General features: G+C 60.4%; 56 protein-coding genes and 1 pseudogene (1 of these 57 only partly in view). 31 read left to right on the top strand and 26 right to left on the bottom strand.

The genetic code is table 11. The features are described from left to right. Nucleotides 1–1,919, top strand: the 3' portion of a protein-coding gene (gene rapA, locus AO268_RS03070) for an RNA polymerase-associated protein RapA (protein WP_099167872.1). The gene continues 928 nt to the left of window position 1, outside the view; the window shows 1,919 of its 2,847 coding nt (coding positions 929–2,847); the start codon falls outside the window, past its left edge; the stop codon is at nucleotides 1,917–1,919. Nucleotides 1,920–2,070: 151 nt separating this feature from the next. Here rapA and AO268_RS03065 read toward each other — a convergent pair whose 3' ends face one another. Continuing rightward, nucleotides 2,071–3,417 carry a spinster family MFS transporter gene (locus AO268_RS03065; protein WP_099167871.1) on the bottom strand — a complete coding sequence of 449 codons (1,347 nt, stop codon included), beginning with the start codon at nucleotides 3,415–3,417 and terminating at the stop codon, nucleotides 2,071–2,073. A gap of 245 nt (nucleotides 3,418–3,662) precedes the next feature. On the opposite strand from AO268_RS03065, the gene AO268_RS03060 reads away from it, so the two are divergent. The 3 genes from AO268_RS03060 (at nucleotide 3,663) to AO268_RS03050 (ending at nucleotide 8,789) form a co-directional block, all read left to right on the top strand. Further along, complete coding sequence (locus AO268_RS03060; RefSeq protein ID WP_076964809.1) at nucleotides 3,663–4,031, top strand: YkgJ family cysteine cluster protein; 369 nt, start codon at nucleotides 3,663–3,665, stop codon at nucleotides 4,029–4,031. 143 nt (nucleotides 4,032–4,174) lie between these two features. Beyond that, complete coding sequence (locus AO268_RS03055; protein WP_099167870.1) at nucleotides 4,175–6,400, top strand: putative bifunctional diguanylate cyclase/phosphodiesterase; 2,226 nt, start codon at nucleotides 4,175–4,177, stop codon at nucleotides 6,398–6,400. 208 nt (nucleotides 6,401–6,608) lie between these two features. Beyond that, nucleotides 6,609–8,789, top strand: a complete 2,181-nt coding sequence (locus tag AO268_RS03050) for a hypothetical protein (protein WP_076964807.1) — start codon at nucleotides 6,609–6,611, stop codon at nucleotides 8,787–8,789. Nucleotides 8,790–9,086: 297 nt separating this feature from the next. Here the strand turns inward: AO268_RS03050 and AO268_RS03045 are convergent, their stop codons facing one another. After that, nucleotides 9,087–9,392: a DUF2288 domain-containing protein gene (locus AO268_RS03045; protein ID WP_076964806.1), complete on the bottom strand. Its 306-nt coding sequence runs from the start codon at nucleotides 9,390–9,392 to the stop codon at nucleotides 9,087–9,089. Beyond that, complete coding sequence (locus AO268_RS32620) at nucleotides 9,389–9,550, bottom strand: hypothetical protein (protein ID WP_162843706.1); 162 nt, start codon at nucleotides 9,548–9,550, stop codon at nucleotides 9,389–9,391. Before AO268_RS32620 ends, AO268_RS03045 begins: the two co-directional genes overlap by 4 nt. Before the next feature lie 183 nt (nucleotides 9,551–9,733). Here AO268_RS32620 and AO268_RS03040 point away from each other — a divergent pair, with 183 nt between their 5' ends. The 9 genes from AO268_RS03040 to AO268_RS03000 all read left to right on the top strand — a co-directional run bounded on the left by AO268_RS03040 (nucleotide 9,734) and on the right by AO268_RS03000 (nucleotide 17,622). Continuing rightward, the gene (locus AO268_RS03040) at nucleotides 9,734–10,861 is read left to right on the top strand and encodes a branched-chain amino acid ABC transporter substrate-binding protein (protein ID WP_099167869.1); all 1,128 of its coding nucleotides are present in this window, start codon (nucleotides 9,734–9,736) and stop codon (nucleotides 10,859–10,861) included. A 228-nt stretch (nucleotides 10,862–11,089) separates the two neighbouring features. Then, the gene (gene livH, locus AO268_RS03035; RefSeq protein WP_057958729.1) at nucleotides 11,090–12,013 is read left to right on the top strand and encodes a high-affinity branched-chain amino acid ABC transporter permease LivH; all 924 of its coding nucleotides are present in this window, start codon (nucleotides 11,090–11,092) and stop codon (nucleotides 12,011–12,013) included. After that, a complete protein-coding gene (locus tag AO268_RS03030; RefSeq protein ID WP_029297111.1) occupies nucleotides 12,010–13,263 on the top strand; it encodes a high-affinity branched-chain amino acid ABC transporter permease LivM in 1,254 nt (417 codons plus the stop codon). The genes livH and AO268_RS03030 overlap by 4 nt, the downstream gene beginning before the upstream one ends. Next, nucleotides 13,260–14,027: a high-affinity branched-chain amino acid ABC transporter ATP-binding protein LivG gene (gene livG, locus AO268_RS03025; protein ID WP_032858084.1), complete on the top strand. Its 768-nt coding sequence runs from the start codon at nucleotides 13,260–13,262 to the stop codon at nucleotides 14,025–14,027. The genes AO268_RS03030 and livG overlap by 4 nt, the downstream gene beginning before the upstream one ends. Further along, entirely contained in the window at nucleotides 14,028–14,729 is a 702-nt protein-coding gene (locus AO268_RS03020; protein ID WP_029297115.1) for an ABC transporter ATP-binding protein, read from the top strand. It abuts the gene before it with no gap. A 443-nt stretch (nucleotides 14,730–15,172) separates the two neighbouring features. Further along, the gene (locus tag AO268_RS03015; RefSeq protein WP_076964804.1) at nucleotides 15,173–15,475 is read left to right on the top strand and encodes a BufA1 family periplasmic bufferin-type metallophore; all 303 of its coding nucleotides are present in this window, start codon (nucleotides 15,173–15,175) and stop codon (nucleotides 15,473–15,475) included. A 22-nt stretch (nucleotides 15,476–15,497) separates the two neighbouring features. Next, nucleotides 15,498–16,379, top strand: coding sequence for an MNIO family bufferin maturase (gene bufB, locus AO268_RS03010; RefSeq protein ID WP_099167868.1), 882 nt, complete (start codon nucleotides 15,498–15,500; stop codon nucleotides 16,377–16,379). Then, nucleotides 16,376–17,140: an HvfC/BufC N-terminal domain-containing protein gene (locus AO268_RS03005; protein ID WP_076964802.1), complete on the top strand. Its 765-nt coding sequence runs from the start codon at nucleotides 16,376–16,378 to the stop codon at nucleotides 17,138–17,140. Before bufB ends, AO268_RS03005 begins: the two co-directional genes overlap by 4 nt. Beyond that, nucleotides 17,137–17,622, top strand: coding sequence for a DoxX family protein (locus AO268_RS03000; protein WP_099167867.1), 486 nt, complete (start codon nucleotides 17,137–17,139; stop codon nucleotides 17,620–17,622). Before AO268_RS03005 ends, AO268_RS03000 begins: the two co-directional genes overlap by 4 nt. On the opposite strand, the gene AO268_RS02995 is transcribed toward AO268_RS03000, so the two are convergent. After that, nucleotides 17,619–18,527 carry a LysR family transcriptional regulator gene (locus AO268_RS02995; protein ID WP_076964800.1) on the bottom strand — a complete coding sequence of 303 codons (909 nt, stop codon included), beginning with the start codon at nucleotides 18,525–18,527 and terminating at the stop codon, nucleotides 17,619–17,621. The two genes, AO268_RS03000 and AO268_RS02995, sit on opposite strands and share 4 nt — an antisense overlap. A gap of 104 nt (nucleotides 18,528–18,631) precedes the next feature. On the opposite strand from AO268_RS02995, the gene AO268_RS02990 reads away from it, so the two are divergent. After that, a complete protein-coding gene (locus tag AO268_RS02990) occupies nucleotides 18,632–19,231 on the top strand; it encodes a short chain dehydrogenase (RefSeq protein ID WP_076964799.1) in 600 nt (199 codons plus the stop codon). On the opposite strand, the gene AO268_RS02985 is transcribed toward AO268_RS02990, so the two are convergent. Beyond that, nucleotides 19,232–19,588 carry a hypothetical protein gene (locus tag AO268_RS02985; RefSeq protein ID WP_076964798.1) on the bottom strand — a complete coding sequence of 119 codons (357 nt, stop codon included), beginning with the start codon at nucleotides 19,586–19,588 and terminating at the stop codon, nucleotides 19,232–19,234. Between the two features lie 172 nt (nucleotides 19,589–19,760). Between AO268_RS02985 and AO268_RS02980 the strand changes: the two genes are divergently transcribed. Both AO268_RS02980 and AO268_RS02975 read left to right on the top strand, forming a co-directional pair. Next, complete coding sequence (locus AO268_RS02980; protein WP_076964797.1) at nucleotides 19,761–20,432, top strand: COG3650 family protein; 672 nt, start codon at nucleotides 19,761–19,763, stop codon at nucleotides 20,430–20,432. Nucleotides 20,433–20,538: 106 nt separating this feature from the next. Further along, nucleotides 20,539–22,152 carry an NAD(P)/FAD-dependent oxidoreductase gene (locus AO268_RS02975; protein ID WP_099167866.1) on the top strand — a complete coding sequence of 538 codons (1,614 nt, stop codon included), beginning with the start codon at nucleotides 20,539–20,541 and terminating at the stop codon, nucleotides 22,150–22,152. A gap of 124 nt (nucleotides 22,153–22,276) precedes the next feature. On the opposite strand, the gene AO268_RS02970 is transcribed toward AO268_RS02975, so the two are convergent. Then, nucleotides 22,277–23,371: a PLP-dependent cysteine synthase family protein gene (locus AO268_RS02970; protein ID WP_099167865.1), complete on the bottom strand. Its 1,095-nt coding sequence runs from the start codon at nucleotides 23,369–23,371 to the stop codon at nucleotides 22,277–22,279. Nucleotides 23,372–23,587: 216 nt separating this feature from the next. Here AO268_RS02970 and nhaA point away from each other — a divergent pair, with 216 nt between their 5' ends. From nhaA to AO268_RS33005, 5 genes are all read left to right on the top strand, one after another. After that, entirely contained in the window at nucleotides 23,588–24,775 is a 1,188-nt protein-coding gene (gene nhaA, locus AO268_RS02965) for a Na+/H+ antiporter NhaA (RefSeq protein ID WP_076964794.1), read from the top strand. A gap of 152 nt (nucleotides 24,776–24,927) precedes the next feature. Next, nucleotides 24,928–26,145: an S-type pyocin domain-containing protein gene (locus tag AO268_RS02960; protein WP_076964793.1), complete on the top strand. Its 1,218-nt coding sequence runs from the start codon at nucleotides 24,928–24,930 to the stop codon at nucleotides 26,143–26,145. Beyond that, a complete protein-coding gene (locus AO268_RS02955; RefSeq protein ID WP_076964792.1) occupies nucleotides 26,142–26,477 on the top strand; it encodes a hypothetical protein in 336 nt (111 codons plus the stop codon). The genes AO268_RS02960 and AO268_RS02955 overlap by 4 nt, the downstream gene beginning before the upstream one ends. A 187-nt stretch (nucleotides 26,478–26,664) precedes the next feature. Next, complete coding sequence (locus tag AO268_RS33010) at nucleotides 26,665–27,027, top strand: DUF7683 domain-containing protein (RefSeq protein ID WP_236361895.1); 363 nt, start codon at nucleotides 26,665–26,667, stop codon at nucleotides 27,025–27,027. Further along, entirely contained in the window at nucleotides 26,936–27,187 is a 252-nt protein-coding gene (locus tag AO268_RS33005) for a pyocin S6 family toxin immunity protein (protein ID WP_076964791.1), read from the top strand. Before AO268_RS33010 ends, AO268_RS33005 begins: the two co-directional genes overlap by 92 nt. Nucleotides 27,188–27,248: 61 nt before the next feature. On the opposite strand, the gene AO268_RS02940 is transcribed toward AO268_RS33005, so the two are convergent. Further along, entirely contained in the window at nucleotides 27,249–27,713 is a 465-nt protein-coding gene (locus AO268_RS02940; protein WP_029297142.1) for a glycine zipper 2TM domain-containing protein, read from the bottom strand. 157 nt (nucleotides 27,714–27,870) lie between these two features. Here AO268_RS02940 and AO268_RS02935 point away from each other — a divergent pair, with 157 nt between their 5' ends. Further along, complete coding sequence (locus AO268_RS02935; protein WP_076964790.1) at nucleotides 27,871–28,116, top strand: hypothetical protein; 246 nt, start codon at nucleotides 27,871–27,873, stop codon at nucleotides 28,114–28,116. Nucleotides 28,117–28,176: 60 nt separating this feature from the next. On the opposite strand, the gene pdxH is transcribed toward AO268_RS02935, so the two are convergent. From pdxH to dinG, 5 genes and pseudogenes are all read right to left on the bottom strand, one after another. After that, on the bottom strand, nucleotides 28,177–28,824 hold the full coding sequence (gene pdxH / locus AO268_RS02930; RefSeq protein WP_099167864.1) for a pyridoxamine 5'-phosphate oxidase: 648 nt from the start codon (nucleotides 28,822–28,824) through the stop codon (nucleotides 28,177–28,179). Between the two features lie 27 nt (nucleotides 28,825–28,851). Next, the gene (locus tag AO268_RS02925; RefSeq protein ID WP_099167863.1) at nucleotides 28,852–29,850 is read right to left on the bottom strand and encodes an OmpA family protein; all 999 of its coding nucleotides are present in this window, start codon (nucleotides 29,848–29,850) and stop codon (nucleotides 28,852–28,854) included. 139 nt (nucleotides 29,851–29,989) lie between these two features. Beyond that, nucleotides 29,990–31,135: a serine hydrolase domain-containing protein gene (locus AO268_RS02920; protein WP_099167927.1), complete on the bottom strand. Its 1,146-nt coding sequence runs from the start codon at nucleotides 31,133–31,135 to the stop codon at nucleotides 29,990–29,992. A gap of 65 nt (nucleotides 31,136–31,200) precedes the next feature. Then, nucleotides 31,201–33,414: pseudogene (locus AO268_RS02915) on the bottom strand (beta-galactosidase); the annotation flags it as partial. Between the two features lie 89 nt (nucleotides 33,415–33,503). After that, on the bottom strand, nucleotides 33,504–35,648 hold the full coding sequence (dinG, locus tag AO268_RS02910) for an ATP-dependent DNA helicase DinG (protein WP_032858113.1): 2,145 nt from the start codon (nucleotides 35,646–35,648) through the stop codon (nucleotides 33,504–33,506). 99 nt (nucleotides 35,649–35,747) lie between these two features. Between dinG and AO268_RS02905 the strand changes: the two genes are divergently transcribed. Further along, nucleotides 35,748–36,212 carry a CopD family protein gene (locus tag AO268_RS02905; RefSeq protein ID WP_076964785.1) on the top strand — a complete coding sequence of 155 codons (465 nt, stop codon included), beginning with the start codon at nucleotides 35,748–35,750 and terminating at the stop codon, nucleotides 36,210–36,212. Between the two features lie 109 nt (nucleotides 36,213–36,321). On the opposite strand, the gene AO268_RS02900 is transcribed toward AO268_RS02905, so the two are convergent. Further along, complete coding sequence (locus tag AO268_RS02900; protein WP_099167861.1) at nucleotides 36,322–37,107, bottom strand: hypothetical protein; 786 nt, start codon at nucleotides 37,105–37,107, stop codon at nucleotides 36,322–36,324. A gap of 190 nt (nucleotides 37,108–37,297) precedes the next feature. Further along, entirely contained in the window at nucleotides 37,298–37,993 is a 696-nt protein-coding gene (locus AO268_RS02895) for an OmpA family protein (RefSeq protein ID WP_099167860.1), read from the bottom strand. A 190-nt stretch (nucleotides 37,994–38,183) separates the two neighbouring features. Between AO268_RS02895 and AO268_RS02890 the strand changes: the two genes are divergently transcribed. Continuing rightward, nucleotides 38,184–38,681: a DUF6231 family protein gene (locus AO268_RS02890; RefSeq protein WP_076962194.1), complete on the top strand. Its 498-nt coding sequence runs from the start codon at nucleotides 38,184–38,186 to the stop codon at nucleotides 38,679–38,681. A gap of 76 nt (nucleotides 38,682–38,757) precedes the next feature. Here AO268_RS02890 and AO268_RS02885 read toward each other — a convergent pair whose 3' ends face one another. After that, nucleotides 38,758–39,159, bottom strand: coding sequence for a type II toxin-antitoxin system MqsA family antitoxin (locus AO268_RS02885; RefSeq protein WP_099167859.1), 402 nt, complete (start codon nucleotides 39,157–39,159; stop codon nucleotides 38,758–38,760). 2 nt (nucleotides 39,160–39,161) lie between these two features. Further along, nucleotides 39,162–39,458, bottom strand: a complete 297-nt coding sequence (locus tag AO268_RS02880; protein WP_099167926.1) for a type II toxin-antitoxin system MqsR family toxin — start codon at nucleotides 39,456–39,458, stop codon at nucleotides 39,162–39,164. A gap of 244 nt (nucleotides 39,459–39,702) precedes the next feature. Between AO268_RS02880 and AO268_RS02875 the strand changes: the two genes are divergently transcribed. The 5 genes from AO268_RS02875 to AO268_RS02855 all read left to right on the top strand — a co-directional run bounded on the left by AO268_RS02875 (nucleotide 39,703) and on the right by AO268_RS02855 (nucleotide 44,476). Continuing rightward, nucleotides 39,703–40,173 (top strand): YchJ family protein, encoded by a 471-nt coding sequence (locus tag AO268_RS02875; RefSeq protein WP_076962193.1) that lies wholly within the window; start codon nucleotides 39,703–39,705, stop codon nucleotides 40,171–40,173. A gap of 139 nt (nucleotides 40,174–40,312) precedes the next feature. Continuing rightward, a complete protein-coding gene (locus AO268_RS02870; protein ID WP_076962192.1) occupies nucleotides 40,313–40,804 on the top strand; it encodes an LEA type 2 family protein in 492 nt (163 codons plus the stop codon). Then, nucleotides 40,801–41,007 carry an SEC-C metal-binding domain-containing protein gene (locus AO268_RS02865; protein WP_099167858.1) on the top strand — a complete coding sequence of 69 codons (207 nt, stop codon included), beginning with the start codon at nucleotides 40,801–40,803 and terminating at the stop codon, nucleotides 41,005–41,007. The genes AO268_RS02870 and AO268_RS02865 overlap by 4 nt, the downstream gene beginning before the upstream one ends. A 155-nt stretch (nucleotides 41,008–41,162) precedes the next feature. Then, nucleotides 41,163–41,807 carry a glutathione S-transferase N-terminal domain-containing protein gene (locus AO268_RS02860; protein ID WP_099167857.1) on the top strand — a complete coding sequence of 215 codons (645 nt, stop codon included), beginning with the start codon at nucleotides 41,163–41,165 and terminating at the stop codon, nucleotides 41,805–41,807. A 227-nt stretch (nucleotides 41,808–42,034) separates the two neighbouring features. Continuing rightward, nucleotides 42,035–44,476, top strand: a complete 2,442-nt coding sequence (locus AO268_RS02855) for a penicillin acylase family protein (RefSeq protein ID WP_099167856.1) — start codon at nucleotides 42,035–42,037, stop codon at nucleotides 44,474–44,476. Between the two features lie 70 nt (nucleotides 44,477–44,546). Here the strand turns inward: AO268_RS02855 and AO268_RS02850 are convergent, their stop codons facing one another. Together AO268_RS02850 and dcd are read right to left on the bottom strand one after the other, a co-directional pair. Next, nucleotides 44,547–44,744: a hypothetical protein gene (locus tag AO268_RS02850; RefSeq protein ID WP_076962188.1), complete on the bottom strand. Its 198-nt coding sequence runs from the start codon at nucleotides 44,742–44,744 to the stop codon at nucleotides 44,547–44,549. A 107-nt stretch (nucleotides 44,745–44,851) separates the two neighbouring features. After that, nucleotides 44,852–45,418, bottom strand: coding sequence for a dCTP deaminase (gene dcd, locus AO268_RS02845; RefSeq protein WP_003219273.1), 567 nt, complete (start codon nucleotides 45,416–45,418; stop codon nucleotides 44,852–44,854). Between the two features lie 390 nt (nucleotides 45,419–45,808). Here dcd and AO268_RS02840 point away from each other — a divergent pair, with 390 nt between their 5' ends. Then, entirely contained in the window at nucleotides 45,809–46,018 is a 210-nt protein-coding gene (locus AO268_RS02840; protein WP_002554837.1) for a cold-shock protein, read from the top strand. 226 nt (nucleotides 46,019–46,244) lie between these two features. On the opposite strand, the gene rpoS is transcribed toward AO268_RS02840, so the two are convergent. The 8 genes from rpoS to AO268_RS02800 form a co-directional block, all read right to left on the bottom strand. Then, on the bottom strand, nucleotides 46,245–47,249 hold the full coding sequence (rpoS, locus tag AO268_RS02835; RefSeq protein ID WP_038446486.1) for an RNA polymerase sigma factor RpoS: 1,005 nt from the start codon (nucleotides 47,247–47,249) through the stop codon (nucleotides 46,245–46,247). A gap of 105 nt (nucleotides 47,250–47,354) precedes the next feature. Continuing rightward, nucleotides 47,355–48,188 (bottom strand): peptidoglycan DD-metalloendopeptidase family protein, encoded by an 834-nt coding sequence (locus tag AO268_RS02830; protein WP_076962200.1) that lies wholly within the window; start codon nucleotides 48,186–48,188, stop codon nucleotides 47,355–47,357. 211 nt (nucleotides 48,189–48,399) lie between these two features. Next, nucleotides 48,400–49,035: a protein-L-isoaspartate(D-aspartate) O-methyltransferase gene (locus AO268_RS02825; protein WP_169865481.1), complete on the bottom strand. Its 636-nt coding sequence runs from the start codon at nucleotides 49,033–49,035 to the stop codon at nucleotides 48,400–48,402. 41 nt (nucleotides 49,036–49,076) lie between these two features. Next, complete coding sequence (gene surE / locus AO268_RS02820; RefSeq protein ID WP_076962187.1) at nucleotides 49,077–49,826, bottom strand: 5'/3'-nucleotidase SurE; 750 nt, start codon at nucleotides 49,824–49,826, stop codon at nucleotides 49,077–49,079. After that, nucleotides 49,814–50,872 (bottom strand): tRNA pseudouridine(13) synthase TruD, encoded by a 1,059-nt coding sequence (gene truD / locus AO268_RS02815; protein WP_099167855.1) that lies wholly within the window; start codon nucleotides 50,870–50,872, stop codon nucleotides 49,814–49,816. The genes surE and truD overlap by 13 nt, the downstream gene beginning before the upstream one ends. Continuing rightward, nucleotides 50,869–51,342 carry a 2-C-methyl-D-erythritol 2,4-cyclodiphosphate synthase gene (ispF, locus tag AO268_RS02810; RefSeq protein WP_029297241.1) on the bottom strand — a complete coding sequence of 158 codons (474 nt, stop codon included), beginning with the start codon at nucleotides 51,340–51,342 and terminating at the stop codon, nucleotides 50,869–50,871. Before ispF ends, truD begins: the two co-directional genes overlap by 4 nt. A gap of 54 nt (nucleotides 51,343–51,396) precedes the next feature. Then, nucleotides 51,397–52,242, bottom strand: coding sequence for an S-formylglutathione hydrolase (fghA, locus tag AO268_RS02805; RefSeq protein WP_099167854.1), 846 nt, complete (start codon nucleotides 52,240–52,242; stop codon nucleotides 51,397–51,399). Between the two features lie 8 nt (nucleotides 52,243–52,250). Then, complete coding sequence (locus AO268_RS02800) at nucleotides 52,251–53,363, bottom strand: S-(hydroxymethyl)glutathione dehydrogenase/class III alcohol dehydrogenase (RefSeq protein ID WP_076962184.1); 1,113 nt, start codon at nucleotides 53,361–53,363, stop codon at nucleotides 52,251–52,253. Between the two features lie 109 nt (nucleotides 53,364–53,472). On the opposite strand from AO268_RS02800, the gene AO268_RS02795 reads away from it, so the two are divergent. Next, nucleotides 53,473–54,369: a LysR family transcriptional regulator gene (locus tag AO268_RS02795; RefSeq protein WP_099167853.1), complete on the top strand. Its 897-nt coding sequence runs from the start codon at nucleotides 53,473–53,475 to the stop codon at nucleotides 54,367–54,369. Nucleotides 54,370–54,981 lie beyond the last annotated feature (612 nt).

The raw sequence follows: 54,981 nt of genomic DNA, 5'->3' as shown, positions 1-54,981 counted from the left end.
TGACCGCAACCCCGGAACAACTGGGCCAGGACAGCCACTTCGCCCGTCTGCGCCTGCTGGACCCGAACCGTTTCCACGACGTCAAGGCCTTCCGCGCCGAGAGCGAGAACTATCGCCCAGTGGCCGAAGCCGTCCAGGAACTGATGGACAAGGGCCGCCTTTCACCGGCTGCGCACAAGACTATCCAGGGCTTCCTCGGCAACGAAGGCGAAGCCCTGCTGGCCGCCGTCAACGATGGCGACACCCAAGCCAGTGCGCGTCTGGTGCGCGAGCTGCTGGACCGCCATGGCACCGGCCGCGTGCTGTTCCGTAACACCCGCGCCGCCGTGCAAGGCTTCCCCGAGCGCAAGCTGCACGCCTACCCGCTGCCGTGCCCGGACGAATACCTGGAGCTGCCGCTGGGCGAGCATGCCGAGCTGTACCCGGAAGTCAGCTTCCAGTCGCAGCCGGATATAGAAGAAGAAAACCGCTGGTGGCGCTTCGACCCGCGCGTGGAGTGGCTGATCGATCAGCTGAAAATGCTCAAGCGCACCAAGGTCCTGGTGATCTGCGCCCATGCCGAAACCGCCATGGACCTGGAAGACGCCCTGCGCGTACGTTCCGGTATCCCGGCCACGGTGTTCCACGAGGGTATGAACATTCTTGAGCGCGACCGCGCCGCCGCCTACTTCGCCGACGAAGAGTTCGGCGCCCAGGTGCTGATCTGTTCGGAAATCGGCAGTGAAGGTCGCAACTTCCAGTTTTCCCACCACCTGGTGCTGTTCGACCTGCCGTCGCACCCGGACTTGCTGGAGCAACGCATCGGCCGTCTGGACCGCATCGGCCAGAAACACGTGATCGAACTGCACGTGCCGTACCTGGAAACCAGCCCGCAAGAGCGCCTGTTCCAGTGGTACCACGAAGCCTTGAATGCCTTCCTGAATACCTGCCCGACCGGCAACGCCTTGCAGCACCAGTTCGGCCCACGCCTGCTGCCGCTGCTGGAAAACGCCGACGACGGCCAATGGCAAGCCCTGATCGACGAAGCCCGCACCGAGCGCGAGCGCCTGGAAGCCGAGCTGCACACCGGTCGCGACCGCCTGCTGGAGCTCAATTCCGGCGGCGCTGGCGAAGGTGATGCGCTGGTCGAGGATATTCTGGAGCAAGACGATCAGTTCACCCTGCCGATCTACATGGAAACCCTGTTCGATGCGTTTGGCATCGACAGCGAAGACCATTCGGAAAACGCGCTGATCCTCAAGCCCAGCGAAAAAATGCTCGACGCCAGTTTCCCCCTCGGCGACGACGAAGGCGTGACCATCACCTACGACCGCAACCAGGCACTGTCGCGCGAAGACATGCAGTTCATCACCTGGGAGCACCCGATGGTCCAGGGCGGCATGGACCTGGTGCTGTCCGGCTCCATGGGCAACACCGCCGTGGCGCTGATCAAGAACAAGGCGCTCAAGCCGGGCACCGTGTTGCTCGAACTGCTCTATGTCAGTGAAGTGGTGGCACCGCGTTCACTGCAACTGGGTCGCTACCTGCCGCCGGCGGCCCTGCGCTGCCTGCTGGATGCCAATGGCAATGACTTGTCGGGCCGGGTGTCTTTCACCACCTTGAACGACCAGCTAGAAAGCGTGCCACGGGCCAGTGCCAATAAGTTCGTGCAGGCCCAGCGCGATCAGCTGACGCCTCGGATCAACGCCGGCGAAGAAAAAATCGCCCCGCGCCATGCCGAACGTGTAGCCGAGGCGCAACGTCGCCTGGCGGCAGACACTGACGAAGAGCTGGCGCGCCTGACCGCCCTGCAAGCCGTCAACCCAAGCGTGCGCGACAGCGAGCTGGTTGCCCTGCGCCAACAGCGCGAGCAAGGCCTGGCCATGCTCGACAAGGCGGCGCTGCGGTTGGAGGCGATTCGGGTGCTGGTCGCCGGTTGATCCGCGCCCTGCCCTGTTGAACAAGAAGGCCCGCGCAATGCGGGCCTTTTTTATAGGGTCTTGCGGGCCTCATCGCGGGCAAGCCCGCTCCCACACTTGCAATGCATTCCCCTGTGGGAGCGGGCTTGCCCGCGATGCAGTCACCTCGGTCTCAAGCTGTCACCGCAGGCCCGGGCACCTCAACCCGCCCCAACCCATCCTTCATCCGCTGGGCATCGCGCACAAAACACCGCGAAGCCTGGAACAGAAACAGCATGGTCAGGAACAACGCCACCGGGATCAGGTACATGGCGTCATGCAGGCCCACGGCCTTGAACGCCTCGGTCATCTGCTCGGCACCCGCCGCGTACATCGCCGCATGGGCAAAGTAATCAGACAGCGCCCCCACCACCACCGGCCCCATGCCGCCACCCAGCAGATACAGGCCGGCGAAGAACAGCGCCATGGCCGTGGCCCGCAGACGCGGTTCCACCACGTCCTGGATCGCCGTGTACACACAGGTGTAGAAGTTATAGGCAAACAACCAGCCCACACTGAACACCGCCACAAACACCCCGATCTCGATCCGCCCGGCGTGCAGGGCCCAGGCCGTGGTCAGCGTGGAGATGATCAGGCTGAACGCGGCAAACAGCAGGCGGCCATTGGCTATGCGCTGGTGAATCTTGTCGGCCACCAGGCCACCCAGGGTCAGGCCGAACAAGCCGGTCACCCCCACAATGACCCCGGTAGCAACCGCCGCCTCCTGCAAGGGCATCAAGAAGTAGCGTTGCAGCATCGGCACCAGGAACGAGTTGCAGGCATAAGTAGCAAAGTTGAAGCACAACCCCGCCAGCACCAGCCACAGGAAGGTCGGCACCGCCAGCACCCGACGGATCGGCCGATCGACCTTCTCCTGGGAGACTTGCACGGTTTCGGCGGCGCCGCGCTTGGGCTCCTTGATGTAGAACATAAATACCGCGAGGATCAGCCCCGGGATGGCCGCAATAAAGAACGGTGCTCGCCAGCTGTCGAACGCCTTGACCATCGCACCGATGGTGAAGAAGGCCAGCAACAGGCCCAGGGGCAGGCCCAGCATGAAAATCCCCATGGCCCGGGCGCGACGGTGGGCCGGGAACAGGTCGCCGATCAGCGAGTTGGCCGCCGGTGCATAGCTGGCTTCGCCAATGCCGATGCCCATGCGCACCAGCAGGAACGTCCAGAAATTGCCAACCATGCCATTGACCGCCGTCAGCGCGCTCCAACTTGCCAGGCCCCAGCCCATCAGCTTGCTGCGCGAGCCGGTATCGGCCAGGCGTCCCAGGGGCAAGCCGGCAATGGCGTAGACGATGGTGAACGCGGTACCGATAAGGCCGAGCTGGAAGTCACTGAGGTGCCATTCCATGCGGATCGGCTCGATGATGATCGCCGGGATCGTGCGATCAAAAAAGTTGAACAGGTTGGCCAGGAACAGCAGGAACAGAATGCGCCAGGCATTCGCCGCTTGGGTCGAGTTCTGCATGGGTCCGTCTCTTTTATTGTTATAGAGGCTCGATGCCGACGCATCCTGCCCGGAACCTGCAATCTAGTCAGACGCGGCGCGGTTGTCTGTAATGATTCGTAAAGCTGATAGGGCGTAATTTCATCCAGGACAGCAGGATTTGCCCGGCAAAAAAATAAGCACGCGCCCCCCTTCCCAAGCGCCTTGGCAGGCATAGAATAGCGAGCCTTCCGCTGTTCCCCCTTACCTCTTATTGATGACGTGCCATGTCCGATGCCAGTCCGTGTCTGAATTGCGGTGCCTGCTGTTCACACTTTCGCGTGTCTTTCTTTTGGGGCGAATGCGCTTCATCAGGCGGCACCGTGCCCGATGAGCTGGTGACCCAGATCAACCCCACCCGGGTGGCGATGATCGGCACCGACCAAAAACCGGCACGCTGCTGCAGCCTTGAAGGTGAAGTAGGCAGCGCCACGCGCTGTTCGATCTACGAGCAGCGCTCCAGTGTATGCCGGGAGTTCGAGTCGTCGTGGAGCCAGGGCGAGGTGAACGTCGATTGTGACGCCGCACGCGCCGCGTTCGGCCTGGCGCCGCTGGAGCAACCGCCTTACGCGTTTGAGCTGCCCATCAGCGCTTAGCACCATTGGCTATAGCCGGCATGCCAAAATCAAAGCAATCAAAATGCCATTACCCCTTGCGATTCCATTGAGCCCTCTATACTCGACTGCATAGGTCATCGCCGCGCGCCGTGACACGAGATGACTCTGTAACGGGACATGCTATGGAATGGCTAGGCCTGCATTTTTTTACCGCCCTTCCCGAGAGCGGGTATTTGTTACTCGATTGCACCCACAACCCCTTCCTGGTGCTACTGGCGTACCTGGTTGCCTGCGCAGCGGGCTTCGGCACCCTGGACATGGCCGAGCGTGTCGGCCACGTTGACAACCTGACGGCACAGCGCCGCTGGCGCGGGGTCGGTGCCGGTTGCCTGGCAGGCGGGATCTGGTCGGCACACTTCATCAGCATGCTGGCGTTCCAGGCGCCCATTACCATCCATTACCAATGGTTCCTGACCTTTGCCTCGTTGCTGATCGCACTGATCGCGTCATTGTTCGCCATGCAAACCCTCAGTCATGCCCAACTGCGCATTCACCAGTACTTGGTAGCGGCCATCTGGATGGGCCTGGGCATCGCCCTGATGCATTACGTGGGCATGGCCGCCATGCGCTCCGAGGCCCAGATGTATTTTTCCAGCGGGCTGTTTGGCTTGTCGGTGGCGATCGCCATCGGGGCCAGCCTGGCGGCGCTACTGTTGTCCCAATACCTGCGCAATGGCAGCGGGATGTTCCACCAGTTACTCAAGTACGGTGCCAGCCTGGTGCTCGGCGCCGGTATTATCAGCATGCACTTCACCGGCATGGCCGCCATGCAATTGCTGGTGCCCAGCGGGGCGGTGTCGTCATTGCCAAGCAACAACAACCCGACACAACTGGGCCTGTCGGTGGCCGTCATCACCTTGCTGGTGATCGGCAGCAGCATCAGTGCAGCCCTCGCCGACAAGAAACTGCAGCATAAGGAGCGCGACCTGCGTCGGGTCAATGCCTTGCTTGGCGAGCTGGACCAGGCGCGTGCGTCCCTGCAGCAAGTGGCCCATTACGATGCGTTGACCAGCCTGCTCAATCGCCGGGGTTTCAACCAGGTCTTCGCCGAAAAGCTGGCGCAGAAAACCCAGGCCGGGGGCATGCTGGCCGTGATCTTCCTCGACATCGACCACTTCAAGCGGATCAACGACAGCCTCGGCCACGATGCCGGCGATGAGCTGCTGACGGTGCTGGCCGACCATATCAAGAGTTCGGTCCGCAGCCACAATGATGTGGTGGCGCGGTTTGGCGGCGATGAGTTCTGCATCCTGATCAATATCCATCATCGCGACGAAGCGCGGCACATGGCCCAGCGCATCATGCAGAAAATGAAAGAACCCATCGAGCTGGCCGGCCGGCGCCTGGTAATGACCACCAGCATCGGGATCAGCGTGTTTCCCGAAGATGGGACCAGCTGTGAGGAACTGCTGAAAACCGCCGACCTGGCGCTGTATCAGTCCAAGGATACCGGGCGCAACGGCCTGAACTTCTTCAGCGCCAACCTGAAGACCCGGGCCTTTCTCGAACTGCAGCTGGAAGAGGAACTGCGCCATGCATTGCGCAAGCAAAAAGAACTGACCCTGTACTACCAACCGATTCTTGACCTGCGCAAAGGCAAGGTCACACGGCTCGAAGCCCTGGTGCGCTGGCAACACCCACAACATGGGCTGCTGACGCCCGAGCGGTTTATCGGCATTGCCGAAAACAACGGCCTGGTCGCCGAGCTCGACAACTGGGTACTACGCCAGGCCTGTGCCGACCTGGGCTGGCTGACGGAGCAAGGCCACCCGGACCTGATCATGGCCGTGAACTGCTCGGCCCTGAACCTGGCCCGTGACGAGCTGGCCGATGAAATCGAATACGCCTTGCGCAGCAGTGGCATCGCCGCCAGCCGCCTGGAACTGGAAGTGACGGAAAATGCCTTGATGGGCAATATCAGCAGCACCCTGATCCTGCTGCGGCAAATCCGCGCGCTGGGGGTTGCACTGTCCATCGACGACTTTGGCACCGGTTATTCCTCCCTCTCCTACCTCAAGCGCCTGCCCCTCAATACGCTGAAGATCGACCGTTCATTTATCCAGGACATTCCCAAGTCCACCACCGATATGGAAATTGTCCAGGCGATCATCGGCATGGCCCACACCCTGCACCTGCAGGTCATCTGCGAAGGGGTGCAAACCCTGCAGCAACTGGAGCTATTGAGCAAGTATGGCTGCGATTACGCGCAGGGCTACCTGCTCAGTGCAGCGGTGCCGGCCAGTGAAATCAGCGCCGTGATCATGGCGCTTGACCAGCAGCCCCCACTCCCCCCGATGGACATGGCGGGAGGCAAGGCCCCATCAGCGGTTGTACATCCCATCCGCTGAAGTCCAAAGACCTTGGCATATCGCCATCATTTTGATTAAAGAACGCCGACAAACGGCCGATTCATGAGAGTCCGGCGTCGCTTTTCCCCAGAAATACTAGGGTTAAGCCTGAGCGCTGAGGCCTAAACGCGCTGTAAAAGTCGCGAACTCTCACTCGGTGATGGCTCTTTAATGCTTTCCAGCCATCCGTCCAGGCACATGGCGCACAATGACTTCTAAAAATAATCCTGTTACCGCGGTATCCGACGTGTTGCTGACAGCTCCTGCGGAAAAACCCTCAGGTTCAAAGTCATTGAACAGTCAACGTGCACTGGGCACCCAGCAATACCTGTACTTCACCGAAACCAACACCGACCGCATCCTCGATAACCTCGACGGCCTGCGCGACATGGTGTTCCCGCGCGCGCCGCACCTTGAAGGTGACAGCGAGCAGCGCAGTGAGCAGGAGTTTCCCTCGGTCTGCCTGATCGGCCTGGGGCGCTGTGGGTCCAACATTGCCCTGGATGTGGCGGAGCTGGTGTACAACGCCCGCAAGTTCTATCTGAACGAGTTCAGCACCGAAGACAAATCCTACGTTGAAAAGGGCTACAGCCCAGCCCAGTGGATCCGCAACAACCTGCGCCTGGGTGCCAACAAGGCCAGCAAGCCGGTGTTCCTGGTAGAACCCCTGGTGATGCTTGGCGACCTGGACAAAGACATTGCCGGGCGCATCCGTTTCTCGCGCAAGGGCGAGAAAAGCGGCTTTTTACGCGACTACAGCAAGATGAAGATCATGGACCTGTCGGAAGTGCACGCCGGCGGCGCCGGTAACGCACCGATCCTCGGCCAGTACCTGGCCAAGATCATCCTCAACAAAGACACCCAGCGTTTTTCCAGCCCCGACTGGAAGATGATCCATTCGTACCTGATCGACTCCTGCGGGATCAAGGCCAACCAGTCGCGCCTGTACTTCTCGATCTTCAGCGCCGGCGGCGGCACCGGCTCGGGCATGGCCTCGGAGTTTGGCCTGGCCCAGCAACACTCGTACATGAACAAGACCTTCGACACCAAGCCTGCCGACGAGCACGACAGCAAGAGCGGCCATGCCTTTGTGTTCGAGCCGATCTTCACCAGCGGCATCTGCGTGCTGCCGAATATCTCCGATCACCGCAGCGAAATGTCCGAGGCGCTGCACATCAACGCCGGTCGGCTGCTGTGCAAATACCTGTCGGAGGAATGGGACTTCTCGTACAACTTCGCCAATGAAGACAGCAGCGAGGCCAGCGTCAAGGGCCGCATTCGCCCGTGGAACGCGATGATGCTGATCTCCAACGACATCATGCGTTATGCCGAAGAAAGCGACGACGGCAACATCCAGAACATTGATGTCAATGCCATGGAAAAACACGCCAACCAGTACATCTCACAACAGATATTCAACATTCTGACGGCCCAGGCGGTAACGACCGACTACGACCAGAACTATTTCCGCCGCGCCGGCATCGATATCGGTGAAACCATTCGCCTGGACGCCAACGACCTGTTCATGAGCCTGGCCGGGCCGGTGGCGATTGCCTATGCCGAGTCTGTGGTGCCGGAAACCCCGGCGCCGAGCGGCGACAAGTTCAAAGTGTTTGAAAAAGAGCCCCAGCGCCTGAACATCGACGATTTGTTCTTCCGCTCCATCGACCTGCCCCACTTCAACAAGGTCACCCAGGCCATCGAAGGCATCAGCCTGTTGCCGATCGAATCCAAGCGCTACAAGGCGTCCCTGGAGCAGTACAAGAACTCCGGCTATGACGCGGCGGCCCTGCATGACCTGCACTTCTTCAAGAACTGTTCGTCGGTGGTGTCTATCGTCTCCCTGCCCAAGGACTACAAGCTGTCCTATATGGACCTGAACCGGCTCAAGACCCACCTCAACAGCCTGTTCCCCAACACCACCCTCAAGCGCTACGCCCTGGTGATCGGCGCCTCGGCCAACCTGTCGCTGACCACCCTGATCGCCAAGAGCCCGTGCCTGTCGGACGACTTCCTGACGTTGATCGTGGCCTTTATCAAGCGCTGCTTTGCCCGCAACCCGTACCGTTTCGACGACACCCTGGACAACTCGATCCTGGACTTCATCATCCACGAAGACTTCGACGAGGACCGTATCGACGAATTGCTCAACGAATTCGAGAACCCGGCGAAGATCCTCGACACCAACTGGTACGCGATCAAGCCGATGTATGAGAAGAAGTACCGCGAGCTGATCAACGACAAGGAGAAGTTTGTCTCGATCAACGACATTCGCCTGTCGCGGGACTGTGTGAAGAAGGCGATCAAGTACCTGCGTGAGATCTACCGTCACCGGATTGGCAAGACCAAGGTGATCTCGCTGAATAACCATACCGGGAAGACTGCCTAGGCCGCGGCGCGTCCATCGCAGGCAAGCCGGCTCCCACATTTTGAATGTATTCACACATCACAATGTGGGAGCTGGCTTGCCTGCGATAGCGGTCTAACCGGCGATAAATATCCCGAACCTTGCCACACCAAGAAACAATTCCCCAGGCGTTCCGCCCCTCGCAAAACTGTTCCCATGACGTTTACGTCACCCTCCCTTGTGACCTTTCTTCACGGCCAGTTGCCATCACGGGCAAAGCGGTTACTCCGCTACACACTTTCAACCGGGAAAAAACCGGCACCATTTAGGTGCAGACATTTAGTTTGATGCCCTTTCCTGGATCAGAATCCACGGCGAAACCACCACCGCCCACAGGCCCGGATCACGCGCCACCAAGTCCAATGCCCGCGTCGCAGACACTTCGCCAAGGCTCCCCGAGGCCAGCCAGGCGGCCACTTTGTCACGGCTGTCCTCGGCCATGGCCTCGGCCGCTTCGATCAAATCCAGGCCCGCATCGACCCACAATAGGGCACCCTTGGCAAAGAACGGTTCGAGCTCCTTCCAGGAAATTTCCGCGGTTTCGCCGAGCAGCTTGGCATAGAGGGTGCTAGGTTCTTGCGTCATGGGAACTCACCTGAGGAAAAAATCGGCGCAATCATACCGTCGGGACTTCCCCAGAAAAACCCAGTAGCAATTGAGGCACCGATTGAAAGTGTCAGAAATGCCAAGGATTGCCCGAAACTCTGGCATGCACCCGCCGCAATTCTGTCTTTTTCTTTCATTTAAGCGACACACCCGGCGTTTGCCCCCAGCAGCCAGCTTTTCAAGCGATCAACCGGCGCTCTACACTGTACCGGTACAGTTGCCAGGTCGCTGCCGGGGGGATATCCGAGATATCCGATCCGGTTCTGCAGCTCACACGGCCGCTAGAACTATAAAAAATACAACAGTAAGAGTGGAGCACTATGAATAAGGCTACTAAGCAGATTTCCAAACTGTTTGCCGCTATGGTCCTGGCTGGGGTTGCCGGCCATTCGTTCGCAGCTGACACCATCAAGATCGGTATTGCCGGCCCTAAAACCGGCCCTGTGACCCAGTACGGCGACATGCAATTCATGGGCGCCAAGCAAGCCATCAAAGACATCAACGCCAAAGGTGGTGTCGACGGCAAGATGCTCGAAGCCAAGGAATACGACGACGCTTGCGACCCTAAACAAGCCGTTGCCGTCGCCAACAAAGTGGTCAACGACGGCGTCAAGTTCGTGGTCGGCCACCTCTGCTCCAGCTCCACTCAACCGGCAACCGACATCTACGAAGACGAAGGCGTGATCATGATCACCCCGGCGGCCACCAGCCCGGATATCACCTCCCGTGGCTACAAGCTGATCTTCCGCACCATCGGCCTGGACAGCGCCCAAGGCCCTGCGGCCGGCAACTACATCGCCGACCACGTCAAGCCGAAGGTCGTCGCCGTGCTGCACGACAAGCAGCAATACGGTGAAGGCATCGCCACCGCCGTTAAACAGACCCTTGAGAAGAAAGGCACCAAGGTTGCCGTGTTTGAAGGCCTGAACGCCGGCGACAAGGACTTCTCCTCGATTATCCAGAAGCTCAAGCAAGCCAACGTCGACTTCGTCTACTACGGCGGCTACCACCCGGAACTGGGCCTGATCCTGCGCCAGGCCCAGGAAAAAGGCCTGAAAGCCAAGTTCATGGGCCCGGAAGGCGTGGGTAACGACTCCATCTCGCAAATCGCCCAGAAAGCCTCCGAAGGCCTGCTGGTCACCCTGCCGAAATCCTTCGACGCCGACCCTGCGAACAAGGCCATCGTCGATGCACTTAAGGCTGACGGCAAAGACCCAAGCGGCCCGTTCGTGTTCCCGGCCTACTCGGCGGTTGAAATCATCACCGGCGGCATCGCTGCTGCCAAAAGCGAAGACACCACCAAAGTGGCCGAGGCCATCCACGCGGGTACCTTCAAGACCCCGACCGGCGACCTGAGCTTCGATAAGAACGGCGACCTGAAAGACTTCAAGTTCGTGGTCTACGAATGGCACTTCGGCCAACCAAAAACCGAAGTATCCCCTCAGTAAGCCAGGCGTTACTGGACAACAAGCCCACTGTGCAAGCAGTGGGTTTTGTTTTACGAGGTTTATGGGCCACGCACCCGCGATCCGGGCGCTGGCTCACCTGAAAATCTTAAAACCGTCACCAGCGGTTCGCTGGCAAATGCTTGGTGCAAATGTGCTCACAGAACACAGCACCGGGCGGGAAGATGACTCCACCAGTGAAATGCGTATCGGGTTTTTAGGAGCGCTGTAATGCCTGAGATCTATCATTTTTTCCAACAGCTGGTTAATGGCCTGACCATTGGCAGCACCTACGCCTTGATAGCCATTGGCTACACAATGGTTTACGGCATTATTGGAATGATCAACTTCGCCCACGGCGAGGTGTACATGATTGGCTCCTACGTGGCGTTCATCGCCATTGCCGGGCTGGCCATGATGGGTATCCACTCCCTGCCGCTGTTGATGACTGCCGCATTCCTTGCGTCAATCGTCGTAACCAGTGCCTACGGCTACAGTATCGAACGTGTTGCGTACCGCCCCTTGCGTGGCAGCAACCGCCTGATCCCGTTGATTTCCGCCATCGGCATGTCGATTTTCCTGCAGAACACCGTATTGCTGTCCCAGGACTCCAAGGACAAGTCCATTCCCAACCTGATCCCGGGGAGCTTTTCCTTCGGTCCAGGCGGTGCAGAAGAAGTGCTGATTTCCTACATGCAGATCCTGGTCTTCGTCGTCACCCTGGTGGCCATGCTGGGCCTGACCCTGTTCATCTCCCGCTCCCGTCTGGGGCGCGCCTGCCGGGCCTGCGCCGAAGACATCAAGATGGCCAACCTGCTGGGCATCAACACCAACAACATCATTGCCCTGACCTTCGTGATCGGCGCTGCATTGGCGGCCGTCGCGGCGGTGCTGCTGAGCATGCAGTATGGCGTGATCAACCCCAACGCCGGTTTCCTGGTGGGGCTCAAAGCCTTCACTGCGGCGGTCCTGGGCGGCATCGGCAGTATTCCGGGCGCCATGCTCGGCGGGCTGGTGCTGGGTGTGGCCGAAGCCTTTGGTGCCGATATCTTCGGCGACCAGTACAAGGACGTGGTGGCCTTCGGCCTATTGGTTCTGGTGCTGTTATTCCGGCCGACCGGCATCCTGGGCCGTCCGGAGGTTGAGAAAGTATGAGCAGATATCTTAAATCGGCGTTTTTCAGCGCCTTGCTGGTATGGGCCGTGGCCTTTCCGGTACTCGGGCTCAAGTTGAGCATTGTCGGGATCAACCTTGAAGTACACGGCACCGGGCCGGTGACGCTGACCATCATTGCCCTGTGTTCGGTGCTGATGTTCCTGCGGGTGCTGTTCACCCAGCAGGTCGGGGCGCTGCTCAAGTCCAACCGTGGCCCGCTGGTCTCGCCCAAGGTCAGCCAGTTCCTGACCCTGCCGCGCACCCAGCGCTACATCATCATCGGCCTGATCGTGGCCGCGTTGATCTGGCCATTCTTCGGCTCCCGTGGCGCGGTGGATATTGCCACCCTGATCCTGATCTACGTGCTGCTGGGCCTGGGCCTGAACATCGTGGTCGGCCTCGCGGGCCTGCTCGACCTGGGTTATGTGGGCTTCTACGCAGTGGGCGCCTACACCTACGCGCTGCTCTCGCACTACCTGGGCTGGAGCTTCTGGATCTGCCTGCCTCTGGCCGGCATGGCGGCGGCCACTTTCGGCTTCCTGCTGGGCTTCCCGGTGTTGCGCCTGCGCGGTGACTACCTGGCCATCGTGACCCTGGGTTTTGGTGAGATCATCCGTCTGTTCCTGCGTAACCTCACCGATATCACCGGCGGCCCCAACGGCATCAGCAGCATTCCCAAGCCAACGTTCTTCGGCTTGTCGTTTGATCGCTCCGCTGCCGAAGGCATGCAGACCTTCCACGAGTACTTCGGGATTGCCTACAACCCGGTGAGCAAGGTGGTGTTCCTGTACCTGGTCGCCCTGTTGCTGGCTTTGGCCGCGCTGTTCGTGATCAACCGCCTGCTGCGCATGCCGATCGGGCGTGCCTGGGAAGCGCTGCGTGAAGACGAAATCGCCTGCCGTGCGCTGGGCCTGAACCCGACCATCATCAAGCTCTCCGCCTTCACCCTGGGCGCCGCGTTCGCCGGTTTTGCCGGCAGCTTCTTTGCGGCTCGCCAAGGCCTGGTGACACCGGAGTCGTTCACCTTCATCGAGTCGGCAATCATCCTTGCCATCGTGGTGCTGGGTGGCATGGGCTCGCAGTTGGGCGTGATCCTCGCGGCCATCGTGATGATCCTGCTGCCGGAACTGATGCGTGAGTTCAGCGAGTACCGCATGTTGATGTTCGGCGCCATGATGGTGCTGATGATGATCTGGCGCCCACAAGGCCTGCTGCCCATGCAACGTCCACATATGGAGCTGCGCAAATGAGCCGCGAGATCCTGAAAGTCGAAAACCTGAGCATGCGCTTCGGCGGCTTGCTGGCGGTCAATGGCGTCGCCCTGACCGTCAAAGAAAAACAAGTGGTCGCCTTGATCGGCCCCAACGGCGCCGGCAAGACCACGGTGTTCAACTGCCTGACTGGCTTCTACAAGCCGGCCGGTGGCAGCATCCTGCTGGATGGCCAGCCGATCCAGGGCCTGGCCGGTCACGAGATCGCCCGCAAGGGTGTGGTGCGGACCTTCCAGAACGTGCGGTTGTTCAAGGACATGACCGCCGTGGAAAACCTGCTGATCGCCCAACACCGGCACCTGAACACCAACTTCTTCGCGGGCCTGTTCAAGACCCCGGCGTTCCGCAAGAGCGAGCGCGAGGCCATGGAGTACGCCGCGTACTGGCTGGACAAGGTCAACCTGACCGAGTTTGCCAACCGCCCGGCCGGCACCCTGGCTTATGGTCAGCAACGTCGCCTGGAAATCGCCCGCTGCATGATGACCCGCCCGCGGATCCTGATGCTCGACGAACCGGCTGCGGGCCTCAACCCCAAGGAAACCGAAGACCTCAAGGCGTTGATCGGGGTGCTGCGTGAAGAAAACAACGCCACCGTGCTGCTGATCGAACACGACATGAAACTGGTCATGAGCATTTCCGACCATATCGTCGTGATCAACCAGGGCACGCCATTGGCCAACGGGACGCCGGAGCAGATCCGCGACAACCCGCAAGTGATCAAAGCCTATTTGGGGGAAGCGTAAATGCTGCAATTTGAAAACGTTTCCACTTTCTACGGCAAGATCCAGGCCCTGCACGACGTCAACGTCGAAGTGCGCCAGGGCGAGATCGTCACCCTGATCGGAGCCAACGGTGCCGGCAAATCCACCTTGCTGATGACCCTGTGCGGTTCGCCCCAGGCACACAGCGGCAGCATCCGCTACATGGGTGAGGAACTGGTGGGCCAGCACTCTGCGGCGATCATGCGCAAGAGCATTGCCGTGGTCCCGGAAGGCCGTCGGGTGTTTGCCCGCCTGACCGTGGAAGAGAACCTGGCCATGGGCGGGTTCTTTACCGACAAGGGCGACTACCAGGAGCAGATGGACAAGGTGCTGCACCTGTTCCCTCGGCTCAAGGAGCGCTTCAGCCAGCGCGGCGGCACCATGTCCGGTGGCGAACAGCAAATGCTCGCCATCGGTCGTGCGCTGATGAGCAAGCCCAAGCTGCTGTTGCTGGACGAGCCTTCCCTGGGCCTGGCGCCGATCATCATCCAGCAGATTTTCGATATCATCGAGCAACTGCGCAAGGACGGTGTGACGGTGTTTTTGGTGGAACAGAACGCCAACCAGGCGTTGAAAATTGCCGACCGCGCCTATGTACTGGAAAACGGCCGGGTAGTGATGCAGGGCAGCGGCGAACAACTGCTGACCGACCCGAAAGTGCGCGAGGCGTACCTGGGCGGCTAACAACGGTTGCTAACTAAATGTGTGTGCGGGCTTGTGTGGGAGTGGGCTTGCCCGCGATGGCTGTGGGTCAGTTAATGCAACTCTGACTGAAACACCGCCATCGCGGGCAAGCCCTAATGCCAGTCAGTTAAGCGGATTCTGCTTTCTGTAGGAGCGAGCTTGCTCGCGAAGGACGTCAACGATAACGCGTGTTTGCTAGGTAAACGCGGCGCTCTCAAGTTCTTCGCGAGCAAGCTCGCTCCTACAAAAAGGCTTAACTGACTGGCATTAGGGCAAGCCCGCTCCCACACAAGCCCGCTCCCACATTTGCTTTGTGTGATCCGCTGAGCGTGTGTTGCCTTAAATTATCTTCGACCCACATGTAACGATCCCCTCCCCCCGTTCTCTAGTAGGCTAAGTAAGCACAAACGCTTGCTTACTCACCTCACTGCTGGAGAAACACCATGACCACCCGTTCGCTGTCTGCCGCCACCCTCGTCCTGGCCCTGGGCTCTGCCTTGAGCCTGAGCACCCTGAGCACTGTTGCCGGGGCCGATGAAGCCAAAATGGAAAAATGCTTCGGCGTCGCCCTCAAAGGCAAGAACGACTGCGCCGCAGGCGCTGGCACCACCTGTGCGGGCACCTCAAAGACCGACTATCAGGCCAACGCCTGGAGCCTGGTCCCTGAAGGCACCTGCGTGAAGATGGAAAGCAAAACCTCGCCGACCGGCTTTGGCCAACTGGAAGCCTTCAAGGCCAAGTCCTGACACCCCCGCCTGAGTACTGACGATGACGCTTTCATCCTTGCCTGATGTCGCCCAGGCTCAGGCATCCGGCCTTCCCCGCCGGTCCGGGCTGGGGCTCAAGAGCGAGCATTTTCACGACGTGCTCGCCACCCTGCCCGATGTTGGTTTTTTTGAAGTCCACGCCGAAAACTACATGGTGGCCGGCGGGCCTTTTCATCACTACCTGGGGTTGATCCGCGAGCAGTACCCGCTGTCGCTGCACGGCGTCGGCCTGTCCATCGGCGGCGAAGGCCCGCTGAACCAGGCCCACTTGGCGCGCCTGGCGGCACTGGTCGAACGCTATCAACCCCACTCCTTTTCCGAACACCTGGCCTGGTCCAGCCACGGCCCGGTGTTTCTCAACGACCTGCTCCCCCTGGCCTATGACGACGCGGCCCTCAAGCGGGTGTGCGAACACATTGACCAGGTGCAAACCACCCTCAAGCGGCGCATGTTGCTGGAGAACCCGTCGACCTACCTGCAGTTCCAGCGCTCCACCCTGGACGAAACCGACTTCATCAGCGAAGTCATCCACCGCACTGGCTGCGGCTTGCTGCTGGACGTGAACAATGTGTATGTGTCCTGCATCAATCATCAGCAGGAGCCGCTGGCCTACCTCGACGCGCTGCCTTTATACGCCGTGGGCGAGATTCATCTGGCAGGCTTTGCCGAAGACGCCGACAACCTCGGTGATCGCCTGCTGATCGATGACCACGGCGCGCCCATCGACAACGCCGTGTGGCAGTTGTATCAGCAAGCCTTGCAACGCACCGGCCCGGTCGCGACGCTGATCGAACGCGACAACAATGTGCCAGCCTTCAGCGTATTGCACGCCGAAGCCCGGCAAGCCGAGCAGCACCTGCTGGCGGCGGCGGTACGCCCATGAACGTGCTTGGAGAGTTTGCCCAGGCCCTGCTGGCGCCAGACCAGCCATGCCCGGAGGGTTTGTTCAGCCGCAATGGCGCCGATCCCGCCAGTCGTTTTGCGGTGTATCGCAACAACGTCCACAGCACATTGATCAACGCTCTGGCCGACAGTTACCCGGTGACTCTGCAACTGGTGGGCGATGGCTTTTTCCGCGCCATGGCCGGGCTGTATGTCCAGGCGTATCCGCCCACCAGCCCTGTGCTCAACGAGTACGGCAATGACTTGGCCGACTTTATCCAGGGGTTCGCCCCAGCAGCCAGTGTGCCGTACCTGGCCGACATCGCTCGGCTGGAGCGCTTGCGAATCAACGCCTATCACGCCGCCGACACCCCCGTCGCCGACCCACAGGCCGTCATCAGCCACCTGCAGCAACTGCCTAGCCTGAGCAACGTGCGCCTGCAATTGCATCCATCCGTTGCCACCCTGCAATCGAACTATGCCGTGGTGGCGCTATGGGCCGCGCACCAAACCAGCGACGCCGTCGCCAGCCTCGACCCCTGGCATGGGCAAAGTGCGCTGATCTTGCGCAACGACCTGGAGGTCGAAGTGTTCTGCATCGACAGCGGCTGCGTGACGTTTATCAACAGCCTGCACAACGATTGGCCACTGGAAATAGCGGTGGCGTATGCCCTGGATGCGTCCAGCGAATTCGACCTGCACCAATGCCTGGGGCTGCTGATCAATCACCGCGCCATCACCCATCTCAAGGTACAACCATGAAGACTGCCACCCCGTGCCTGATTGCACGCTTCACTCAACTCTTTGAAAAAATCCCCTACAGCCTGATAGCCCTTGTCGCACGTTTTTCCATTGCCGCGGTGTTCTGGAAGTCCGGCCAGACCAAGGTCGAGGGATTGGCCATTGACCTGGTAGACGGCACCTTTGAACTGGGCATGCCGCACCTGGCAAGCTCCACCATACCGCTGTTTCAAAGCGAATATCAGGTTCCGTTTTTGCCGGCAGACGTGGCCGCGTACCTGTCCGCGTTCGCCGAGCACTTTTTTCCGGTCCTGATCCTGCTGGGGCTGGCCACGCGTTTTTCAGCCCTGGCGCTGCTGGGCATGACCCTGGTGATCCAGGTGTTTGTCTACCCGGATGCCTACCCGACCCACGGCACCTGGATCGCGCTGCTGCTGGTGTTGATGGCCAAGGGCCCGGGACGGGTATCGATTGATCAGTGGATTGCCCGGCGCTGGCACTAAAGCCGATCCAATGCCTCGCCGTTGCGCTTGAACCAGCCCACCAGGTAATCGGCCAACACTTGGGTACGGCGTGGCAGCCCGCCCTGATAGGGGTGGACCAGGTACATCGGCATGCTGCGGGTCTGATAATCGCGCAGGAGCCAACGCAGCCGGCCGTCAGCCAATTCCATCTGCAACAGATAAGACGGCAGCCGTGCAATACCGGCGCCGACCAGCGCAGCCTTTTTCAGCAGGTTGTAGTGGTTGGAGGCAAAGGTGCCACCCACCCGCACCCGCAGTAACTCATGCTGCTGGTGATACAGCCACTCCTCGCGCCCGCTGTAGTGGCTGTTGAGCAAGCAGCGGTGGCCAACCAGATCAGCGGGCGCCAGCGGTTCACCGTATTGCTCCAGGTAGGCCGGGCTGGCGCAGGTCATTTCATGCCAGGCCAATAGGGGCTTGGCGACCAGGCGCTCATCGTTGGCGACCTCTGAGCGCACCGCCAGGTCAAAACCGTCCCGGGCCAGGTCGCGATAGCGGTTGTTGAGGTCCAACTCGATCTGCACCTGCGGATACTGCCTGGAAAAGTCCAGCAACAGACCGTCGAAAAACGTTTCGCCCAAGGACACCGGAACCGTCATACGCACAGGCCCGGCCAAATCGTCCTTGAGCCGTGCCAATGCCTGTCGGGCGCGCTCGACCTGGATCACCAGCCCCTGGGCCTGGGGCAACAACGCCGCCCCGGCCGCCGTCAAGCTGAGCCGGCGGGTGGTGCGATGCAGCAACACCACCGAATACTGCGCCTCCAATTGGCTAATGCGCTTGGACAACTGGCCCTTGCTGCACCCCAGTTGCTGGGCCGCCAGGGTAAAGCTGCCGGCTTCGATCAACACCGCAAACGCCGCCAGATCCTCCATCTCGCTCATGGATTGTTTCCATTTGAAAACCAAAGGTTGCCTATTAGTGCGCTTATCCACAGAAAAAACCACTCTAGACTCAAGGCTCACTTGAACCTTTGGAGGAACGACACATGAAAATCCTGTTGATAGGCGCCAGCGGTACTGTGGGCTCGGCGGTCAAGGCCGAGCTGGCCCAGCGCCATGAGGTGATCAGCATTGGCCGCAAGAGCGGCGACTTGCAGGTCGATATCAGCGACAGCGCTTCGATCCGCCAGTTGTTTGCACAAACCGGCACCTTCGATGCCCTGGTGTGCGCCGCCGGTAGCGTCAACTTTGTGCCCCTGGGCGAAATGGACGCCAGCCACTTCGACCTCGGGTTGCAGGACAAACTGATGGGCCAGGTCAACCTGTTGCTGATCGGCCGCGAGTTTGCCAACGATGGTGCGTCGTTCACCTTCACCAGCGGCATTCTCAACCGCGACCCGATCCGCACCGGGGCCTCGGCCGCGCTGGTCAATGGCGCCCTGGATGCTTTCGTCAAAGCCGCTGCGATCGAACTGCCACGGGGCCTGCGGATCAACTCGGTCAGCCCCAACGTGCTGGTGGAGGCCATGGGCAGCTATGCCCCTTATTTCCGCGGCTTCAAGCCGGTGCCTGCGGCGGATGTGGCACTGGCCTACGCCAAGAGCGTGGAAGGCTTACAGACTGGGCAGACTTACATCGTAGGCTGATCACTTGAGCAACGACGGCATCATCTCCAGCAACTGATCGCGGGGAATGGAGAACCTCAGGCCCGGGCCGCTGAGCACACCATGGACCGTCGCCGTATTGAGCTGCCGGCCATTGAGGTACAGCGTCATCTGTTTATGCATGGCCGCCTGGGTCAGCGCTTTCGTGCGCTCCCTGGCCTGCGGCGTCAGCGTCACATCGACCTCGATAAACTCGGGTTGGAGGGCGTCGGCTCTTTTCAGGGTCAAGGTCATCTCGGTGAAATCGGTCTGTGAGGTGTAGAACAGCTTGGCCGGTGCCTCGGCCCAGGCCAAAGGCGCCAGCCAGGCCAGGGCGAACAGGCTCCATCGAATGGTCATGGATTGGCTCCGTTGCAAAACTTAAAAGTTGCACAAGGCTGGCACAACATCCAGGAGAAAAAGCGTCATTCCAGGCTTTATTAAAATGCTGAAACCTATTCGCCCCCCATCACCGGCTTGTGATGCAGCGCCAGCCTGCGTAACGTGGCGACACTTATCAGGAGACCCGATAATGCCTGCCGCCCGTATCCTAGCTCTGTTTGCCCTGCTGCCCTTGTTCGCCGCCTGCCAGGTGTTTGAAAGCGACCCGGCCAAGCCTTCCACCGCGAGCTTGACTCGCATGCAGGGCGAGCTGACTGCCGTCGGTGGCAAATTGCTGTTCCAGCCCTGCCATGACCAGCGCAACTACGTGGTCAACGATAGCGGCGGTACCAGCATCCTCCAGGAAGCGGCGTCCCTGGCCGGCCAGCAAGGGGCCCTGTTCGCCGACCTGCGCGGCAAGTTCTCCGGGGTGGCCAGCGGCACCCAGGGCCAGGTGGAGCTGCAGCAGTTGTACCGCGTCGAACGCTCGGCCTCGGCCTGTGACGACCCGGACTTCAAACGAATGATCCTGCGCGCCAACGGCCATAAGCCGGCGTGGGCCCTGAATGTCACCAACAAGGGCATGGTCCTGCAACGCGAGGGCCAGCCACCGTTGCCGGTGCCGTATGTGGAAGAGCAACTGGGTGATGGCCGCTTCAACCTCACCACCGAAGCCAACGGCCAGCAGATCGAGCTGTGGGTCGCGCCCCAGCGCTGTATCGACAGCGTCAGCGGCAGCCTGCAGCATATGAGCGCCGAACTTCGGATCAACGGTCAGGTGCAACGTGGCTGTGCAGCGTTTGGCGGCTCGCGAGACGACTGATTCGGCCCTGCGCTGTTTTAGCATGACGGGAAAGCGCCGTTGGGGCTTATAATCGCCGGTTTGCAAAACCGCCGGCCCTACCAAACGCCGCATATCGGATCCTGTCATGCTACGAATCACCGAACTCAAGCTGCCCATCGACCATCCCGAAGAAGACCTGCGGCCTGCCATCGTGCAGCGCCTGGGCATCGCCAGTGATGATCTGCTCGATTTCACCCTGTTCAAACGCAGCTACGATGCACGCAAGAAGTCGTCGGAGCTGTGCTTCATCTACACCGTCGACCTTGAGGTCAAGGGTGAAGCCGCCCTGCTGCTCAAGTTCGCTGACGACCGCAATATCAATGCCGCGCCCGATGTCAGCTACAAGGTCGTCGGCCAGGCGCCGGCAGACCTGAGCGAGCGGCCGATTGTGGTCGGCTTCGGCCCTTGCGGGATCTTTGCCGGGTTGCTGCTGGCACAGATGGGCTTCAAGCCGATCATCCTCGAGCGCGGCCGCGAAGTGCGCCAGCGCACCAAGGACACCTGGGGCCTGTGGCGCAAAAGCGTACTCAACCCCGAGTCCAACGTGCAGTTCGGCGAGGGCGGCGCCGGGACCTTTTCCGACGGCAAGCTCTACAGCCAGATCAAGGACCCGAAGTTCCACGGGCGCAAGGTCCTGCACGAGTTCGTCAAGGCCGGCGCGCCAGACGAAATCCTCTACGTCAGCAAACCGCATATCGGCACCTTCCGCCTGACCGGCGTGGTGGAAAACATGCGCCAGCAGATCATCGCCCTCGGCGGTGAGGTGCGTTTTGAACAACGGGTCACCGATGTGTTGATCGACGATGGCCAGTTAAATGGCGTGGTGGTCGATGGCGGCGAGCAGATCCTCTCCAGGCACGTGATCCTCGCCCTCGGCCACAGCGCCCGCGACACCTTCCGCATGCTCCACGGCCGTGGCGTGTACATGGAGGCCAAGCCGTTTTCGGTGGGTTTTCGTATCGAGCACCCGCAGTCGCTGATCGACGCTGCACGCCTGGGCAAATATGCCGGGCACCCGAAGCTGGGCGCGGCCGACTACAAGCTGGTGCACCATGCCAAGAACGGCCGTTCGGTGTACAGCTTCTGCATGTGCCCGGGCGGCACGGTGGTGGCGGCCACTTCCGAGCCGAACCGGGTCGTGACCAATGGCATGAGCCAGTACTCGCGTAACGAACGCAACGCCAACTCCGGGATCGTGGTCGGCATCACCCCGGAAGTGGACTACCCGGGCGGCCCGCTGGCCGGGATCGAGTTGCAGGAGCGCCTGGAATCCCACGCGTTCATCCTCGGCGGCAGCAACTACGAAGCGCCGGCGCAACTGGTGGGGGATTTCATCGCCGGCAAGCCGTCCACCGCTATCGGCAGCGTGGAACCTTCCTACAAGCCGGGCGTAGCCCTGGGCGACTTGGCCCTGGCCTTGCCAGACTTCGCCATCGAGGCCATCCGCGAAGCATTACCGGCCTTTGAGAAACAGATCAAGGGTTACTCGCTGCATGACGCGGTCCTGACCGGGATCGAGACCCGCACCTCGTCGCCGCTGCGGATCACTCGCGATGCGTCGATGCAGAGCTTGAATGTCAAAGGCCTGTTCCCGGCCGGCGAAGGTGCAGGTTATGCCGGTGGGATCCTGTCGGCAGGCGTTGACGGGATTCGGATTGCCGAAGCCGTGGCGCGCAATATCCTCGGCATCGAAGCCTGAGCAAACGCCCCCACTGTGTGGGCTTGCCCGCGATGGCGATCGATCAGTTAACGCTGATGTTGACTGACAGACCGCCATCGCGGGCAAGCCCGGCTCCCACAGTGATCATCATGTGCCAGACGGTTTAGATATTGGCGCGCAGGACGCTGTCCGGCAACGGCTCGCCCCGCTCGACAGTGGCAGCTACCGCGTCAATCAACTCTTCCAGCGCATACCCCTGCCCGACCAGCCACGCATCGTCGTAGTAGGTCGTGGCATAACGCTCGCCCCCATCACACAGAATCGCCACGATAGACCCCGACTCTCCTGCCGCCTGCATCTGCTGCGCAGCGATCAGCGCGCCAATCAGGTTGGTGCCGCTGGAACCCCCGACCCGCCGTCCCAAGCGCTGCGCCAGGTAATGCATGGCCGCCAGCGACAAGGCATCCGGCACCTTGACCATCGCATCAATCACCTTGGGCAGGAACGACGCCTCCACCCGTGGCCGGCCGATGCCTTCGATACGTGAACCACAGTCCAGGCGCAAGCTGGCATCACCGCTCTGGTAATACTCGAAGAACACCGAACGCTCAGCGTCGGCACACAACACCCGGGTGCAATGCTGGCGATAGCGCACATAACGCCCCAGGGTCGCCGTGGTCCCGCCGGTGCCCGGGCTGGAAATCAGCCAGCTCGGCTCGGGATGCCGCTCGAAGCGCAACTGCTGGAAGATCGACTCGGCAATATTGTTGTTCGCCCGCCAGTCGGTGGCCCGTTCGGCATAGGTGAACTGGTCCATGAAGTGGCCGCCGCTTTCCTGCGCCAGGCGCTCGGACTCGGCGTAGATCTGCGTGGGATCTTGCACCAGGTGGCTCTTGCCGCCGTAAAAAGCGATCTGCGCAATTTTTTCCTGGGACGTGGTGGCCGGCATCACCGCAATGAACGGCAGGCCCAGCAGGCGCGCAAAGTACGCCTCGGAGATCGCCGTCGAACCGCTGGAAGCTTCGATCACTGGCGCTCCGGGCTTGAGCCAACCGTTGCACAGCGCATACAGGAACAGCGAGCGCGCCAGTCGGTGCTTCAGGCTACCTGTGGGGTGGCTCGACTCATCCTTGAAATACAACTCGATCCCCGGCAAGCCCGACAATGGCAGCGGGATCAGGTGGGTGTCGGCGCTGCGCTGGAAGTCCGCCTCAATAATGCGGATGGCCTCTCGGGCCCACGGACGATGGTCGCTCATGCTCAAGTTCCATTAAATTTTCAGGCTTGATTTTAGGGTGTTTCCTACACTGCACACAGATACAGTCATGACTCAATTCGATACACAATTGCCAGGCTTTGGCTCAATCCCTATCACGACCCTTTTATATAACAAAAAAGAATATAACTTTTGTTTTAACAACTAACAGTACGGGTTAGGGTACGCCCCTATTGAACTTTGATTGGAGAGCATCCCTTGCCTCTGCGTAGCACGTTTACCCGTTTCTTCCAGCTCGAAGCGGCCAGCGGTCTGTTACTGATCGCTGCAGCCGCCTTGGCCCTGATCATCAACAACTCGCCGCTGTCCTATCTCTACAACAGCTTTCTTGACGTGCCCGTGGCCGTACAAATCGGCGCCCTGCAAATCGCCAAGCCGTCGCTGCTGTGGATCAACGACGGCCTGATGGCCCTGTTTTTCCTGCTGATCGGCCTGGAGGTCAAGCGCGAGTTGCTCGACGGCCACTTGTCCAAGCCTTCCCAGGTCGTGCTGCCAGGCGCCGCAGCCATTGGCGGCATGGTGGTGCCGGCGCTGATCTACTGGGCGCTGAACAAGGATAACCCGGCAGCGCTGGGCGGCTGGGCCATCCCGATGGCCACCGATATCGCCTTTGCCCTGGGCGTACTGGCGTTGCTGGGCAAACGCGTACCGGTGTCGCTGAAGCTGTTCCTGATGACCCTGGCAATCATCGATGACCTGGGCGCCATCATCGTCATCGCGATCTTCTACTCCAGCGAACTGTCCACCGCGTCGCTGGCCGGTGCCGGCGCCTGCCTTGTCGCGCTGATAGCCATGAACCGCCTGGGGGTGGTGAAGCTTGGGCCGTATCTGATCATTGGCCTGATCCTGTGGGTCTGCGTACTCAAAAGTGGTGTTCACGCCACCCTGGCCGGCGTGACCCTGGCGTTCTGCATTCCGCTGCGCACCAAAAATGCCGAACCCTCGCCCCTGCTGGGCCTGGAACACGCCCTGCACCCGTGGGTGGCCTACGGCATCCTGCCGCTGTTCGCCTTTGCCAACGCCGGCGTGTCCCTGGCCGGGGTCAACCTGGAGAGCTTCACCCACCATGTGCCAATGGGTATCGCCGCAGGCCTGCTGGTGGGCAAGACGGTCGGCGTGTTTGGCCTGACCTGGCTTGCGGTTAAAACCGGCCTCGCGGCCCTACCGACCGGCGCCAATTGGGGCCAGGTCATGGGCGTGGCCATCCTGTGCGGCATCGGCTTCACCATGAGCCTGTTTGTCGGCTCGCTGGCGTTCGTACCGGGCAGTAGCGAATACGCCGGGATGGACCGGATGGGCATTCTCACCGGCTCGATCCTCGCGGCATTGATTGGTTATGCAGTGACGGCGATGGCCAGTCGTAAGCAGGTGACGGTCAACGCGTAACGCATCCGTGAGGGCAGGCTTATCCTGCCCTCACCCATTCTTTCAGCCTCTTCTCCCCTCGCTCACAGCACCTTCCTACATTCTTTCTCCTGCACCTCCCATAAGGTCGCACACCCGTCTTCAAGAACGGATGTCACGGCCAGGAGGGCATGATGGCCAACAACAAGGACAGACCCCAGGTCTGGCGTTCCTATGGAACCGGTACCGGTGGCTATCGCCGCCTGGAACCTATGAGCGACCGCGAACTGGCAGCCCGCGAGACTCGCCAGCAACCCTACAACGCAATGCTCGCACGCCAGCAGGCGTATGAAGCAAAGCTTCAGCCAGCGCCAGAACCAACGCCGGCCCCTGTCGTCGGGTGCGTTTTCGCCAAGTCCTGCCACTTGCCGGACGCCATCATCAGCTATAACACCCCGTCTGGTTACATTCCCCTGGATCGCCTCGCAGACTATGGCGAACATGCAGTGCTGGGCGGCCGTGAAACAGATGCAACAGGCCGACTTCCTCTCAAGAAGATCAGCGCCAGTGCATTGCCTGCCGGGCTTGGCTCGCTGGCACTGGGGGGCTCGACCATTACCGGCGCGGCTGCAGCCACCGGGACTGTTGCAACAGGTCTCATGCTGGGCCTGGTCGCCCTACTCTGGCCCTCGACACTGGGCGACAGCGCGCTCTATAGCGATGAACAATTGCGCACCCTGCCCCGTGCCCGCACCCGCGTACGCCTGAATATCGAACAACAGGCCGACGGTAGCCTGAAGGGCTATGCCTTCTACACGGGAAAGAATCGTGATTGGGAAATGGTCGATGTCGTACAGTTTCAACCACAGGGCACGCAACACGTAGCGGATTTGGGCGACGGCGTCGAACTGATCTGGACACCTGCGGTTGACCCTACAGATACCCTTGGCATACCCGCACTGGAAGCTGCGCCAGCCACGCCTCACCTATGGGTGTATCCGCCGACGGAAACAGCCGCCAATATCATCGTCGACCCGATTTATCCGCCGGAGTACAAGGATTTTATTCTGGTGTTCCCCAGTGAGTCAGGGGTAAAACCGCTCTATATCGTGGTGAGCTGGAAGTACGAAGATGCGCCGTACCACGGAAAAAAAGGCAACTCCGTTAAAAGCAAAAGACCAACCAACGGTTTAGCTGCACTAAACGACTCTATACAAGTGAAACCTACAGAACCGCGCAGAGTAGGCATCGACCCACAAACGAAGGAGTTTGTGGTCATAGATCGCACCGCAGATGAGCTTTATCACGGTCATGTGAGGTCCTGGGAAGAGCTTCATCAAGACATGAAAAACGCGCTGATAAAAGCAGGTAAAACCAACCGCAAAGGAAAAATTCTCGGAGCAAAAAAATGAACATGCACTATCACGACCCGGATATGAGTCATGAGGAAGTAGTAAACAGTCTTGCCGCTGGAGACGAATGTAAGGTAGCAACTGCACTGATTTCTATAGGGCTTAATGAAAAAAATGGCGTCTGGGCTCAAGAGATCTGTTTAAGGCATATGAGTCATGACAACCAAACGATTGCTTCAGCAGCCATAGTCGCTATAGGTCATATCGCGCGTCGATTCAGAGCACTGGACACAGCTAAGGTATCTACTGCAATGCAATATGCTGTGCAAAAACACCCATCACTGAGCGGTGTAATCAGTAGCGCGCAAGATGACATCGAAATGTTCACCTGAGCGCCCCCCCCCCCACCAGTTACTCAATCTGAGAGACGTCCCCTCACCGGCGTCCCATTAACGAGTAACAAGATGGAGTCCATCGTTTATCACCACATGCATCGGTAGTAAGCCTGGAGGTGGATTTGAACCGTTAATAATCAAATCCATCTCCACGAAAATCCAAAAGAAGAAAAAGATTCGCACCATGAGATATCTGATTGAAGCCTTCGATAAGATTACTGACCTCCAGGCGTTTGTAGTCGTGCTACCTCATGGGTGTGAGGACAAGTTGAAAACCATAATGCAATGGTCCGACGAGCAGTATGGCTGGGAGGGTTACAACCTTACGCCCACCCAACTGGCAGCTATCGAATCTTTGGCAGGCAGAACAATAGGGACCCCCTGTTCATTTTTTCCAACTCACCTGCAATATCTGACTAGAGAACCAGAAGCTGAAAAGGGTCTTAACAAACATTATGTTTTATCTATCAATTACCGGTTTTTACCCGGACCAGAAGCAAGATGGTTCGTTGCAGCACCAATTCGACATAGAAGGGGATCAGCTTAACCAAGACGTCGCTCAACTCACCGAATCAAAACCCCTTGAGGAGTTGCAACCCGGAGAGTTGGAACTAACAAAAAGCCAAGTCGCCCAGCTATCCACGCTGCTGAACATTAACTTGAGAAACGACTTGGAGTACTTCATCGGCCTACGAACCCGGCCATGAACGCTAATAAAAAACCCCGCCCAGTCACCCGGTCGGGGTTTTGCTTTTGCCGCCGGCCCCCTTAACGGGTAACGCGGCTGGTCCCATCAACGGTCATGATGCGAACCCGGTCACCAATGCGGAAAATCTCGTTTTCCTGCACCGCCTGGACGTAGGCGCGCATGCTGCCGTCGTCTTCGCGCACGGTGATTTCCACACCCTGGGTGCGGGTCAGGCCTTCTTCGGTGGCCGAGCCCAGCAGGCCACCGGCCACGGCGCCGATGACGGCGGTTACAATGCTGCCGCGACCGCCACCGATGGCGCTACCGCCAACACCACCGATGACTGCGCCTGCTGCGCCGCCGATTGGGGTCTTGGTGCCTTCGATCTTGACCGGACGCAGGGATTCGATGGTGCCCATGCGAACGCTCTGCACACGACGCGCTTCGTCACGGGAGTACGAGTCGCCGGTCAGGCTGGAGGCACAGCCACCCAGCAGCAACGACATCGTGGTAAAGCAGGCAACCAGCAGAACAGACTTACGCATAGCATCAACTCCAAAGGACATCACTTTATTAGACTCCGCTGCTTGACGCCTGTCACGGCAAGGCCCGCAGAAAATTGCTTTCATTCAGCCCCAGTACAGACAGGCTGTACCGCAAAAACCGACAAACGGTAGCACCTGCACCCAGACAAGGAATTTCATGGACTACTTCATCATTGTAGCGACCACTGCAGCCGGCCTGTATTTCCACTGGTGGCTGTACCGGCGGATCAAGCGCTGGGTAGACCGCGACCTGGCGCTGTCCCTGGCGGGAGACGACCAGCGCAAGCGCAACTTTATGCTGCAACAGTTGGAACGCGCCAAGGCAGAGCAGGTCAAGCGTAAGGATTTGCCACAGTGGCTGCAGGATGCAGCACGGCAATACACGCCAGAAACCCCGAAGTAGAGGCCTGGGCAACACTCAAGGCCATAAAGATCCAGGGTGGGATTACAGGTGTTTTAGCTCTCAGGGTGCCAGTCGCTCACGGGTCCAGTCGGCCCCCTGCAGACGATAGTTCAAGCGGTCATGCAAACGGCTCGCCCGGCCCTGCCAGAACTCGATGCGTTCCGGCAGCAGGCGATAGCCTCCCCAGTGTTCCGGGCAATCCGGCTGGGTTTCGCTGAAACGCTGTTCAGTCAGCGTGAGCAAGTCCTGCAATTGCTGGCGATCACGGATCACCTGGCTTTGCGGGGAAGCCCAGGCACCAATGCGGCTGCCCAGGGGGCGTACCTGATAATAGGCGTCCGACTCTGCGGGCGTGACCTTCACCACCCGCCCCTCAATGCGCACCTGGCGCTCCAGGGTCGGCCAGAAGAAGGTCATGGCAGCAAAAGGGCGTACGGCCAGTTGCTGGCCCTTGGCGCTCTGGTAATTGGTAAAGAAGGTAAAACCTTGCGCATCCAGCCCCTTGAGCAGCAGGACACGGCAGTGAGGCCGGCCCTCCTGGTCCACGGTCGCCAGGGTCATGGCATTGGCCTCCACCGGCGGTTGCTCGGTCTTGACCGCATCGCTGAACCACTGGTGGAACAAGGCAAACGGCTCATCCGGGGCCTGGGCCTCGCTCAAACCGTCCCGTGTGTAGTCACGGCGCATATCAGCCAGTGCCTGGGTCATGGGGTTTTATCCTTCTTGCTCAACTGCTCAGTTTTTCGCCTGGTCGTTCACCGCTACTTTTTTCGCAGGCGTTGCAGCCGACTTTTTTGCAGCCGGCTTGGCCGCAGCTTTTTTCGCGGCTGGCTTGGCAGCGGCCTTCTTGGCCGGTGCTTTCTTGGCAGCAACGGCTTTCTTGGCGACCGGCGCGGGGGCAACTACGTCCTGTACCGCGACCAGTTCAGGCTTCGGCGGATTTGGCGAGTTGTACTTGCTCAGCAGTGCCAGCATGGTGGTGCGCTGGGTGAACATGATTTCCATGCGACGGTTCAGGGCGCGGCCCTGGGTGCTGTCGTTGGCGGCGCGGGGCATCAGGTCACCCATGCCACGCAACATCAGGCGGTCCTGCTTCAGGCCGCTAAGGCTGAAGATCGAAGCAATGGACTGGGCACGCTCCTTGGTCAGCGGCTGGTTCTGCACGGTGTCGATATGGCCCAGGACCAGCACGGCGGTCTTCGGATCCTTTTCAACAGCCTTGGCGACACGGGTGAACGGGCCCAGGGTCACGGGCAGCAGCATCGCCGGACGCTTCGGGTTGTACGAACCGTCGACCGGGGCAATCACCACCAGTACGTTGTCGCGACGCTCCAGTTGCAGGTTGCTGTCCTTGATCGCGGCGCGCAGGCGCGGCTCGTAGTCGTCCAGCCAGGCCTGGGTGATTTTCGGGTCTGGCATGGGGATGTTGGTCACATCGACTTTGCTCAGGGGTTTTGGCTTGCTTTCAAACGGCCACCACCACTTGGTGTCGCTTTCAGCCTTGGCCACGACCGGTGCCGCAGCGGGAGCAGGCGTTGCCGCCTTCAGATCGGCCTTGAGGTCGGCCTTGGCGTCAGTTGCCTTGGCATCGGCCTTGGCGGTAACGTCCTTGGCCGCCGCCTTGTCGGGCCAGAATGACCACCAATGCTCGCCAGACGCATCATTTTGTGGGGTTTGTGCACAACCAGTAAGAGTGAGGCAGAGCGCCAGTGCCAAGGACTTGTTCGATAACATGAGATATCCACAAAATGAGAAAAAACAGGAGTCTTGATGACTCGTTAAACAGACGCTTCAAGAAGATTTAAGTAACAACATTTTGCCAGCGCCTTTTGTAGGTGCCTTTTTAACAAAAAAACGCCAGACCGCAAGCTATTTACAGACAACCGGCCAATATTCTTACCAACTTTTGCGCGCGCGGGTCCATAAGTACATACGGCCCCAGTGTATTGGTCACGAAACCAAAGGCTACATCATATTCTGGATCGGCAAAGCCCACGGAGCCCCCAGCCCCAGGATGCCCAAATGCACGTGGGCCAAGGCCGAACGTCGCATTGGGCACGCCTGGCTGGTCCAACATACAACCCAGGCCAAAACGGGTTTGCGTCAATAAGGTTTTATCCGGCCCGATACTGTGCTCACGGGTCAGTTGTTCAAGCATATCGGCTTCCAACAAACTTCCGTCCAGTAAACCACTATAAAACCCGGCCAAACTGCGCGCATTGCCATGCCCATTTGCCGCAGGCTGCTGCATGCGACGCCACTCGGGTTTATTAGTGCTGGTTAGTATAGAAGGCGGATTGGTAAACGCCCGGGTAGTCATTGCTTCGGGCTCACGCAGGGTGACCTGTAACAACCGTTGGGCGGCCTCATCCCCCATATTGCCTTTGCTCCGGGCAATGTGGGCAACGCGATAAAACTCTTCGTCCGCCAACCCGACATGAAAGTCCAGGCCCAGCGGGCGGGCAACCCGGGCCACAATCGACTCCCCCGGCCCACGCCCATCGGCGCGGCGCAGCAGCTCACCGACCAGCCAGCCATAGGTAATGGCGGCGTAGCCATGGCCTTCGCCGGGTGTCCACCAGGGCGCTTCGGCGGCCAGGGCGGCCGTCATCAACGGCCAGTCATACAGGGCTTCGGCGGGCAATATTTCACGCAGCGCGGGCAGCCCGGCCTTATTGCACAGCAGTTGGCGCAGGGTGATGTTGTCCTTGCCTGCCGCCGCGAACTGCGGCCAATCGTTGGCAACCGGGGCGTCCAGCTGCAACTTGCCTTCGGCAACCAGTTGCAGGGCGGTGACGGCGGTGAATGTCTTGGTGCAGGAGAACAGGTTGGCGATGGTATCGCTGTGCCAGGCCTGGGCACCGTCCTTGTCGGCAGTGCCGGCCCACAGATCGAGGACGGTTTCGCCGCCAACCTGCACACACAGCGCCGCGCCGCGCTCCTGAGGGTCGTCAAACAGTGCGGCGAAGGCTTCACGCACTGCTTCAAATTGAAGCTCGTAATGACCCTGAATCTGCACCGGCATCCCCCTCGAAAAAGACCTACGTAAAGTGGCGCCCATTGTTCCAGTCATTACTGGGTTTGGGAACCCGTGGCAGCCTGGGCGACCTTGGCCTTTTCGGCTTCCCGGGCCAATTGCTGGATCGTCGCCAGGTTGCTCTTGCGCACACTGTCGACAAACCCCTGGAACGGCACATCGGTGATCCCCACCAGGCCGAAATGGCCATTTTCACCGTCCAGCAAACGACCACTTACCGGCTGATCGAGGTACTGGAACCAGTGCACGCCGACAATCGACGGTTCGGCCATGGCTTGCTTGAGGAAGTTCGCGTAAGCCGTGCCCCGCGCCTCTTCCCTGGCCAATGGCGTGACACCGCCCCAGAACGGGCCACGGTCGGCCGAGCCAAAGTTGAACTCGCTGATCAACACCGGCTTGTCCAACGCGCGCAGGGCGGCGAAGTCATAACCGTCCTGGGGCTTGAGGGTGTACATATTGAAGCTCAGTACATCGCAATACTGGGCGCAGGACGCCACCGCCTCCGGGGTGCTGACCGCATAGCGGCCGCCCAGCAGCAACTGGTTGGGCGCATGCCATTTCAGCGCGTCGGAGATGGTCTTGAAGTAGGCGTCAGCGAAAGTCTTCTGGAAGTATTGGAAGTCGGCCTCGATTTCCGGGTGCTCGAGGCTGGGCATCGGCGGCTCAAAGCCTGGATCTTCCATCAACTCCCAGCCAGCCAGGTGGATCCCCCAGGCTTTGGACAGGCCCTCTTCGTTGCGGTATTTGTCACGCAGTTGCTTGAGGAATGCGCGCTTGGCCGGCACATCGGTGGTCATGCGCAGGGTGCCGTAGGCCAGGGCATAGCGGGATTTCGCATCGTCACCTGGGCCGGCCCACGCCAGCTCGTTATCGGCAAAGAAGCCGATCAACCAAGGGTCATCGCGATGGTCACGGGTGGCAATCGCCACTGCCCGCTCGGTGGCCATGGCAAAGCGCGGGTCGAAGGGATCGGGCATGCCGCCCCACCAGTCGATGCCAGTGCTGATACTGGTGTAATCACCAATGATCGACAGGGGCAAGGTGTAAGGCACGCGCTCAGCGTCCCCCAGTTGCGGGGCGCTCCAGTTACCGACCGTGTTGAAGCCCCAGGCTTGCAGGCGATCGAGGGTGTGGCCGACCCAGCGCTTCTGGTCAAAGCCTTCGGTGCCGTAGGTACGCTGCAGGTTGGCGCCGTAGAAATCGTACCAGCGGCCCGCATCAAAACCGCGCCCAAGGCCGGCACCATTGCCGCTACGGTTATCACCCTTGCCGTAATACGTGGCGAAGGGCTCACCGGCCTTGGGCAATGCGCCAAACATCCACTCGCGGCCAGCCACATAGGTCTGGCTGCTGTCCGCCGCCACGGTGTTGACACCCAGGGAATAGAACGGATGCCCTTGCGGCGTCACCAGATACCAGCGCCCATCGCGCTTTTCGGTGCGGAAGAAACCGCTGGCGTCAAAGGCCGGGCCCTTGGTCCAGCCGCCGAACGTGTCCAGGGCACTCTTGTCCCGTTCCGCCAGCCAGCCCTTGAGCTGTTGCTGTTCCTTGGCGGCAGCGGCTTTCAACTGCTCGTCGCTGCTGACTTTTTCCGGCCAGCGCGCGCGGGTGGACTGCCCGTAGGCATCCACCAGTTCACTGTAGGCGGCCTTGAGCACCGGTTCGCTGTCCTGCACGCCAAAGCGCTCCAGCAGGATGCTTTGCGGCGCAGTGGGCTTGAGCATCGACAGGGTGACCGAGACCACCTGGCTGCGATCGATTTCGCCAGCACTGGCGGCCAGCATCACACGCTGCCCGTCCACGGTGATCGGCATGGGAGGGCCAGCCTTCATGCCCTGGCTCAAGGGCGAATTGGCTTGCAGCGGCACCAGCAGGGTTTGCGCAGGCCCCGCCGGCAGATCGATACGGCTGACCAGGGTCTTGCCGTCGCTGCTCTGCACCTTGACGTACAACGTCAGCGCCCAGTCCATCGCGCTCTGGATACGCAGGCTCATGGCACTCGATTGCGACCAGTCCCACACACCGTTCTGTGGGCTGAGCACCAGGCTCGGCTCCGCCGCCGGGTTAAAGGTGATGCGGCGCAGCACCTCGCCTTCGGGGGTCTGCTCGGCGTTGTATTGCGGCAAGCTGGCGTCCTGGGTCGCCACCTTGACCACATCGGCCGGCCGGACAAAGTTGAACAGTGTCTGTTGCCCCGCCGGCGCGGCCAGCAATGGCGCGGCGAACAACAGGGCAAAAAGAGCAGGCAGCGTGCGGATCATACGAACAAGGTTCTCCCAATCGGCCGGTGAATGGCCTGATGACTTGATATGAGGTAGACCACGAAGTGGGTGAATTCACCCACGGTGGCTTAAGAAATTTCGCGCCGGAACGGCGGCAAGGCATTCAGGATTGCCTTGCCATAGCGCTGGGTGACCAGACGGCGGTCGAGCAAGGTGATGGTGCCCCGGTCTTCTTCGGTACGCAGCAAGCGACCACAGGCCTGGACCAGCTTCAACGAGGCATCCGGCACCGAGATTTCCATGAACGGATTGCCGCCACGGGCTTCGATCCACTCGGCCAGCGCGGCCTCCACCGGATCGTCCGGCACCGAGAACGGGATCTTGGCGATCACCACGTGTTCGCAGTAGGCCCCCGGCAAGTCGACACCTTCGGCAAAGCTGGCCAGGCCGAACAGCACGCTGGAGTCCCCGCCATCGACCCGCGCCTTGTGCTTGTTCAGGGTTTCCTGTTTCGACAGGTTGCCCTGGATAAACACCTGCTTGCGCCAGTCACGGTCAAGGCCGTCGAACACGTCCTGCATCTGCTTGCGTGACGAGAACAGCACCAGGGTACCCTTGGAACCTTCCACCAGCGACGGCAGGTCACGAATGATGGCCGCGGTGTGGGCCGGCGCATCCCGTGGGTCGGCCTTGAGGTCCGGCACCCGCAGCACGCCAGCGTCGGCGTGATGGAACGGGCTGGGGACCACTGCGGTGACGGCTTTTTTCGGCAAGCCGGCGCGCATGCGGAAGCGGTCAAAGGTGCCCAGGGCAGTCAGGGTGGCCGAGGTCACCAGGGCGCCGTAGGCCACGTTCCACAGGTTGCGGCGGAGCATTTCCGCCGCCAGGATCGGGCTGGCGTTGACTTCGATATCGAACAGCGCGCCGCTTTCCGACAGCGTCAGCCAGCGGGCCATGGGCGGGTTGTCTTCCGGGTCTTCGACGGTGAAAGCCGTCCACAACTCCCAGTTGCCCTGGGCACGGGACAACAGGCTGCCAAACAATGGGTACCATTCTTCGGCCTGGTTGCTGGCGATGCCAATATTGACCTCGCCGTCCATGCCTTCCTTGAGCAGGTCGGTCAGGCGGGTGAACAAGTCGGTGAGACGCGAGAAGCCTTTCTTCAGCTCCACGCCCATCTCGCGCATATGCTCGGGGATCAGCCCGCCGACAAAGCGGTGGCGTGGCCGTTCGCGGCCTTCGACGTCTTCGCCGGGCTTGAAGTCCGCCACCTGCTCGCAAGCGCTGAACATGAACTGTTGCTGGGTCTTGATCTCCCGCGCCAGCTCCGGCACCTGCTCGATCAGCTTGCCCAGGTCGCCCGGCAGCGGATGCTGGGCCAGCAGCTTGGTGAGGTTCTTGGCAGTGGTTTCCAGCCAGTCGGCGGTGGAACGCAGGCGCGTGTAGTGGGCAAAGTGGCCGATGGCCTTGTCCGGCAAGTGGTGGCCTTCATCGAACACGTACAGGGTATCGCGTGGGTCGGGCAGCACGGCGCCGCCGCCCAGGGCCAGGTCGGCGAGGACCATGTCGTGGTTGGTGACGATCACATCAACCTTGCCCATGCCTTCGCGGGCCTTGTAGAAGGCGCACTGGCCGAAGTTGGGGCAGTGGCGGTTGGTGCATTGGCTATGATCGGTGGTCAGGCGCGCCCAGTCGGCGTCTTCCAGGGCATTGGGCCAGCTGTCGCGGTCGCCGTCCCACTTATTGCCGGCCAATTTCTCGATCATGCTGGTAAACAGCTTCTGGCTGGCTTCATCGACCTCGATCTTGAAGCCTTCTTCTTCAAACAGCGAGGCCGTGGCGGTTTGCGCATGGCCTTCCTGCAGCAGCACATCCAGCTTGGACAGGCACATATAGCGGCCACGGCCCTTGGCCAGGGCAAAGGTGAAGCTCAGGCCGCTGTTGCGCATCAGGTCCGGCAGGTCTTTGTAGACGATCTGCTCTTGCAGGGCCACGGTGGCGGTGGCAATCACCAGGCGCTTGCCGGCGGCCTTGGCAGTGGGAATCGCCGCCAGGCTGTAGGCCACGGTCTTGCCGGTACCGGTGCCGGCCTCGACGGCCACGACCGCAGGGTCGCCACTGCGCCGGCCTTCGTCGTCGGTGTCGATATCCCCGAGGACCTTGGCCACTTCGGCGATCATCAGGCGCTGGCCGTAGCGCGGTTTCAAGCTCTTGGCTTCGAGAAAACGCGAGTAGGCGCCCTGGATCGTGGTTTTGAGTTCAGTGCTGATCATGGATAGTCGGGCGCAAAAAACGCTGGATAAATTTTCAGTGGTTCGGATCGGCCGCTATCATACCCCGCTAATTAATCCCGCGCAGAACGGAGTACCTCAATGACCGTCTTTAGCCTTGCCTACACCCTGCATGTCTTGGCCGCCCTGGTCTGGGTCGGTGGTATGTTTTTCGCCTGGATGATCCTGCGCCCGGCCGCAATGGCGGCGCTCGACGGCCCTCCACGGCTGAAACTGTGGCTGAATGTGTTTCAGCGTTTTTTCGTGTGGGTCTGGGTGGCCGTATTGATCTTGCCGATCAGTGGTGTCGGCTTGCTGCAATTGCGCTTCAACGGCTTTGAAACCGCGCCGCGCTATGTACAGGTGATGATGGGCTTGTATGTGGTGATGACGGCGCTGTTTATCCGCATCCAGGCCTTGAAGTTGCCGGAACTGCGGGCAGCGGTGGCCGCAGAGGATTGGCCGGCGGGCGCAGCGGCGCTGGGGCAGATTCGACGGTTGGTGGGGGTAAATCTACTTGTCGGGTTGGTGGTGGTGGCAGTGGCTTCGGCTCGGCCGATGTTCTGAGGTTGTGCTTCAAGGCCCCATCGCGGGCAAGCCCGCTCCCACATTTTGAATGGGTTCGCAAATCAAGTGTGGGAGCGGGCTTGCCCGCGATGGGGCCGCTGCCGATAGCTCAAAGCCGCTGGATAGTGACCGTACCGGCAGGGCCCCCCGGCCCGGCCTGCCCTTCCACCCCCGGCCGGCCCGCCTCGCCGCCATCGGCGCGGTACACCAGGCAACCCTTGGACTGCCCGCCCTTACCTGGCTTGCCGGCAACACCTGGCAAGCCGCCAGCACCGCCATCGACCCAGACCTTGATCTGCTCGCGCGGATAATCCTGCGGCAACTCGATGCGCACTGCCGCGCCCGCCGCACCCGGCAGCCCGTCACCGCCGTTGTCACCATTGGCGCCACGCCCGGCCGATCCCCACGTGCATCCTGGGTCTTCGCCATTGGCGCCATCCAGGCCGGCATAGCCTTGGGCACCCGTGCCACCACGGGCATCGACCGACAGTTCATCCGCGCTCAATTGGGTGATCCGCAAGCTCAGGTCACGCCCCGGCTTGGCCGGCTTTTCATGGGTGCCGGGCGCGCCACGGGAGGTGATCTGGCTGCCATGTTCCAACTGGGCATGCCGCACCTGCAATTGCAGGGCCGAGGCGCTGGGCACGATGGTGATCCGCGCCTCGCGGCCCAGATGCAGCTCGTCGACCGTGACCTGGGTGATATTCGCCGGAATCAACAAAGTGCCGTAGTCGGCAACTTCCAGGCGCTCCAACTGCAGCACGCTGGTGCTGTTGGGCAAGCGCAACAACGAGTGGGTCTCGACACTGACGCTCTCAGCCAGGGCAATAGGGCTGACCAGCAGGACCAGGAAAAAAACCTTACGCGTGAGTGGCTGCCGTGCTGTTTCGATCATTGATAACCCCATGCCCCTGTCTCCTTCACATTATTCTTTGGGCGCACAGTAACGAGTTCTACAGGCGATTTGCCAGTGAAGGATTAAAAAACTTGGGGAGGCTGCGACTTGGCATCTGGAACGGCGAGATTTGTCGGAAATTGCCGTCAGAAATGCCCCTGAAGCCACCCAGGGGCAAGGAGGGAACCCCTTAACGGTTGATCTGGATTTCCACACGGCGGTTCTGGGCCCGACCGTCGGCGGTTTTGTTATCGGCCACCGGGTGGGTCTCGCCGGCGCCCGTCACCGAGACAAAGTTGCTGCGGGGCACGCCGGAGCGGACCAGGTAATCGGTCACCGAATGGGCGCGTTTTTCCGAGAGCCTCTGGTTGTAGGCATCTTTACCGACGCTGTCGGTATGCCCACTGACCCGCAACCGGGCACCCGGAGCCTCCTGTTTCAGGCGCGTGGCGACCGTGTCGAGCTTGGTTTTATCCGCCGCCGTCAGCCGGGCCGAGTCAAACTCGAAGCGTACATCACGAATCACAATGGTCTCTTCCCGGACCACCACTACTTCTTCCACGACAACCGCCTCAGGCACCGGTGGGCAGCCATTGGCATCGACCTGTACGCCTTTGGGGGTGCCCGGGCACTGGTCACGGCTGTCGGGTACGCCATCGCCGTCCTCGTCACCGTCGCCATGGACCCAGCAATAGGCGCCGGCCATGCCGCCAATCAATAACGCGCCACCGCCGGCCCATGACGAGCTTTCGGTCGCGCCCAGTGCCGCACCGGTAACACCGCCAAGGGCCGCACAGGTGGGCCAGTCGGTTTTTTGCAAGCCTGCGCAACCTGTCAATACTCCGGTTAGCAGAACCAAGGGTAGAGCTGTCCGCATGATGCTCATTTGCTTTCTCCTGAGGGATCGGCCGCAAGCCGATAGGTGGAGTAAAGACCGCTCTTTTCATCTGCGCCAGCCCGCCAAACCCCCGTATTCATTGGCCAAGGCGGCTTTTACCGAGCAACAGGCCAGCGCCGGCTCTAGGCCCGCACGCTCAAGCAGGCTAGTCTTCATGGTTCTGATATGAGGATCTTCGATGACCGCCGGCAATTCTTCCCGTACGCCACAGCAAGCACTCGCGGCCCTGCTTGATCGCCAAGCCCCCAAACGCCTGCTGGTCCTGGGCTCCAGCCACTTCCCGGCGCTGGAGGCGTTCCAGCAGGCGCACCCTGAGACCGTCGTCTGCGTCGCAGGGCCAGGGCCATTGCCTGGCGAACTGGCCGCCCAGCGCTTTGACCTGGCCCTGGTGGTCGATTGCCTGGAGCACCTGTCAAAACGTGCAGGGTTGGAGCTGCTGGGCGGGGTGCGCAACCTCAACGCCAGCCGCATCGCAGTACTCGCCGACCTGGCTGCCTGCGGCTGGAAGGACACCGACTTTTTCTCCCTGGCCCTGCAGACCAGCGAACAGTTTTGCCGCGACAATCAGGTACTGACGCTGTTTACCTACGATCTGCTTGAATACAAACAGGTACCGGACTGGCTGAACGCCCGGTTCTGGGCCAACCCGGAAAATTTTGGAAAGTATTGGTGGTAACCACAGGCATATCCATTGACTGCGGCCGCAGTGGCAACCGGCTGGATATCAGGAGAAGGCCTTCAGGGTAACATCCCTATGCCGTTCGGACCTCGTTGAGTAACTCTGGGTGACGATCGAGCACCTTAAGAAGCTTTATGAGGGCTAACGGTGGTTTCGTCTTACCGTTCTCATAGCGCGAGAAGGCGTTGACCCCTCCTCCAAATATCTCAGCCGCTTCTCGTTGATCCAGGGCCAGCTTCTTACGCACCCGGGTAATAAAGCCGGGGTCCACGAGGTCTGCATTGACCTGTTTAGAGAATGCGCGCATCTCTTTCATCACACGATCCGACTCAGCCAGATCCAGGATTGACTCGGCGCAGGACGGGCAGAAGTCCCCCGCCACATTCACAATCACAATGGTTTCGCCCTTGTATGAATAGGGGATATCGCGGGTGTCATGGACCAACTCCGCAGCGCCGCAAACAGGACATTTCATATTCATAGCTCCTTGAAGGACACGATTAGCACATCTTCGATAACCGTGAGTTTCAGGTATAGATTCCCCACCTTCGTGTGTGGTCTGTACACGTCTTGCCATATCGTGTGATCAGCGTAGGTCGTCATGCTTTTGTAAAAATCCGCTGGTTCAAGAGCCTGGACTACAGCCAGCATCTCGCCAAGATCAAGATCAAGGAGATCGGCACCGGCTCGGGCTGCGTTCGTGGTACGCACCTTCCCAGCGTCAATCAGGGCCTTGACGCTAGCCAGCTTGCAATGAGGTGTCTTCTTCTCCATGTTCGACATTAACCTAATTGGTTTTAATTTGGCAAATAGGTTAATCCACCTATCCTTGCTCCATGGGTAGCACTGAGCTCAAACACTCGAATGCCAATGGAACCTCAGCGACTTTCGGCGAGCCAGCGACGAAATGTCTCAAGGAATGAAAAGAAAGGTCAGCGCTCTCATGCCCGTTGGCCGTCGAGTTCCCCTATGATCCTCTGTAGTATCTGGAAAACTTTGGAGCGTTTTGGTGGTAACCATGAGTACATCCATTTGCCCCTGCGGCAGCGGCAACCTGCTGGATGCCTGCTGCGGCCATTACCACACTGGCCACCCTGCGCCCTGCGCCACCGCGTTGATGCGTTCACGCTACAGCGCCTATGTACTGGGACTGGTGGACTATCTGGTGGCGACCACGCTACCGGCGCAGCAAAGCGGCCTGGACCGGAATGCCATCGGGGCCTGGAGCGCGCAAAGCACCTGGCTGGGCCTGGAAGTGGAAAGTTCCGAGGTGTTTGGCGGGCAGCCGGAACATGCCTTCGTCACCTTTACCGCGCGCTGGCATGACAGCACCGGCGAACACAGCCACCGGGAACAGTCATCCTTCGTACAGAACGATGGGCGCTGGTACTTTATTGATCCTACGGTGGAGGTGAAGAGCGGGCGCAATGATGCCTGCCTGTGTGGCAGTGGGCAGAAGTTCAAGAAGTGCTGTTCCGGCTATTTGTAAAAAACCGGTTCTTTGTAGGCCCGGGCTTGTCTGAGGGCGGCGTTCCGACAAAGCACTGTAAGGACACCGCGTTTATCCAGGCTGTGTGCGTTATCGTTAACGCCTTTCGCGAGCAAGCTCGCTCCTACAGGATCACGCCATGGTTAGCCGGTTATTCGCCTATAGCTGCCTGCTCGCAGTGACCGTTGGCCTCTCGGGCTGTGCCTCGTGGTTCGCCGATGAGACGCCGCCACCGCAAACCCACCTGGTCAAGGTCGAGTTGGTACGCGCCAAGCTGCTGGAGCAGAAGTTCAAGCTGCATTTTCGAGTGGATAACCGTGGCGACTCGGACCTCACCGTGCGCGGCCTGATCTACAAGATCAGCCTGGCTGACGTGGAGCTGACCGAAGGCGAGTCCGACGAGTGGCTGACCATACCGCCCCATGGCCGGGGATTTTTCAAGGTCACGGTGCGCACCAACCTGTGGCCACAGGTGCGGGAAATCGCCGACCTGTTGAAAAACCCGGACCGTCCCATCCCCTATCGCCTGGAAGGTGAGCTGAAAACCGGATTATTCATCGGTAACGACGTGCACGTGATACGCAATGGCGAGATAATCCCCGGCGATTTTATTCCGGAGCGACACCAATGACCCAGCAACCCCATGTCCATGGTCCTGACTGCAACCACGATCACCACGATCACGATCACGATCACGACCAAGGCCATGTGCACGGCCCGAACTGCGGCCATGCCCACCAGGAACCGGTGCGCAACGCCCTGAAAGACGTTGGCCGCAACGATCCATGCCCATGCGGCAGCGCCAAAAAGTTCAAGAAGTGCCACGGCGCCTGATACACATCCTGCAGGAGTCGGTAACCCGGCTCCTGCAGTTATATCGATAGATGCAAATGTTTCATTGAATTTTCCCTGGTCGAGCATTACCTATACCTACAGGCACATCAGCGGGCGTCCTGCCCGTTCAAGCATCACCAATCCTGGAGAGCTTCATGATCGACCTGTATTACTGGACCACCCCCAACGGTCACAAGATTTCGTTGTTCCTGGAAGAAGCCGGCCTGCCCTACGAGGTGCATCCGATCAACATCGGCCAGGGCGACCAGTTCAAGCCAGACTTCCTGAAAATCGCGCCCAACAACCGCATACCCGCCATTGTCGATCAGCAGCCGAGCGATGGTGGCGCGCCCATTTCCCTGTTTGAATCCGGCGCCATCCTGCTGTACCTCGCGGAAAAAACCGGCCAGTTCCTGCCCAAGGACCTGCGCGGTCGCCAGGAAGTGCTGCAATGGCTGTTCTGGCAAATGGGCGGCCTGGGCCCGATGGCCGGGCAGAATCACCATTTCAGCCAGTTCGCCCCGGAAAAAATCCCCTACGCCATCAAACGCTACGTCGATGAAACCGCGCGCCTCTATGGCGTGCTGGACCGGCGCCTGGCGGACCGCAGCTTCGTGGCCGGCGAGGCCTACAGCATTGCCGATATGGCGATCTATCCGTGGATCGTTTCCCACAAGTGGCAAAGCCAGCGCCTGGAAGACTTCCCCCATCTGCATCGCTGGTTCAACCTGATCAAGGAACGTCCGGCGACGGTGCGGGCCTATGACCTGGTGCAGAAGGTCAACCCGCCAAAATCCTGATACACACTCCCCCTGTGGGAGCCGTCGAGCCCCGGTGAGGCGGCGATGCAGGCGCTGCGGTCGGCCAGATACCGCGCGGTGATCCTATCGCCGTCTCGCTAAAGCCCGACAGCGCCCACATTTGCTCAATCAAATCCTGAAAATTAGCAGCGCCTCCCGCTTGCGTCGGTTCGCCGCGCTCACTAACGTAGCGCCTTTACTGACGTTACCCCCGCAGGAGCTTTGCCATGGCCTCGCCAGCCCTCTCACATTTTCTTCCCCGGTTCGGCGTTGCCGCGGCAATGGCCAGTGCCTTGGGCCTGGCCGGTTGCCAGTCACTGAACAGCCAGGACACCCTGCCTCCCGTTTCCGGCGTGCAGCCGCTCAAGGGCCTGGCGCAGAATGTTTCCGTGCGGCGCAACAACCAGGGCATGCCGCTGATTGAAAGCAATACCTTCCACGACGCGCTGTTCACCCTCGGCTATGTGCACGCCAGCGACCGGATCAACCAGATGGTCACCCTGCGCCTGCTGGCCCAGGGCCGCCTGGCGGAAATGTCCGGGCCGGACGTGCTGGATGTGGACCGCTTCATGCGCGCCGTCAACCTGAAAAAAAGCGCCAGCGAGCTGTACAACGCCTCGTCGCCGCGCCTCAAGCGCTTCTTTGAAGTGTATGCGCGCGGGGTCAACGCCTACCTGTTCCGCTACCGTGACAAACTGCCGGCAGACCTGGCCCAGACCGGCTACAAGCCCGAATACTGGAAGCCGGAGGATTCGGCGCTGCTGTTCTGCCTGCTCAATTTCAGCGAGTCGGCCAACCTGCAGGAAGAGTTGTCCGCCCTGGTCCTGGCGCAAAAAGTCGGCGCCGACAAACTCGCCTGGCTGACCCCAAGCTACCCGGACGAACCACTGCCGGTGGCCGAGTCCGACAAGCTCAAGGGCATCAACCTCGGGCAAATTCCTGGCCTTGCCACGCTCAACAACATCAACGAGCACCTGGCCAGCCTCAACACCCTTGGGGTTTCCACCTCCAGCAACTGGGCCATCGCCCCGCAACGCAGCCGCAGTGGCCGCAGCCTGCTGGCGAACGACCTGTCAACACCGATGCAGGCGCCGTCCCTGTGGAATTTCGTACAAATCCGCGCACCAAAATACCAGGCGGCTGGGGTGTCGCTTGCCGGGATTCCTACATTGCTCTCGGGCTTCAACGGCAAGGTGGCCTGGAGCATGAGCCAGGTGTCCGGCGATACCCAGGACCTGTTCCTGGAGAAGGTCAAGCGCCAGGGCGGCGCGCTGTACTACGAGCACAACGGCAAATGGCTACCGGCCATCGTGCGTAACGAAACCTTCTTCGCCAAGGGCCAGCGGCCGATTCGCGAGGCGGTGTACGAAACCCGCCACGGGCCGCTGCTCAACAGCGCCCAGTCGCTGAGCAGCGGCTACGGCCTGGCCCTGCAAACCGCCGACTTCAAGGATGACAAGAGCCTGGATGCGTTCTTCGACCTGTCCCGGGCGCAGAACGTGGAAAAAGCCTCGGACGCCAGCCGCGAGATTCGGGCCATCGCCCTGAACATGGTATTTGCCGATGCCAGCAATATCGGCTGGCAGGTCACCGGGCGCTTCCCCAACCGCCGCGAAGGCGAAGGCCTGCTGCCCTCGCCGGGCTGGGACGGGCGCTTTGACTGGGATGGCTACGCCGACGCGATGCTGCACCCCTATGACCAGGACCCGCCACAGGGTTGGGTCGGCACGGCCAACCAGCGCAGCGTGCCCCATGGCTATGGCATGCAACTGTCCAACTCCTGGGCCGCGCCGGAGCGCAGCGAACGCCTGGCGCAACTGGCCGGCAACGGCAAGCACGACAGCCGCAGCGTGATCGCCATGCAGTACGACCAGACCACGCTGTTCGCCGCCAAACTCAAGAGCATGTTCCAGGCGCCGGGCATGGCCCAGCCATTGAAACAGGCGATCGATGCCCTGCCCGCCGCCGAGCGGACCAAGGCCCAGCAAGCCCTGGGCCGCCTGATGGCGTTCGACGGGCGCCTGGCCGCCACGTCGGCCGACGCCGCGATCTACCAATTGTTCCTGCAGGAAAGCGCCAGGCAGATTTTCCTCGACGAACTGGGCCCGCAAACCAGCGCCACCTGGAAAGCCTTTGTCAGCAACGCCAACCTGTCCTACGCGGCCCAGGCCGACCATCTGCTAGGGCGTGAAGACAGCCCCTTCTGGGACGACCTGCGTACCCCGGCCAAAGAAGACAAACCGGCGATTCTCGCCCGTAGCCTGGCTGCCACGATCACCGCCGGCGACAGCCAGTTGGGTGCGGATCACAAAGCCTGGCAATGGGGCAAGTTGCATAGCTACACCTGGAAAAACACCCGCGGCCAGACCCTGCGCGGCCCATTGGCAGCAGGCGGCGATCACACCACGTTGAACGCTGCGCCCTACAACTGGGGGCAGGATTTCGCCACCACCCAGGTCCAGGCCCTGCGCATGATTGTGGATTTTGGCCAGGTGGAACCGATGATGGGCCAGGGCGGGATCGGCCAATCCGGCAACCCGGCCAGCCCGAACTATGTGAACGGCATCGATCCGTGGCTCAAGGCACAATATTTGAGCTTCCCGATGCAGCCGCAGAACCTTGACAAGGTGTATGGCAAGACCCGATTGACCCTGGTCCCGGGAAAATAAAGCCGGTTCTACGGCCTACCCGCAGCCGCAGCCGCGCCCCAGCGGCTACAGGGCGGTTGTGGGAGGTCTATCAGGCCACTGGCGCGGGAGGTGGCTCGTCCGGCAGGGTCGGCACACCAGGCTCGGTGGGTTGTTCCGGGGTATCGGGGTCAGGCTGGCCCGGGATGCCGCCGGCGGCGGGGTCGGCCATCAGGGACCAGGCCAGAACACCAATCTGATTGGGTTCCAACCGGGCAAGTTCGGCGCTGATTCGCGGGTCGAGCTTCATAGGGTACTCCTCAAGCGTGGCTCGGCGCGCTGTGCACGCGCCGAGGCAGTACACCCAATAGAGTGCCTGCCCGCTGACAAATTCCCTTGTACTGTAAGACGTTTCTATCAGGTGCGTGGCAGAGTGACGCCGCGCTGGCCCTGGTACTTGCCGCCCCGGTCCTTATAGGACACTTCGCACTCTTCATCGGATTCAAAAAACAGCATCTGCGCCACGCCTTCATTGGCGTAGATCTTGGCCGGCAAGGTGGTGGTGTTGGAGAACTCCAGGGTCACGTGGCCTTCCCATTCCGGCTCAAGCGGGGTCACGTTGACGATGATGCCGCAGCGCGCGTAGGTGCTCTTGCCCAGGCAGATGGTCAGGACATTGCGCGGGATGCGGAAGAACTCGACGGTACGCGCCAGGGCGAAAGAGTTTGGCGGGATGATGCACACGTCGCTCTTCACATCGACAAAGCTCTTTTCATCGAAGTTTTTCGGATCGACGGTGGCCGAGTTGATGTTGGTGAACACCTTGAACTCATCGGCGCAACGCACATCGTAGCCGTAGCTGGAAACCCCGAACGAAATCAGGCGCTCGGCGCCCTCTCCGCGCATCTGGCGCTCGACGAAGGGTTCGATCATGCCGTGCTCTTGCGCCATGCGGCGAATCCACTTGTCCGATTTGATGCTCATGGCGGGTGTCCTGAATAGCGAGGTGGAAAAATTCTGTTGGGCATCTTACCGGGGCTGGCCTCGCGGTTCAAAGGAGGCGGGGGTTTTTCTTGATTAAGTTGCGCCGGGGCACTGTCAGCCGTAAAGATCGGGCCAGCCCCTGAATTGACGGGGCGCGGGCCTGCAAAGCGCGCCGCCAGTCACGAAAATAGAGAAACCTTCGGAAATACCATTGGCACGTTCCAGAAAAAGGGTTAAGGTGGCGCCACTGTGCTGCTTGTGTCACTGAGAATCTCTACACGATGTTGAATTTCGATCCAACCATCTCCAAGAATTTTTCCTGCTCTTTGCACTCAGTCTCGGCCAGGGCTTTTCCTGAGTCGCAGTTAACTTTGTCCAAGGAGATACACCATGTCTAATCGCCAAACTGGTACCGTTAAGTGGTTCAACGATGAAAAAGGCTTCGGCTTCATCACTCCACAATCCGGTGACGACCTGTTCGTTCACTTCAAAGCTATCCAATCCGACGGCTTCAAAAGCCTGAAAGAAGGCCAACAGGTTTCTTTCATCGCTACCCGCGGTCAGAAAGGCATGCAAGCTGAAGAAGTTCAAGTTATCTAACTTGTACTGACTTAGTCGAAAGAACCCCGCCCTTAAAAGCGGGGTTTTTTTATGCCTGATCGTTCCTACGCTTCGCGTAGGAATGCAGCCCAGGACGCTCCGCGTCCCCCATGCGACGCAGAACGTCACAAGAGGCGCTACGTAGAGCGTGGGCGCGATCAGTGCATAGCAAAACGCCCGGTGCATTCCCATGCACCGGGCGTTCTTATCGCCATCTTACAAGCCGCTATTGAAACAACGACTCACTCGACAAGCCATTCTTCTCCAGGATCTCCCGCAAGCGCTTGAGACCCTCCACCTGGATCTGCCGTACCCGCTCACGGGTCAAGCCGATCTCCAGGCCAACGTCTTCCAGGGTGCTGCTTTCATGGCCACGCAGGCCGAAGCGGCGAATCACCACCTCGCGCTGCTTGTCCGTCAGCTCTGAAAGCCATTGGTCGATACTCTGTGATAAGTCATCGTCCTGCAACAGCTCACACGGATCCGTTGGTCGGTCATCCGTCAGGGTGTCCAGCAGGGTTTTATCCGAATCCGGGCCCAGCGAGACATCGACCGAAGACACACGCTCATTAAGACCCAGCATGCGCTTGACCTCTCCCACTGGTTTTTCCAGCAGGTTGGCGATCTCTTCAGGCGAAGGTTCATGATCCAGTTTCTGGGTGAGCTCACGTGCTGCCCGCAGGTAGACGTTAAGCTCCTTGACGACATGAATCGGCAACCGGATGGTCCGGGTCTGATTCATGATTGCGCGCTCAATGGTCTGGCGAATCCACCACGTCGCGTAGGTCGAGAAGCGGAAACCCCGCTCGGGGTCGAACTTCTCCACCGCCCGGATCAAGCCGAGGTTGCCCTCTTCGATCAGGTCCAACAGGGACAGCCCACGATTGACGTAGCGTCGGGCGATTTTCACCACCAGGCGCAGGTTGCTTTCAATCATGCGCTTGCGCCCAGCCGGATCGCCCTTTTGCGACAATCGCGCAAAATGGACTTCTTCTTCGGGAGTGAGCAAGGGGGAAAAGCCGATTTCATTGAGGTACAACTGGGTCGCATCGAGCGCCCGGGTGTAATCAATATACTTATGCTGTTTTAACGCTGTGGAGTTTTTGGACTTGGTACGAACTGAAGGTACAGCGGGTCCCTCATTCGACATCGATTCCGTACCGATGCCGGTCTCCATAAGGAGAACCTCATCGTCGATGTCAAACTCCGGCGCTTCTTTACTGAGAGCCATTGTTATAGTCCTTTGGTGAGTTCGACCTCAAGCTCAAGCGACGCCTTTATCCTTGGCAACGCTGGAGCCTGTTCCTTCTACGTGAGGGAACAGGCTGACAACACATCAACGCCGGGGTAGGAATTGCAGTGGATCTACAGGTTTACCTTGGCGGCGAATCTCAAAGTGCAGTTTCACCCGGTCTGTACCAGTCGACCCCATTTCGGCAATTGTCTGTCCGACTTTGACCTGCTGCCCCTCCCGAACCAACAACCTGCGGTTATGACCGTAGGCACTGACGTAGGTATCGCTGTGTTTGATGATGACCAATTCGCCGTAGCCCCGTAAACCACTCCCGGCGTATACAACAGTCCCATCAGACGCAGCTAAAACAGGCTGTCCCAAATCCCCGGCGATATCAATGCCTTTATTCAAACTACCGTTTGAAGAGAATTTTCCAATAAGGATGCCATTTGAGGGCCATCCCCAACCGGTCGGCGCCGGTCCCGCAGGCGGCAACGGCGCGGGTGCCGGCTTGCTCGCAACCTTAGGCGCAGCGGTGCCTGCAGGCCGGGTGAAGACCGTCGTCCTACTGGAAGAAGAGGCCGACGAACCGGATTTTGTCACAACTGCCGTGGGCGCCGACCCCGTGCGTCCATCGAAACGGATAGTTTGCCCCGGATGGATCGTATAGGGCACGGGAATGTTGTTACGTGCGGCCAGCGCCTTGTAATCCCAGCCATAACGGAAGGCGATGGAAAACATCGTATCGCCCTTGCGCACCACGTATTGCCCGGTGGTTACCGTAGGCCGTTGTGGCGCCGCATTATTGCGGTCGACTACCCGCGCCCCGCTACCAGTGCTGGAGCAGGCCGCCAACAAGGAACTCAAGACAAGGCCAATCACCAGTCGCTGAAAGCTCGTTTTACTCATACGCTGCGCAATGACCGTGAGACTCACCCGCCGCTCCCTTTGTGGTGGCTGAAACATGAACGCCTGTATCAGGCTTGAAATATGTCGCAAGTATAACTGGCTGCCGGACTTTAACCGGCAACAAGGTAGAAACGAAAAATTCATCTCGTTTAATAACTACCCAACTTGATGTTGACTCAACGAACCCCGCTGTAAGACACATACCCGACAATAGAATTCAGTACGCCGTGATAAATGATCAGGCCAGCGGGCCATTGAGTAACGGAACGAAACGCACCGCCCCCAGGACATGCCGCGAAAAACCCTCTTCTTCGCGCACGATCAACATCAGTTGTTGCACTTCCCCCGAGCCCACTGGAATCACCAGACGCCCACCTGGGGCCAACTGGTCGAGAAGCGCCTGGGGTACATCGGTGGCCACGGCCGTCACGATGATGCCGTTGTAGGGTGCCAGTGCCGGCCAACCTTCCCAGCCGTCGCCCCAACGGAACACCACATTGCGCAGGTTCAACTCCACCAGGCGCTCCTTGGCCCGGTCCTGCAATACCTTGATCCGCTCGACCGAGAACACCCGCTCCACCAATTGCGAGAGCACGGCGGTCTGGTAGCCGGAGCCGGTGCCGATCTCCAGCACCTTGTCCAGGGGCCCCGCCGCCAACAGCAGCTCACTCATCCGCGCCACCATATAAGGCTGGGAGATGGTCTGGTTATGGCCAATGGGCAACGCGGTGTCTTCGTAGGCGCGATGGGCCAGGGCCTCATCGACAAACAGATGGCGCGGGGTACGGCGGATGACTTCCAACACCTGGGCGTTGGACAGGCCCTCTTCATAGAGTCGCTGGATCAAACGCTCACGGGTGCGTTGGGAGGTCATGCCGATGCCCCGGCGCAACAGGTCGTCCTGTTCACGAGCCATCAGCGCAGCCCCTCCAGCCAGGGATCGAGACCACCGAAGGCATCATTGAAGGTGCGATCGAGTTGCAGCGGGGTAATCGAAACATAACCTTGCATCACCGCATGAAAGTCCGTGCCCGGCCCGCCATCCTCGGCGTCGCCCGCTGCGGCAATCCAGTAGCCTTCCCTGCCACGGGGATCCACCACTTTCAGCGGTGCCGCAGCGCGGGCGCGGTGGCCCAGGCGGGTCAACTGGATGCCGCGAATATGGTCCAGGGGCAGATTGGGAATATTGACGTTGAGCACCGTACGCGGCGGCAGCACCAGAGTGCCATGGGCCTCCACCAGTTTGCGCGCAAAATACGCCGCAGTGGCCAGGTTATCCACCTGCCGCGACGCCAGCGAAAAGGCAAATGCCGTGCGCCCCAGGAAACGCCCCTCAAGGGCCGCCGCCACGGTGCCGGAATACAGCACATCATCGCCCAGGTTGGCGCCCAGGTTGATCCCGGACACCACCAGGTCCGGCTCATCGGCCAGCAAGCTGTTGATGGCCAGGTGCACGCAATCGGTCGGCGTGCCATTAACGCTGATAAAGCCGTTGGCCAGCGTCTGCGGGTGCAAGGGACGGTCGAGCGTCAGCGAACTGCTGGCGCCGCTTTTGTCCTGGTCCGGGGCAACCACCACGCACTCGGCGTAATCCGCCAGCGCAGCATAAAGCGCGGCAAGGCCGGGTGCGGTGACCCCGTCGTCGTTAGATATCAGAATACGCATGGGCTGTCCGTCTGCCCCACCGGCACCAGATCAACAAGCTCGCGCACCAAGACAGTGGCGAAGCATCCGGCCGGCAGGACGAATTCCAATTGCAGAATGTCAGTCTCGGGATAATGCCACGTCAACCCGCCAATGGGCAGTCGCAGAATGCGCCGTTCCTGGCTCATGCCGGCTTTGGCCAGCCACTCGCACAGGTGCGCCTCGCTCGCGGCGACGGCTTGCTCCAGCTCATGGGTGGCGCCAGCGGCGGGCGAATCGCCTTCACCCCACTGTGGGCCGGTGGGATGCAGGTCGAGGATAGCCAGGCGCGGATCGCTGCACTGCGCCTCACCGGCCGGGAAAAAGCTACGGCTGTCGGTGAATGCCAGCAGGTCACCGACCTGGGCACGCTGCCATGAACCATCGGCCACCCGCGCCGCCAGCACCTTATTGAACACAAAGCTGCGCGCGGTCGACAGCAGGCGCGAACGCACATTGCGCTGTTCCGGCAAGGCCTTGCGGGCCGCCCAGTCGCGGGCATCGACGACGTTGCCGCCGTTGTGGCCAAAGCGCTGGGCGCCGAAATAGTTGGGGATACCGTGCTTGGCGATCAATTGCAGGCGCGCATCGATCGCGCCGTGGTCGCCGGCCAGCTGGGTCAGGCGCAGGGTAAAACCGTTGGCCGCATGCGCGCCACGCTGCAACTTGCGCTTGTGGCGGGCGGTCTTGAGGATTTTCAGGGTGTCGTTTTGCGCCGCGCTCAGGTCCGGGTCGGCCTTGCCCGGCAACTGCACGCTGAACCACTGGCGCGTCAACGCCTGGCGGTCCTTGAGGCCGGCATAGCTGACCGTGCGCAACGGCACGCCGGCAGCCTTGGCAATGCGCCGCGCCGCTTCCTCGGTGTTCAGGCCGCGCTTTTCCACCCACAGCCACAGGTGTTCACCCTCGCCGGTCAGCGGGATATCCAGCACTTCATCGACCTGGAAATCTTCGGCTGTCGCCTTGAGCACCGCACTGCCCAGTGCCTCGCCATAGGCCCGCGGGCCCAATAGTTGCAGGTCGTTCATGCGCGCAGCAACAAGGCGACGGAGTGCACCGCAATGCCCTCTTCACGACCGGTAAACCCGAGCTTTTCGGTGGTGGTGGCTTTCACGTTGACTTGATCCAGTTCTATTTGCAGGTCGGCGGCAATCACTGCGCGCATCGATTCGATATGCGGGGCCATTTTGGGTGCCTGGGCGACGATGGTGTTATCAACATTGCCGACCTTCCAGCCCTTGGCATGGATCAGGCCGACCACATGCCGCAGCAGCACGCGGCTGTCCGCGCCCTTGAAGGTGGGATCGGTGTCCGGGAAGTGCTTGCCGATATCCCCCAACGCCGCCGCGCCGAGCAAGGCATCGCTCAAGGCATGCAGCACAACGTCGCCGTCGGAATGAGCCAGCAACCCATGGTGGTGCGCAATGCGCACGCCGCCCAGGGTGATGAAGTCGCCTTCGGCGAAACGGTGCACATCATAGCCGTGGCCAATACGCATAAAAAAACGCCCCGAGTTAATTCAGGGCGTGATTCTACCTACTTTTGCCGGACATTAACCGAGCAAAGCACGTCCATGATGACGCAAGTGGTCCTCGATGAAGCTGGCGATAAAGAAGTAGCTGTGGTCATAGCCCGGTTGCAGGCGCAGCTCCAGCGGATGGCCGGCGGCCTTGGCGGCGTGTTGCAAGGCCTCGGGCTTGAGTTGGGTGGCGAGGAAGTCGTCGCGATCGCCCTGGTCGACCAGCAGTGGCAGTTTTTCCGAGGCTTCGCTGAGCAGCACGCAGGCGTCCCATTCGCGCCACTTGGAGCGCTCTTCCCCCAGGTAGCGGGCAAAAGCCTTCTGCCCCCAAGGGCAATCCATCGGATTGTTGATCGGCGAAAACGCCGACACTGACTGGTAGCGCCCCGGATTGCGCAAGGCGCACACCAACGCACCGTGGCCGCCCATTGAATGCCCGCTGATGCCGCGCTTGTCGGACGCCGGGAAATGAGCTTCAACCAACGCCGGCAATTCCTGCACGACATAGTCATGCATCCGATAGTGCTTGCTCCAGGGTTCTTGCGTGGCATTCAAGTAAAACCCGGCACCCAGGCCAAAATCCCAGGCATTGTCCGTGTCGCCCGGCACACCCGGCCCACGGGGGCTGGTGTCCGGGGCGACGATGATCATCCCCAGCTCAGCCGCCATGCGCTGCGCGCCGGCTTTTTGCATAAAGTTCTCATCGGTGCAGGTCAGCCCCGACAGCCAGTACAACACCGGCAGCTTGCCACCCTGCTCCGCCTGCGGTGGCAGGTAGACGGCGAAGGTCATATCGCAATCGAGCACATCGGAATGATGCTTATAGCGTTTGTGCCAGCCGCCGAAGCTCTTCTGGCATGACAGGTTTTGCAGACTCATGGCCGACCTCAGAAATGGATGACGGTACGAATGCTCTTGCCTTCATGCATCAGGTCGAATGCCTTATTGATATCTTCCAGGCCCATGGTGTGGGTGATGAAGGTATCCAACGGGATTTCGCCGGTCTGGGCCATTTCCACATAGCTTGGCAACTCGCTGCGGCCACGCACGCCACCAAAGGCCGAACCGCGCCAGACGCGACCGGTCACCAGTTGGAATGGACGGGTGGCGATTTCCTGGCCAGCCCCGGCGACACCGATGATTACCGACTCGCCCCAGCCTTTGTGGCAGCACTCAAGGGCCGCACGCATCAGTTGGACGTTGCCGATGCACTCGAAGGAAAAGTCCACGCCACCGTCGGTCAAATCGACAATCACATCCTGGATCGGCCGGTCGTAGTCTTTCGGGTTGATGCAGTCGGTGGCGCCCAGTTGCTTGGCGATCTCGAACTTGGCCGGGTTGATGTCGATGGCGATGATACGAGCGGCCTTGGCTTTCACCGCACCGATCACAGCCGACAAGCCGATCCCACCCAGGCCGAAGATGGCCACGGTGTCGCCCGGCTTGACCTTGGCGGTGTTGATCACCGCACCGATACCGGTGGTGACGCCGCAGCCCAGCAGGCAAACTTTTTCCAGCGGGGCTTCTTTGGGGATCTTGGCCACGGAGATTTCCGGCAACACGGTGTATTCGGAAAAGGTCGACGTGCCCATGTAGTGGAAAATCGGCTGCCCCTTGTAGGAGAAGCGCGTAGTACCGTCCGGCATCAGGCCTTTGCCCTGGGTCGCACGGATGGCCTGGCACAGGTTGGTCTTGCCCGACAGGCAGAACTTGCACTTGCCACATTCCGGGGTGTACAGCGGGATCACATGGTCACCCACCGCGACCGAGGTCACACCCTCGCCAATCGCTTCGACGACCGCGCCGCCCTCGTGGCCGAGAATCGATGGGAAGATGCCTTCCGGGTCGGCACCCGACAGGGTGTAGGCGTCGGTATGGCACACCCCGGAAGCGACCACGCGCAACAGGACTTCGCCGGCCTTGGGCATGGCCACATCCACTTCCACGATCTCCAGCGGTTTCTTGGCTTCAAAGGCGACAGCGGCGCGTGACTTGATCATCCGGGTTTCTCCAGGAACTTTAAAAGTGAGACGGGCAGTGTAAAACAGGGCTCTTTGATTAATAATCCAGGCAAAAGCAAAACATTATTGCTGTACTGGGATAATCACCATGCTGGAAAACCGCTGGGAAGGCATCGATGAGTTCGTCGCCGTGGCCGAGTGCAGCCAATTTACCGCGGCCGCCGAACGCCTGGGCGTGTCCTCGTCCCATATCAGCCGCCAGGTGGCACGCCTGGAAGAACGCCTGCAAACCCGCCTGCTCTACCGCAGCACCCGGCGTGTCACGCTGACCGAGGCCGGGCAGACCTTCCTGCAACACTGTCAACGCCTACAGGATGGGCGCGAAGAAGCCCTGCGCGCCGTAGGCGACCTGACCAGCGAACCCAAGGGCATGTTGCGCATGACCTGCGCCGTGGCTTATGGCGAACGCTTTATTGTGCCGCTGGTCACGCGTTTCATGGGGCTGTATCCGCAATTGCGCGTGGATATCGAACTGAGCAACCGCCCCCTCGACTTGGTGCATGAGGGCCTGGACCTGGCGATCCGCCTGGGCCGCCTGCAGGATTCGCGGATGGTCGCCAGCCGCCTGGCGCCGCGACGCATGTATCTGTGCGCATCGCCATCCTACCTGGAGCGGTATGGACGCCCACATAGCTTGTCGGAACTGAGCCGGCACAACTGCCTGATCGGCAGCTCGGATATTTGGCAATTGGCCCAGGATGGGCGCGAATTCTCCCAAAGGGTGCAGGGAAACTGGCGCTGCAACAGTGGGCAAGCAGTGCTGGATGCGGCGTTGCAGGGGGTGGGGTTGTGTCAGTTGCCGGATTATTACGTGCTGGAGCACTTGCACAGCAGCGCGCTGGTTTCATTGCTGGAGGGCCATCAACCGCCGAATACGGCGGTGTGGGCGTTGTACCCGCAGCAGCGGCATTTATCGCCGAAGGTGCGCAAGTTGGTGGAGTTCTTGAAGGAGGGGTTGGCTGGGCGGCCGGAGTATGGCGGATGATCTGGGGTGTCAGGCCTGGCCTCATCGCAGGCAAGCCAGCTCCCACACTTGACCGCATTCCAACAGGCACATGCAGTCGAATGTGGGAGGGCTGACTGGGCGGCCGGAGTATGGCGGGTGATCTGGGGTGTCAGGCCTGGCCTCATCGCAGGCAAGCCAGCTCCCACACTTGACCGCATTCCAACAGGCACATGCAGTCGAATGTGGGAGGGCTGACTGGGCGGCCGGAGTATGGCGGGGGATCTGGGGTGTCAGGCCTGGCCACATCGCAGGCAAGCCAGCTCCCACACTTGACCGCATTCCAACAGGCACATGCAGTCGAATGTGGGAGGGTTGGCTGGGCGGCCGGAGTATGACGGGTGATCTGGGGTGTCAGGCCTGGCCTCATCGCAGGCAAGCCAGCTCCCACACTTGACCGCATTCCAGCAGGCACATGCAGTCGAGTGTGGGAGGGCTGGCTGGGCGGCCGGAGTATGGCGGGTGATCTGGGGTGTCAGGCCTGGCCTCATCGCAGGCAAGCCAGCTCCCACACTTGACCGCATTCCAGCAGGCACATGCAGTCGAGTGTGGGAGGGCTGGCTGGGCGGCCGGAGTATGGCGGGTGATCTGGGG

This window comes from Pseudomonas sp. ICMP 8385 (genome assembly GCF_002699915.1).
GTDB lineage: Bacteria > Pseudomonadota > Gammaproteobacteria > Pseudomonadales > Pseudomonadaceae > Aquipseudomonas > Aquipseudomonas gessardii.
Note: the sequence above shows the minus strand (reverse complement) of the source record. Positions and strands in the feature narration are given on the sequence as shown.

What these genes read in the sequence shown, in the direction of transcription:
- livG (WP_032858084.1), top strand. Translation starts at nt 13,260, where the DNA reads ATGAGCCGCGAGATCCTGAAAGTCGAAAACCTGAGCATGCGCTTCGGC.
- AO268_RS02850 (WP_076962188.1), bottom strand. Translation starts at nt 44,744, where the DNA reads ATGAAGCTCGACCCGCGAATCAGCGCCGAACTTGCCCGGTTGGAACCC.
- AO268_RS02890 (WP_076962194.1), top strand. Translation starts at nt 38,184, where the DNA reads ATGACCGCCGGCAATTCTTCCCGTACGCCACAGCAAGCACTCGCGGCC.
- AO268_RS02885 (WP_099167859.1), bottom strand. Translation starts at nt 39,159, where the DNA reads ATGAAATGTCCTGTTTGCGGCGCTGCGGAGTTGGTCCATGACACCCGC.
- AO268_RS02905 (WP_076964785.1), top strand. Translation starts at nt 35,748, where the DNA reads ATGACCGTCTTTAGCCTTGCCTACACCCTGCATGTCTTGGCCGCCCTG.
- livH (WP_057958729.1), top strand. Translation starts at nt 11,090, where the DNA reads ATGCCTGAGATCTATCATTTTTTCCAACAGCTGGTTAATGGCCTGACC.
- AO268_RS03060 (WP_076964809.1), top strand. Translation starts at nt 3,663, where the DNA reads ATGTCCGATGCCAGTCCGTGTCTGAATTGCGGTGCCTGCTGTTCACAC.
- AO268_RS03015 (WP_076964804.1), top strand. Translation starts at nt 15,173, where the DNA reads ATGACCACCCGTTCGCTGTCTGCCGCCACCCTCGTCCTGGCCCTGGGC.
- AO268_RS33010 (WP_236361895.1), top strand. Translation starts at nt 26,665, where the DNA reads ATGAGATATCTGATTGAAGCCTTCGATAAGATTACTGACCTCCAGGCG.
- AO268_RS02865 (WP_099167858.1), top strand. Translation starts at nt 40,801, where the DNA reads ATGACCCAGCAACCCCATGTCCATGGTCCTGACTGCAACCACGATCAC.
- AO268_RS02795 (WP_099167853.1), top strand. Translation starts at nt 53,473, where the DNA reads ATGCTGGAAAACCGCTGGGAAGGCATCGATGAGTTCGTCGCCGTGGCC.
- bufB (WP_099167868.1), top strand. Translation starts at nt 15,498, where the DNA reads ATGACGCTTTCATCCTTGCCTGATGTCGCCCAGGCTCAGGCATCCGGC.
- dinG (WP_032858113.1), bottom strand. Translation starts at nt 35,648, where the DNA reads ATGATCAGCACTGAACTCAAAACCACGATCCAGGGCGCCTACTCGCGT.
- AO268_RS03065 (WP_099167871.1), bottom strand. Translation starts at nt 3,417, where the DNA reads ATGCAGAACTCGACCCAAGCGGCGAATGCCTGGCGCATTCTGTTCCTG.
- AO268_RS02870 (WP_076962192.1), top strand. Translation starts at nt 40,313, where the DNA reads ATGGTTAGCCGGTTATTCGCCTATAGCTGCCTGCTCGCAGTGACCGTT.
- AO268_RS02880 (WP_099167926.1), bottom strand. Translation starts at nt 39,458, where the DNA reads ATGGAGAAGAAGACACCTCATTGCAAGCTGGCTAGCGTCAAGGCCCTG.
- AO268_RS02800 (WP_076962184.1), bottom strand. Translation starts at nt 53,363, where the DNA reads ATGATCAAGTCACGCGCCGCTGTCGCCTTTGAAGCCAAGAAACCGCTG.
- AO268_RS02975 (WP_099167866.1), top strand. Translation starts at nt 20,539, where the DNA reads ATGCTACGAATCACCGAACTCAAGCTGCCCATCGACCATCCCGAAGAA.
- AO268_RS02935 (WP_076964790.1), top strand. Translation starts at nt 27,871, where the DNA reads ATGGACTACTTCATCATTGTAGCGACCACTGCAGCCGGCCTGTATTTC.
- AO268_RS03000 (WP_099167867.1), top strand. Translation starts at nt 17,137, where the DNA reads ATGAAGACTGCCACCCCGTGCCTGATTGCACGCTTCACTCAACTCTTT.
- AO268_RS02995 (WP_076964800.1), bottom strand. Translation starts at nt 18,527, where the DNA reads ATGAGCGAGATGGAGGATCTGGCGGCGTTTGCGGTGTTGATCGAAGCC.
- AO268_RS03020 (WP_029297115.1), top strand. Translation starts at nt 14,028, where the DNA reads ATGCTGCAATTTGAAAACGTTTCCACTTTCTACGGCAAGATCCAGGCC.
- AO268_RS03055 (WP_099167870.1), top strand. Translation starts at nt 4,175, where the DNA reads ATGGAATGGCTAGGCCTGCATTTTTTTACCGCCCTTCCCGAGAGCGGG.
- AO268_RS03045 (WP_076964806.1), bottom strand. Translation starts at nt 9,392, where the DNA reads ATGACGCAAGAACCTAGCACCCTCTATGCCAAGCTGCTCGGCGAAACC.
- AO268_RS02900 (WP_099167861.1), bottom strand. Translation starts at nt 37,107, where the DNA reads ATGATCGAAACAGCACGGCAGCCACTCACGCGTAAGGTTTTTTTCCTG.
- truD (WP_099167855.1), bottom strand. Translation starts at nt 50,872, where the DNA reads ATGAACGACCTGCAACTATTGGGCCCGCGGGCCTATGGCGAGGCACTG.
- AO268_RS32620 (WP_162843706.1), bottom strand. Translation starts at nt 9,550, where the DNA reads ATGAAAGAAAAAGACAGAATTGCGGCGGGTGCATGCCAGAGTTTCGGG.
- AO268_RS03005 (WP_076964802.1), top strand. Translation starts at nt 16,376, where the DNA reads ATGAACGTGCTTGGAGAGTTTGCCCAGGCCCTGCTGGCGCCAGACCAG.
- fghA (WP_099167854.1), bottom strand. Translation starts at nt 52,242, where the DNA reads ATGAGTCTGCAAAACCTGTCATGCCAGAAGAGCTTCGGCGGCTGGCAC.
- AO268_RS02855 (WP_099167856.1), top strand. Translation starts at nt 42,035, where the DNA reads ATGGCCTCGCCAGCCCTCTCACATTTTCTTCCCCGGTTCGGCGTTGCC.
- AO268_RS02925 (WP_099167863.1), bottom strand. Translation starts at nt 29,850, where the DNA reads ATGTTATCGAACAAGTCCTTGGCACTGGCGCTCTGCCTCACTCTTACT.
- AO268_RS02960 (WP_076964793.1), top strand. Translation starts at nt 24,928, where the DNA reads ATGGCCAACAACAAGGACAGACCCCAGGTCTGGCGTTCCTATGGAACC.
- surE (WP_076962187.1), bottom strand. Translation starts at nt 49,826, where the DNA reads ATGCGTATTCTGATATCTAACGACGACGGGGTCACCGCACCCGGCCTT.
- AO268_RS02895 (WP_099167860.1), bottom strand. Translation starts at nt 37,993, where the DNA reads ATGAGCATCATGCGGACAGCTCTACCCTTGGTTCTGCTAACCGGAGTA.
- AO268_RS03050 (WP_076964807.1), top strand. Translation starts at nt 6,609, where the DNA reads ATGACTTCTAAAAATAATCCTGTTACCGCGGTATCCGACGTGTTGCTG.
- AO268_RS02840 (WP_002554837.1), top strand. Translation starts at nt 45,809, where the DNA reads ATGTCTAATCGCCAAACTGGTACCGTTAAGTGGTTCAACGATGAAAAA.
- AO268_RS33005 (WP_076964791.1), top strand. Translation starts at nt 26,936, where the DNA reads ATGTTTTATCTATCAATTACCGGTTTTTACCCGGACCAGAAGCAAGAT.
- pdxH (WP_099167864.1), bottom strand. Translation starts at nt 28,824, where the DNA reads ATGACCCAGGCACTGGCTGATATGCGCCGTGACTACACACGGGACGGT.
- dcd (WP_003219273.1), bottom strand. Translation starts at nt 45,418, where the DNA reads ATGAGCATCAAATCGGACAAGTGGATTCGCCGCATGGCGCAAGAGCAC.
- AO268_RS02970 (WP_099167865.1), bottom strand. Translation starts at nt 23,371, where the DNA reads ATGAGCGACCATCGTCCGTGGGCCCGAGAGGCCATCCGCATTATTGAG.
- AO268_RS02875 (WP_076962193.1), top strand. Translation starts at nt 39,703, where the DNA reads ATGAGTACATCCATTTGCCCCTGCGGCAGCGGCAACCTGCTGGATGCC.
- AO268_RS02940 (WP_029297142.1), bottom strand. Translation starts at nt 27,713, where the DNA reads ATGCGTAAGTCTGTTCTGCTGGTTGCCTGCTTTACCACGATGTCGTTG.
- ispF (WP_029297241.1), bottom strand. Translation starts at nt 51,342, where the DNA reads ATGCGTATTGGCCACGGCTATGATGTGCACCGTTTCGCCGAAGGCGAC.
- AO268_RS03040 (WP_099167869.1), top strand. Translation starts at nt 9,734, where the DNA reads ATGAATAAGGCTACTAAGCAGATTTCCAAACTGTTTGCCGCTATGGTC.
- rpoS (WP_038446486.1), bottom strand. Translation starts at nt 47,249, where the DNA reads ATGGCTCTCAGTAAAGAAGCGCCGGAGTTTGACATCGACGATGAGGTT.
- AO268_RS02825 (WP_169865481.1), bottom strand. Translation starts at nt 49,035, where the DNA reads ATGACCTCCCAACGCACCCGTGAGCGTTTGATCCAGCGACTCTATGAA.
- AO268_RS02980 (WP_076964797.1), top strand. Translation starts at nt 19,761, where the DNA reads ATGCCTGCCGCCCGTATCCTAGCTCTGTTTGCCCTGCTGCCCTTGTTC.
- AO268_RS02990 (WP_076964799.1), top strand. Translation starts at nt 18,632, where the DNA reads ATGAAAATCCTGTTGATAGGCGCCAGCGGTACTGTGGGCTCGGCGGTC.
- AO268_RS02860 (WP_099167857.1), top strand. Translation starts at nt 41,163, where the DNA reads ATGATCGACCTGTATTACTGGACCACCCCCAACGGTCACAAGATTTCG.
- AO268_RS02955 (WP_076964792.1), top strand. Translation starts at nt 26,142, where the DNA reads ATGAACATGCACTATCACGACCCGGATATGAGTCATGAGGAAGTAGTA.
- AO268_RS03030 (WP_029297111.1), top strand. Translation starts at nt 12,010, where the DNA reads ATGAGCAGATATCTTAAATCGGCGTTTTTCAGCGCCTTGCTGGTATGG.
- AO268_RS02985 (WP_076964798.1), bottom strand. Translation starts at nt 19,588, where the DNA reads ATGACCATTCGATGGAGCCTGTTCGCCCTGGCCTGGCTGGCGCCTTTG.